Consider the following 53,529-nt stretch of genomic DNA (forward strand, 5'->3'; position numbering starts at 1 on the left):
GGTCGAAGCGTAAGCCCCGGCGTTGGTGGAAATGGTGAAAATGCGTTGGCGTGATTGGGGAAATTGCGTTGGCGGAATCGGCTAAAGTGCGATGGCGAAATTGGTTGTTTTTACAGTAGCGCTAACAAGGACGAGCACGGCGGCGAGCGGCTTTCTAATCATCTGCCCTCCCGTCCTCGAAGCGGCAGAACCAGGCCAGAAGGACGGCGGCGGCTGCCAGGGCGAGCACGAGGCCAGCGAGCGCAGTCGTGAGGAGAGGGCCCGCCGCGCGTGCGGCGTCGATGAAGGCCTCCACCCCGAGCGACCCTAGGCGCGCGGGCCAGGCGAGCGGCACCCAGCTCAGGGGCGTCGCCAGGGCACCGGTGAGCTCGCCGGTCATGAGGCCGTGCGCAAGTCCGCCCACTGAGAAGAACGCGAGGAGCATTCCCGCCGCGCCGGCGCCGATGGCGGCGTTGCGGCCGAGGCGCAGGGCCACGCCGAGCCCCAGCGCGTAGAGGGGCAGGCTGCCCAGCACGATGCCCGCCCAGGCGGCCGCAAGCGGAGCGGGCCCGAGCGGCAGGCGCCCGGCGGCGGCGAGCACGGCCCCGAACACGCCGAGCGCCACGGCCAGCGCGCCCGCGCCGAGCGCCGCAAGGGCGAGCAGCTTCGCCGCGACGGCGCGCCCGCGCGAGGGGACCGCCGTGAGGTTGGCGAGGCGCCCGGCAGCGCGCTCCTCGTCTACGGCGAGCCCGCAGACGATGGCGGACATGAGCGGCATGAGGGCGCCGAGGAACTGGGCGTAGGCGTCCGCGCCCAGCGCCGGGTCCCATCGGGTAACGGAGAAGTACTCGCCGCAGGCAAGACCGGCTGCCAGGCCGCAGACGAGGTGCGCCGCCGTGAGTGGGGAGCGCGCTAGGCGCAGGGCCTCGGAGAGCAGGGCCCGCGGGAGAGTCATGCGCGGCGTCGGGTCGGGGAGTCGTGTCATGGCCATCACCTCTCCTCGGAGCGTGCGAACCAGGCCGCGCCCGCCGCCGTGAGCGCGGCGAACGCGAGCACACAGACCGCAAGGCCCGCCAGTGTGAGCATGCCGTCCGCCGCGAGCGCCCCGCCGAGCGCCATGTCCGCCGCGAGTGGCTCGCCGCTCGGCAGCACGGGGATGAAGCTCGTGGGGATGACCATGCTCGCCGACGGCGGAAAGAGCTGCGGCAGCGGTATCAGCGACCAGGCGAAACCACCCACGAGCTGCGCGGCGAGCGGGCAGAAGATGCCCGCGAGCATTCCGAGCCGCGCCGTGAGAAAGAGCCCTGCGGGGATCATCCACGCCGCGGTCACCGTGTTGGCGAGCGCGCAAAGGAGCATCGTGAGCGTGCCCGCGGCCGTGAGGCCCTGCGAGGAGAACGCCGAGCCCGCGAGGTAGATGCCGAAGACCACGAGGTTTGAGAGCGTGCAGAGCGCGAGGCACCAGAGCGCCTTGGCCCACCAGGCGCGCCCGAGCGGGAAGCCCAGGCCCAGAAGCCCCCGCATCCGCGTGCGCGCGTCCGCCCGCGCGACGCACGCCACCACGAGCGAGAGAGACACGGGCAGGAAGAGCGCGTACCAGTAGTTCCACGCGCTGAAGATCTGCACGCCTCGGTAGGGCATCGCGCCGAGCAGCGGCATCGGCAGCGCCATGAGCACGGCCAGGCGAACCGGTGCCGCGTGGCGCGACTTCAGGGCCTCGGCGCGCAGGCTCGCGAGCAGGCCGCCTTTCTCGCCCGTCATGCCGCCACCTCCCCGCGCGCTCGTCGCCCCTCCCGGCAGACGCTCATAAAGAGTTCCTCGAGGTCCTGCCCGGGTCGAAGCGCATCCTCGTAGGCGAGGCGCCCCCCGTAGATGATGCCGATGGTGTCCGCCATCTGCTGCACCTCGGAGAGGATGTGGCTCGAGACGATCACCGTCGTACCCGCCGCCGCGAAGCCGCGGATCTGGTCGCGCAGCTCTTCGATGCCGATGGGGTCGAGGCCGTTGGTGGGCTCGTCGAGCACGAGCAGGCGTGGCCGGGCGATTAGCGCCAGCGCGAGCCCCAGGCGCTGCCGCATGCCCATCGAGAAGCGCCCAGCGCGCTTCTTCCCGGTGTCCGCGAGGTCCACGGCGGCGAGCACCTCATCTACGCGGCTCTCGGGAAGGCCCAGCAGCGTGGTGCGCACGCGCAGGTTCTCGCGCGCGGTGAGGTTGGGGTAGAGCGGCGCCTCCTCGATGAGGCTGCCGATTGCGTAGAGGTCCTCGCGGCGCCAGGCGTGCCCGGCAAAGAGGATCTCCCCGGCCGTCGGCCGCAGCATCCCGCAGATCATCTTGAGCGTTGTCGACTTGCCGGCGCCGTTGGGGCCGAGCAGCCCGTACACCTCGCCCTCGCGGATATGAAGGCTCACGTCGGCCACGGCATCCTGCGCCTGGTCGCCGCGGCCGAAGCGCTTGGTGAGCCCGCGCGTCTCGAGCATGTAACCCATGGGTTCGTCCTTTCTCTTCCGGGCGCGCGGGCCGAGTCGCCGTGCCCGCGCGCCTTATCTTTCGGGTTCACCATCCATGGTGGGGCGCGTTTCTAACGAAGCTGTAACGGCCGTTGGGCTCTTTTGGCGCCAGCCCTTCTCGACCCGTACGCCACTCATGGTATGTTTATCGCGATAACAAGGACGGAGGTGCCCGTGGCACGCAATAAGTACCCGGAGGAGACGGTCGAGAAGATTCTCGACGTTGCCGAGCGGCCCTTTGTGGAGCGCGGCTACGAGCACACCACGATGATCTGAAGAGCAATACGCTAAATCGAAAAAGGCAATCGAAGCCGCGCCTGTGGACTTATCGAGGGCCGAGATTCCTGCCCCATCCATCGGCACCCAGCGGAAGGTCGTCGACATCCTCGACCGCTTCGACACCCTAACGAAATCGCTCACCGACGGTAGGATAAACCCCCATGAATATATGAATTGACCTGCTGACTCCAATGAAGATTGGAGGGTAACTGCCAGGGGTGACGGCCCAGCGAGTGTTATTTTGCGAGCTATGCGCATTGAAAGCGACCTTTCGTGGTATAAACTACTTGCCGGAAGCCGCGGCTTTCAGAGTACGGCTTACGTGTACGTTTAACCTCCGTGGGCGACGGGGTGCCGCAAGGCGTAGAATATCGCCCACCTGTAGGGGCCTGCAGCGATGCGGGCCCCGCTTCGTATGAAGGGGGCGTAACCGATGAAGATCGTATCCATCTCCCAGGACTTCTTCGACCTCGTCGAGGGCGACCGCGAGCTCATGCTTAAGCACAATCGCCCCTGCATCGTGGTGGTGAGGCTGCGTTTCCGCGGGAAGCGCAGGGACTTCGCCGTGCCGCTGCGTTCCAACATCGCCCCTAACGTGCCCAAAGACCAGTACTTTGCGTTGCCACCCCGCCCCACGACGCGCCCCGGCTGCCGCCACGGCATCCACTACATCAAGATGTTCCCCATAACCAAGGCCTACCAGCGCCGCTTCAGGACCGAGGGCTCGGCCTACTACGAGACGCTCCAGCGCATCATCGATGGCAACACCAAGCGCATTGTCTCCGAGTGCCAGGCGTACCTCGACCGCTACGAGCGCGAGGGAAGGCCTTGCTTTGCCGTCGACATCGACCGCATCGTGGGGCTGCTGGAGGGCGAGAAGTAGGGCACCTCGGCTCAGTCTTGAGCCATGCGGAGCCGCTCCGCATTTTTGAACGCCGCGTGTGCGTTCCAAATACTTGAGAAACAAGCTGTGAAGTGCGGTGGCGCGCACGTGCCCGTGCATAGCCGTCACCATCAGCGTCTACGCGGCGTCGGCTTCAAGTGGAACTGGCGCCGCTGCTGTATATGGTTTGCCTTGCTGCAAATAGCGATCAATGCCCGCGATGTTTCTGCTTGCGCTTCAACTTTCGCTGCTCGAAGCGCGTCTCCGCCTCATCCGCGCGACGCTGAATTCTTGCTTGAGCCGACTCCCGCTTCATCGCTTCCCGCTGTGCCGCGAGCGTCTGTTGTGCCTTGGTGCTCACCGCGGGCCGTTTAAGGGCTTTCGCTGCCTCGCGGGCGCGCCGCTTGGGGTTCTTCGCGGGCTTGCTTGTTTCAGTGACCTTGTCGCCGAAGAACGAGAGCTTCTCCCATTCGCTTGTAACGAATCGCAGGATCTCCTCATCGGACGGCTCCGCGCCGAAGACGATGCGGGCGACGCCGTACCTTCCGTCCTCGACATGCTCCGCCAGCCCGACCCAGAATTGACCGTCGTGATATACGGTCAGGGTGGACGACACGCTGATCTGCATGGTTGGTTCCTCCTTTATGTAGATGACCATGCAGAGAAGGGACAACCAAGGAGGCAGGTTACTGATGCGGACTAGCGCACGCCCACGACTACCCGACGGGGACTGTGTTTTCATCTCTGGTGGTTGGATTGTAGCACGTGCGAATGCGCCCGGCATCGCTGCTGACATGGTGCTACTGGGATTCGCTCCTTGATGCATCCTTGTGCACATTGCCTTCTCGGTTTCGAAACTTTAGAAATAATCGAGTTTCGAAACCGAGAAGGAGTGGATTATGGCTTGGGTAGACCGCAATGCGTACCGACTCCACCGTGTTGGAGAGGCTGGCCGAGTACATGATGGACAACTCCGGCAACCTCAACTCGCCCAACAACATCGCCAACGTCCTCGACGCCAACAGGGTTCCCACCAACCACGTCACCGTCGGGCGCTATATCTCGTACCTCCGCGACGCTTTCGCCTTCTATGAGGCGAAGCGCTACGACATCAAGGGGAAGAAGTACATCACTAACCGAAGAGGACTCCTCACCGAATTCCCTTGAGATCGGTCGGCATTATCGAGCGTGGGCGTTCTCGTAGATTTCTTTGATCTCTTCCGGCAAATTGTCGGGAATCAGCGCCTTCACTCTATCCTCGTTGCCATCTTGGATCGCCTGCTCGTAGTACCAGCATTTGAACCTCAGCATATCCAGCGCACGGTTCATGTTCGCGATCTCCGACTCCATGTGGGCCTTTCGCTCCTCAAACATGGCCTTGCGCTTGGGATATGTCGATGGGCCCTCCGCGCACCATTCCATGAACAGTCGGATGTCCTTAATCTCCATTCCAGCCTTCTTCAGGCATTCGATGACCCGAAGCGCCTCGAGTTCCGTATCGCCGAATCGGCGAATGCCGGACGTCCGTTCCAATTCCGGGAACAATCCCTGCTTGTCGTAATAGCGCAGCGTGGAAACGGGCAGACCGAACATATCCGCCACCTGTCCGATTGTGTACATGGCCCCTCCGAATAAATCTCGAATTCATTCCTTGACCTAAAGTCAGGTTTAGGTATTACCTTCATTCTCGTCAATACAAATCGGTAGCGCAAGGGGTGGTCCGTAATGGGCAAAACGGTTTTCGCCGGCGGCGTGAACGGCGTAGGCGAAATCGCTGGGCATCCTGCTCTTGAGCAAGCGCGACAAATGGACATGGGAATCTAGGCGGGCCACTTGGCCGCGCGTAAGCAGATTCGTGTCCAGAACCATCGACGGGAGGAAATCGATCATGGCAATTAAGCAGACAGCGGGCAGGGATGCCCTGGGGGACTTCGCTCCCAAATTCGCTCAGCTCAATGACGATGTGCTGTTCGGCGAGGTGTGGAGCCGAGAAGACGGGCTTTCCCTTCGAGACCGCAGCGTGGTGACGGTGGTTGCCCTTATGGCACAGGGGCTGACGGACTCTTCGTTCCGATATCATCTGATGTCCGCAAAGAACAACGGGGTGACCAGGGCTGAGATTGCGGAAATCCTTACGCATGCGGCGTTTTATGCGGGATGGCCCAAGGCGTGGGCGGCCTTTCGCATGGCGAAGGAGGTCTGGGCGGATAGCGATGCCGCTGATGCAAGAGCTAAGCATCAAAACAAAATGGCCTTTCCTATCGGTGCCCCCAACGCCGCATTTGCGAAGTACTTTATCGGGCAAAGCTACCTCGCGCCCCTTTCCACCGAGCAGGTTGGCGTCTACAACGTGACGTTCGAGCCCGGCTGCCGCAACAACTGGCACATCCATCACGCCAAAAACGGTGGGGGACAGATTCTCGTCTGCGTGGCTGGTCGAGGGTTTTACCAGGAATGGGGTAAACCGGCACAGGAGCTGCGCCCTGGCGACGTGGTAAATATTCCCGCGGGCGTAAAGCACTGGCACGGTGCGGCGCCTGACAGCTGGTTCTCCCATCTCGCGGTGGAAGTTCCGGGTGAGGAGACCTACAACGAGTGGTTGGAGCCCGTGGACGACGAGCAATACCTTAAAGCGACTGACAAGGAGGCTTAGGCATGGAGCAGTTGAAACTGACGCAGGAATGGGACAAGGTGTTCCCCAAAAACGACAAGGTCGAGCACAGCAAGGTGACCTTCCACAATCGATACGGCATCACGCTGGCTGCCGACGTCTACGTGCCTAAGAACGCGGAAGGCAAGCTGCCCGCCATCGCCGTCAGTGGCCCGTTTGGCGCGGTGAAGGAGCAGTCCTCCGGCCTGTACGCGCAGAAGATGGCGGAGCTGGGCTTCTTCACAATCGCTTTCGACCCGTCCTATACCGGCGAGAGCGGCGGCACGCCCCGCTATGTAGCATCGCCGGACATCAACACCGAGGACTTCTGCGCAGCGGTGGATTTCCTCTCTGTGCAGGAAAACGTCGACCCGGAGCGTATCGGCATCATCGGTATCTGCGGTTGGGGCGGCATGGCAGTCAGTGCGGCAGCCATCGACGCCCGTATCAAAGCTACCGCGGCTATGACCATGTACGACATGGCCCGCGTGACCGCAAACGGCTATTTTGACGCCGAGGATTCCGAGCAGGCACGCTTTGAAAAGCGGAAAGCGTTGAACGCACAGCGCACCGAGGACTATAAAAACGGCAGCTATGCGCTGGCGGGCGGCGTGGTCGATCCACTACCGGAGGATGCGCCGCAGTTTGTAGCGGACTATTACGCCTACTACAAAACTCCGCGAGGCTACCATCCCCGCAGCCTGAACTCCAACGGTGGCTGGAATATGACGTCCTCGCTGTCGTTCTTGAATATGCCGATTTTGCAATACAGCAGCGAAATTCGCTCTGCGGTACTGCTGGTGCATGGCGAGAAGGCGCACTCCCGCTATTTCAGCGAAACCGCGTACAGTAAGCTGACTGGGGATAACAAGGAATTGCTCATTATTCCTGGTGCCAACCACACCGACCTCTACGATCAGATGGACATCATTCCGTTTGGAAAGCTGAAGGCATTCTTTGAGGAATATCTGAAATAAGGCACACCTTGCTTTTTACTTATTAACGGTCATGCATTTAGCGAGGACGGTTTGCGGCAAGACGCCTCGCCGCGCTACTAGTCGCCGCCTCGCGCCGCCGAGAGCAAGGCACCCAAGTCTGCCTGGATCGCCTCTGCTTTGCTTCCAAGCTGCAGCGGAGCCGAATCGCCCGAGATGTTCACGCTCAGCAGGTGCGCATCCGGCAGCTTTGCGGTCATGCTCCAGAACGGGAGTGTAATGATGCCGGGGGTCATCTCGCCCACGCCGAGCTCCAGCAATAGCACGCGGCTACTACCGCGCTCGCGCACGAAGCGCTCGTATCGTTCGAGATTCTCGCGCCATACCGTGCCCAGCAAAAACGTGTCGTCTCGCACCCACGGCACAAGCTGCCAGCCGCAGTGCGGGCATCGGGGGACATCATCGCTGCGGATCTCGAAGCCCGCACTGCCCACGTGGTTGTAATGATTGGCGTGAAGGCGGCCGTTGGAAAGAAACTCATTTCCGTGGGGAAGAAACTTCTCGGTGAGTAAAGCCCATCGGAGCGGGGATAGAGCTTTGTCTGCGGGGTACGAAATGCTGGCTAGCGGTTGCGACGCCTTGTTGCGGAAATGCCAACTGCCGCGACTACACCACCGGCAACATTCAGGGCTGCCGCTATCGCGCTGTTGTCGCCCGTCGCGGGTAGGGTGGTCTCGGCTGGTTTAACTGCCGTTACTGCCTTGGTGGAAACGGGATTTGCCGCGGGCTTTTCTGTCTTGGGCTGCGGTGTGGGCTCGGGTTTGGTTTCCGGTTCGGGTTTGACCTCTGGGCTCGGCTTAACACTTGGATCGGGTTTGGAATCGCTCGTATCGGTTGCAATCAAGTGCACGTCGCTGTCGAAGATGTAACGGATGTAGTAATCGTGCCGCGTCTCGTGCATAATCCCCTGCCCGCTGTCGAAGTCGCGGTCAACGTGTGTGCCAAGGCGGGTTGAGCTGGTGAGGTTCAGTCTGTAAGGGATTTGGTCGTCGGCGTAGCCGCCTGTAAAGACAGCGGTTGCTCTAACGTGATTGTCGATCATGGTCAGGGCAATAGAGACGCCGGCCTCTTTGGGGTTCTCGGTTTTTATAAGGCCTTCGGTATCGGTGTCGATCTTGAAGAGATGGACGGTGTCGTTAAGCCCGTAGATGAAGTCCTCGGGTTTGTCGGGGAAATCGTATGCAAACGCCTCATTCTGGACCAACATGAAGGCGGGAGGGAGCTCCAGGTCATAGTTATGGTCGACAACGGTGGTAGCTGTGAGGCTGCCTTCTGCGTTGGCTTCGTCGCAGGTAATGGGTGCTGCGACATCGGTTTCGGGCATTTCTGTCGCCAGTGCTGCGCAGGGTAGCAAAAGCAGTCCTGCCACAAGAATGCTTACTCCGAAGGCGGCGACTCTGGCGCCTGCATGACGCTTGACGTCGCGGATAGACAGGCCAGTCCGTTTGTTATGGGTCTGCGGTGCAACATGCTGTCCATACATAAGACGCTCCTTATTCGTAGGCCGATTTCCGCGGATCTATATTGCGCCTGGCCGATGCGGCTAGGCTCTTTCACGCGAACGCTTACGCGAGCGGGGAGAAAGCTCAAACTAATTTTCCCACAGTCGATACTTTGCGAGCAACGATTTGCTGTTCAATTCTCGGAGAGAAAATCAAGACAGTCGAGGAGTTATCAGGCAATGAGATTGTGTCTAGAGAACACGAACAAGAGATGTGGTCTGCAGACGACTGAATAGCTCCATCTGTTTTGGTTACAACGAAATACGTGCCGCGCGCCTGCGGCATGAAGAAGGGAGATTCCTATGAATATCGTTGTATTGAGTGGTAGCCCGCGCAAGGGCGCCAATACCGACACCATGGTCGAGGCGTTTGCCGAGACCGCGCGCGAGGCCGGCCATACAGTCGAGGTCATCCGCGTTGCCAGCAAGAAGATTGCTGGTTGCCTGGGATGCCAGTACTGCTTTACCCATGAGGGCACCTGTGTGCAGAAGGATGACATGACCAACGTGATTGAGCCGCTGAAAGGCGCCGACATGGTTGTCTTCGCTTCGCCTATCTACTGGTTTGATATCACCGCGCAGGAGAAGGCCGCCATCGACCGCCTGTACGCCTTCGGTGCTACGGGCTTCCCGTTCACCAAGACGGCCCTTTTACTCGATAGTCACAGTGAGGGCGTCTATGATGCGGCGATCGCTATGTACAAGTCAACCTGCGCGTACTGCAAGTGGGAGGACCAGGGCATTGTCACCGTTAGCGGTATGACCGAGCGCGACAGCATGGCATCGTCGCCCAAGTTGGAGGAGGTGCGAGAGCTCGCTCGCAAGCTCTCTTAAGGCAAGAAGAACGCATGGCAATCGGTGTTGGTGGAAATGCTTGCTGTCCTTACCAAGAGGATTACTGATTGCCATGCGTTGATGTCCTTATGGACAATCTCCGCGTGCTAGGAGACTTTCTCGCTCAGGAACTCCCTGAATGCGGGGATGTCAAAGCCAACGAGACCACGCCCACGTTCCCCGATGACGCCGTCCTCGAGAAGGCGGCGTTTGTATTGGCTTGCGTAGTTGCTGGCGACGCCCATGCGTTTGGCTATCTCCGAGACCCTGCTGGGGCCAGAATCGGGCAGCATCGCGAGTAAAAACTCAATGTCTTTATCGGAAAGCTCTCGATAGGTCGTTTCGAGAATGCGATCACGCAGCTCCATGCGTGCGAGTAGGGAACCCTGCTGGACATCGGATGCACTGATTTGGGGCGAGTTCTCCGAAACATCCCAAGTGCGATATCCGACGAGCTGCATCATGTAGGGGAATCCGTCGACGGCCTTCACAGCATTCTCGAGCGCTTCTGGTGTGATTGAACGTCCTCCGGCCTCAACGGTTTTGCGAAACGCGTTTGCAATTTCAACGTCAGTGATTCGTCCTAACTGATGATATTGGGAACGCCTGAGGAACGAGACGGAATCGTTACGCAGCAACGCCGATACTTTGTAGGGCAGTCCTGCCATGAGTAGGGCAACTTTTTTACCTTCGCGTACAAAGTGCTGGTAAACAGAGGCAAATTGAAGCATTTCTTCGAGATCGACGGTGACTTCATCGATGGTAATGAGAAGTCCGATGTCATGTTTTTCGAGTTGCTTAAAGATGCCATTCATGCGTGTGCGCCAGTTGCCCTGGACCTCTTGAGCATATGTCCAATCGATGCCCACTGGACCAATTTGAACGCCGTTTATGCGCGCATGAGGCTGTGAGAGGTAGCTATCTGCGGCTTCTTTGGTTCGCTCGATAATATCTTCGAGCATGCCTGGCATGGCGGAGACATTTGCTGCGATCCAACCGTGTTCAAGCGCCGTTTCTGAAAGGAGCGAGAGAAGCGCCGTCTTGCCCGTTCCCCTTGCGCCCGTAAAAATGGTCGACAGGTTGGGATCTCCCGGGCCGTTGATAAAGCCACGGTTGATGTCACGCAGAATATGCTCGCGACCCGCTAGAAAGGGAGGGACGCTTCCGAACGTCGGGGTAAAGGGGTTCTTGCTGTACTCCATGGTGACTCCTTTGCAAGTTTTGCTAATTTTTGCAAGTTTTGCTAATTTTTGCAAGTTTTGCTAAGAGCTGACCAAAGGGCATCGAAGCAGTGACGCTGACATTTTTTACGCAGAAAAATAAGCAGAAATCAATTTATCTGCGTTAAAAAATAGTTGAGAAGAAAAACGACGAGTCCCGGGCGCAATGCCGTTGCGTTCCGGGCCTCGTCGCTTTGAGAAGTATCTAACGGTCTCGTTGCCGTGGCACCTAGTCAAACAGGCTCGGCATGTCGTTTTCCTTCATGAGGGCACCGGCAGAAGGCAGGCTCTGTGCGGTGAACTTCTCGGCCGAGACGCCGGCGCCAAGAATCTCCTCGGTTGTGCCGACGGTGGTGACCGAGCGGCCCTTCTTGGCCGTAAAGGCTTGGACGCCCTGCGTGTTGGTTGTCGTCTTGGTCTTGAGTAGCGACGTGTTGAAGTTCATCAAGCGATAGTCGCTCGAGACCAGCGCGATGTCGCGATCTTCCTTGAGCACCTGTGCATACAGCAGTTTGCTGCCGCCGTAGATGGCGTTCTTGAGGCGCTTGCGGTTGGTCTTGGTGACGTATCCAGAAAGCGCGACGCGCACCACGCGGCCGTTCTCAAAGACGAACAGCACGTCGGCCTTGTAGTCCTCGGGGTCGATGACCCAGATGACGCTCTCGTCGGGTTCCATCTCGAGGTCGGTGGGCAGATACGAGCCCAGCTGGGCCGACTTGGTGTCCTCAAACGCCGCAACCTTGCACTTGTATACCTGGCTCTTGTTGGTAAAGACCAGCAGCTCGTGGGTGTTGGAGGACGGAAACTCGATAAAGGGTTTGTCGCCGTCTTTGTACTTGAGCGTAGTGGCCTTCTTGAGCACGCGGTCCGTCATCTTCTTAAGGTAGCCATCGCGCGAAAGCATGATGGTAACCGGGTACTCCTCGACCTCGGGCTCCAAGCTTACCTCGATAACCTCGTGGGGCTCGATCCTGCCCGTGCGGCGCGGCATCACGTACTTCTTGTTGACCGCGGCCAGCTCGTCGCTGATGACCTTCTTGATGTTCTCCTCGCTGGAGAGGATCTCCTCAAGCTCGGCAATCTCGCCCTCAAGCTTTGCAATGTCCTTGGTGCGGTTGAGGATGTACTCCTCGTTGATGTTGCGGAGCTTGAGCTCGGCAACAAACTCGGCCTGGGTCTCGTCGATGTCGAAGCCGCGCATAAGGTTGGGCACGACCTCGGCCTCGAGCTTGGTGCCACGGATGATGGCGATCGCCTTGTCGATGTCGAGCAGGATCGCCTCGAGGCCGTGCAGTAGGTGCAGGCGCTCGGACTTTTTCCCTAGGTCGAAGTTAATGCGGCGACGCGTAGACTCAATACGCCACTTGACCCACTCGTGCAAGATTTGGCGCACGCCCATAACGCGGGGGTAGCCGTCGACCAGTACGTTAAAGTTGCACGAGAACGAATCCTGCAGCGTGGTCGAGCGATAGAGCTTAGCCATGAGCTTGTCGGGGTCGACACCGCGCTTAAGGTCGATGGCGATGCGCAGGCCCGAAAGGTCGGTCTCGTCGCGAATGTCTGCGATCTCCTTGACCTTGCCCTCCTTGGAGAGCTTGACGATGCGCTCGATGATGACATCGGTCTTGGTGGTGTAGGGAATCTCGTACACCTCGATGATGCGCTCTTCAGGAATCCAACGCCAGCGGGAGCGAATCTGGAAGCTGCCAAGGCCGGTCTCGATGATCTTTTCCATCTCCTCGCGGCGGTAGATAATTTCGCCACCGGTCGAGAAGTCGGGCATGGGCATATATTCGAGCAGGTCGCAGTCGGGATCCTTGAGGTAGTGCATGGTGGCGGTGCAGACCTCGTTGAGGTTGAAACCGCAGATGTCGGACGCCATGGCGACGCCGATGCCCTTGTTGGCCGAGACAAGGATGTTGGGGAACGTGGTGGGCAGCAGGCGCGGCTCCTTCATAGCGCCGTCGTAGCTGTCAACGAAGTCGACCGGGTCCTTGTCGATGTCCTTGAAGATCTCGGCGCTGATGGGGGAGAGCTTGGCTTCGGTATAACGCGAGGCGGCGTAGCTCAAGTCGCCCGAATAATACTTGCCAAAGTTGCCCTTCGACTCAACGAACGGCGCGAGCAGCGCCTCGTTGCCGGTGGCCAGGCGCACCATCGTCTCGTAAATCGCGGCGTCGCCGTGCGGGTTGAGCTTCATGGTCTGGCCCACGATGTTGGCGCTCTTCTGGCGCTCGCCCTTGAGCAGACCCATCTTGTACATGGTGTAGAGCAGCTTGCGGTGCGAGGGCTTAAAGCCGTCAATCTCGGGGAATGCACGCGAGACGTTGACGCTCATGGCGTAGGGCATGTAGTTGACCTCGAGCGTCTGCGTGATCGGCTGGTCGGTGACCTCGGAGTGCAGGCCAATGACGTTCTCGGCGTTGACCTGCTTTTTCTTTGGCTGGTTCTTCGTCTTCTTCTTTGCCACGATTTCCTCTTGAACTTCTTGTGGGCCGTCGTTATCGATTTGCTGCTATTGCAGGTCCAGCTGGTCCAGGTATTCCTTGCCGTGCTCGGAGATATGGCGCTTGCGGCCTGCCTCGTCGTTGCCCAGCAAAAGGTTGAACATGGTTTCCATCTTGGTGACGTCCTCGGGCTCCACCTTGATCAGGCGACGCGTCTCGGGGTTCATGGTGGTGAGCCACATCATGTCCGGATCGTTCTCACCAAGACCCTTGGAGCGGTTGATGGAACACTTCTGGTCGCCGATCTCCTTAAGGATGTCGTTCTTCTCGAGCTCGGTGTAGGCAAAGTAGGTCTTTTCTTTGCAGTTGATCTCGTAGAGCGGCGACTCGGCGATATATACGTAGCCCTCGTCGATAAGTGTGGGCACCAGGCGATAGAGCATGGTGAGCACGAGCGTGCGGATGTGATACCCGTCGACGTCGGCATCCGTACAAATGATGACCTTGTTCCAGTTGAGGTTGTCTAGGTCAAAGGCGCCGAGGTTCTTGATGCGCTTGTCTTTGATCTCCACGCCGCAGCCCAGCACGCGCATGAGGTCCATGATGATGTCGGACTTAAAGATGCGCGGATAGTCCTCCTTCAGGCAGTTGAGAATCTTGCCGCGGACGGGCATAACGCCCTGGAACTCGGCATCGCGCGAGGTGCGAATGGCGCCTGCTGCCGAGTCGCCCTCTACGATGTAGATCTCGCGACGGTTCTTGTCCTTGGAGCGGCAGTCGATGAACTTCTGCACGCGGTTGGCCATATCGGTCTTCTGCTGCAGGTTGGTTTTGATGCTCTGGCGCGTCTTCTCGGCATTCTCGCGTGAACGCTTGTTGATGAGCACCTGCTCCATAATCTTATTGGCGGCGTCCTTGTTCTCGATCAAGTAGGTCGAGAGGCGCTCCTTAAAGAATGCCGTCATGGCCTGCTGGATAAAGCGGTTGTTGATGGCCTTCTTAGTCTGGTTTTCGTAAGACGTCTGGGTGGAGAAGCAGTTGGTCACTAGTACCAGACAGTCCTGGACGTCCTGCCACTTAATGCCGCTCTCGTTTTTGTTGTATTTGCCCTGTTGCTTAATGTAGGCATCGATGGCGCTGGTCAAAGCGCTGCGGGCGGCCTTCTCGGGCGAACCGCCGTTCTCGAGCCAGGAGGAGTTGTGGTAGTACTCCTGCATCGTGAAGGTGCGCGAGAAGCACATGCACGCGGTGATCTTTACATTGTAGTCGGGCAGGTCCTCGCGGTCGCGACCGCGGCGGTCGGCCTCGATAAAGAAAGGCTCGGTAAGGTAGTCGGTACCGACCTTCTCGAGCACATAGTCCTCGATGCCCTTGGGGTAGCAAAAGTCCTCTTCGGAAAACTCGCCATCGTCGCCCTCGATGCGCAGGCGGAAGGTCACGTTGGCGTTGACCACGGCCTGACGGCGCATGGTCTCGCGATACCAATCGTGGGGAATGCTAATCGAGGTAAAGACCTCAAGATCGGGGCGCCACTTGATAGTGGTGCCGGTGCGGTTCTCGTCGCTAGGCTCAATCTCGAGTGCCTTCTTTTTGGCGCCGACGACCTTGCCCTTCTTAAAGTGTAAGGAGTACTTGTTGCCGTCACGCCAGACGGTGACGTCCATGTACTCGGAAGCGTACTGGGTCGCGCACGAGCCCAGGCCGTTGGTGCCGAGCGAGAAGTCGTAGTCGCCGCCCTGGTTGTTGTTATACTTGCCGCCGGCATAGAGCTCGCAAAAGACAAGTTCCCAGTTAAAGCGTTTCTCGGAGGGGTTCCAGTCGAGCGGGCAGCCGCGGCCGTTGTCCTCTACCTGAATGGAGCCATCGCGAAAGGCGGTAAGGGTGATGAGCTTGCCGTAGCCCTGGCGCGCCTCGTCAACGGCGTTGGACAGAATCTCGAAGGCGGCATGCGCGCAGCCGTCGAGTCCGTCCGAGCCAAAGATGACGGCGGGGCGCAGGCGTACGCGCTCCTCGTCCTTGAGCTGGCGGATACTGTCGTTACCATAGTTTGCGGTGTTTTTTGCCATACTCGCTCTCTCGGTGCTCCTTTGCTGCGTTTAAGTCATATAGATAGTCAAGGTAGCATAGCCCAGCCCATAGGCGATTCCAACCAACACGAAATCCATCGAACAATCGTTCGAACTTAGGCTGAAAAGAGCTCACTCGCACAAAACCGAGTCGGTTTTGTCCGAGTAAGTTTGAAGACGGCCGAATGTGTCTTGCTGCGTTTGCGGTTGGATACGTTGTCGAAGACGTGTCGTGCGGATTGTTGGCGAAAAGACGGCGTGCCAAGCTCGAGGCAGAACTCGACTCCACTGACGATATCTAATGCGTAATGGGCTGGCTCTGGGTATCCAGAACCAGCCCATTTGATGTTCGATGAGCCGGGTCGGCGTCTCTCGCAAAGGTAACTGAGAGCTAGTGAGGCTTATCAGAATTGACCTCATTGGCGGTGTCTTTTTCGAGCGCCGTGCGGCGGGCACTGTAGGCGACGAGGCCGGCGCCTGCCGCGGCGAGTGCTGCTGCGGCTGCCGTAAGGGGAGCGTTGACGTCGCCCGTGCCCGCAAGCGCGCCCGCTTTTCCGGAGCGCTTGTTATTGCCGTGATCCTTGCCACTGCTGGAGCTGCTTCCGCCGGAGCCGCCGCCCTTGTCAGTACCGCCGCCACTCGAGCCGCCACCGCCGTCCGCCGTCATCGGTGCATCGTGAAGTCCTGTCGTATCCGCGCTGTCGTATACGCCGACCTGAACTTCTGAGCGCTCGCATGCCGCGTCGGGCACATGGAGCTCGTGCAGCACGGCACCCAGCGCCGAGTTTGCGCCCGGTCGAATTTCCTCGAGCGTTGCGGGATCGAGCGCCACCAGATTACGCGCCTTCGCATACAGCGTTACGCGTTTGCCCACTTCGTCGCTCCAACTCTCGGGGATAGCGAAGCTCATGCGGAACTGTGCCGTGCAACCCGGTGCCAGCACGGCGTTGCCACTGTCGGCTACCAGCGGGTGCGTTGCAAAAGGTGTGCCCAGCGTTTCGAGCGCGTACTTCACGTGTGCCATGTCGTTGACCGAAGCGTCCTCGGCAAGCTCTGGATCGTAGATCGAAGCCATGCGTGCGTTCGCGCCGAACCCGATGGATGCGCTGGAGAACGGCTGGCTGGAGCCCTCTCGGTACAGATCGATCGTGCCGGCGGCCAGCAAGGTGTTGCCGTCGTTTCGCACCGTGACCATGAAGGATTCGCCTGCTGCTCCGGGCACCACCGCGCCCGAGGTAGCGACCGCGCCCGTCGGAGTGGCACACGCCACCAAGGGCACTTCGATGCCGTGCAGCTCTGCCTCGCTCTTCTCCGCGCTCACAATGTGCGTGGCGAGCGCGGAGAGCATGCCCCCCGACGTCAAAAATGTCGTTATCTGATCGACGGGATGGTTCAGCTCGCACATCACGAACGGCTCCGTGAACAGATCGCCTGCCAAGGTGCTGGCGAAGATGCGGAAGTGCTTGCCCATCACTGCCACCGGGTTGCCTTCTTCGTCGTAGGTTTGTCCCACCTTGCCATCGGTGTTCTCTACATAGAGCGCGCACCTGCCGTTGTCGCTTACGCTAAACGATGCCGGGCCACAGCCTGCGGCACCCACGGGCTGCGTTGCAAATGCCGATGCTCCTCGCGTCCAAGTAATATGCTGCAGTTGCTCGTTGACGGTTGCCAAAAAGCCCGAATGTTGTGGCCACGGCACCGCGTGGGGTACTGTGGCATCTGGTGGCATAACGCCCCAACCCGCGATGGACTGGCCGATCACGGCATACGATGCGCAGCCACAACCGTTTGCAGTTTCATATGCAACGGGCACCACCATTTTGCCGTTGATATTCTCGGGTACGCCCAGCTCGATGCTCGATGGCGCTTGCGGAAAGCGGAGGACCTGACGGAACGTGAGGCTGTCGCCCAAATCATCCGACCACAGGGTGAAGCACTCCAGCGCAACCTCTGCCTCATTGCCCAGCGCCTTTTCTGCGGTGGTTCCGCGGCGGTGGAGGTAAGCGCCCGACAGGCGCCCGTCGACCAGCGTCTTGCCCACCGTGATGCGTGGACACTGCAGACAATGGTGGCCATCCTCCTGAAGGCGGCCGCGCGAGATGCTGCGCCACGACGTGTGCGACATCACGCGAACTCCGTCGTTGCTTATGCGCAGGCGCACAACGGACAGTATGCCGGCTGTGCTTGCCGTATCGAAAAGGGTGTTGTCGCCGTCGGGGCGCTCGCCCGAGACCAGCAGCACGTAAGCGTCCTGGTTTTCTCTTCCGTCCGTATATTCCACTACGTCGAAGTCGTAATCGAATATGCCGTCGCGCTCCACGTCGCCCTCGCCAAAGCCAAGGGGGAAGTCCACGGGCATGGGGGCAGACCACGTGCCGTTTGCCTTTGTGTGCACCACCAGGCGCGAGCGGCCATTGTCGCCGTAGCGCACCGAGGCGATACGGAACAGGCATTCTACGCCGGCGATCATTGCCAGCTTCATGTGAGCTTCGCTGAGCACGCCGGAAAACAGCACGTTGTCGCTCGAGGGCTTGATGCCGCCACGCTCGTCCTCCGATACACCAGCAGAATTGGCGTTGGGGTCCGCAACAGCGTTCGTCGCCTGCCCGATATAGATGTACTCATACATCGGCGCGGCGTTTTCGTCGTTCCCTATCAGTGCGTGGACGAAATGCTCGATCTGTCCCGTGTCGTCGCTTTCTGCATCCGCCTCGAGCTCAATGCGCGTGACCGCTTGATCCCAATCGCGCACGACAGGCGCGACGTTTACGGCGGTGGCCTTAACCTCGGCGCGTGCGAGTAGCTCGGCGTTGGTGACGATGGTGGCCGATGCGATAAATTGCGGCACGCCGCCCGCCTCGATGTTGCCGGGCGTGCCGAAGCGGGCATCCAGCGTATAAGGCGTATCTCCACCCAATGCGAGCTCAGAGCGCTGGAGTACATACTGGTCGCCATTGTTCACCGACATATTCCACGAATCGAGGAGTGTGGGCCACGACCCCGACCAAGCCTTGGTGGTCCACTTGAACATTACGAACTGGAGTATCACATCGACGTCGACGTCTGCACCCACGCGCAGCCGCGGAAGCTGGTGTCCATCTGCCTTCTCGTACCCAATGAACAGCGTGAGGGATGCGGCGCCGCGCACGGCAGACGAGGCGACGCCTGCAACGCCGGCGCCAAAGGTGACGGCAAGCCCGATCTGGATGGTGAACGATCCCGACGTGTTGGAATAGTCGAGCGAAATGTTCTTGAAAAACGCCGCGCCGCTACCGTGCGTGTGGGCGCCCACGGCGAGCGCCAGTTTTGCCAGCACCCAAGGGTTGACGTTTAGGAAAAACGGCACCGGTCCTAGGGTAAACTGCTCGGTCCAATTGAGGTCGGTTCTTACCTGGAAGAGGGCCTTAATATTGCCGTATGCGGGGTCGTTGTTGTTGCCCCAGGTTTTGCCCACCCAATCGTAGGCGAGCGAGCCGTACAGCTGTGTGGCGATATCCATCGTAAACAGCAGCGTGCAGTGGTGACGAAGCAGCTTGGTGTTTCTTGGATCGGTGCCCGAACCGGCACTCATACTCTTATACTGATTCCACTTCCCCTCCATTTCGTCGAGGTAGCGGTTTGCCTGCTTGGCGCCCGACTCACGCGGCGATTTCTTCCAGTATTCCGGATCCGGATTGCCCGAATCGTTCATGTAGCCGACCGGTTTGTATCCTCCGCCAAACAGCACGTATCCGGCAAACGAGAAATCGAAGAGGATCGGAAATGTGGGCATCCAGCACGTGAACTTATTGCCGCCGATGCCGGGAAACGCCGCCGGAAAATCAAACGGAGTGATCTCTTGGTCCATGGTAGTGGGAATGATGGTGGTCGAGCCCGATTCTGCCTTTGCGGCCGGCGCGGTGACAACGGCCATGGGGGAGGAGAGTGTATAGGTTTTGCCCTGATAGTCGAGGACAAAGCGCAGCTTGCATCCTTCCTCCAGAAGGTTTGACGCTGCATCGAGGAACTTGTCTTCGAGTGTGAACGTCGCCAGATTATTCGTGCCCGATGCGCTGGCCTTGACTTGGCCAATCTGCGTGACGGTTTCGGGTGAGCTGCTCGTGTCGGGCATTACCTTGTTGATGCGCAGCGTTGCCTGTCCACCCTGTGGCAGATGTGCCTGCACGGTAAAGGCGTGCGTGTTGGGTTGGTCGTTTGCCGTGTCGTCCTTCGGCAATGCCATGAACGTAGCGTCGGCGTACTGGATGTCCCATTCGTCGAATGTGAGCTGGCGGAAGTACGGCTCGCCGTCGGAAAGCGGACGCGTGGGCGCGGTTATGGCGGTGCCACCCTGGATACGCGCGAGGGGAATCTCGACATCGCGGTAGCCTTTCATGCTGATGGAGATACCGCCGTTAAAGTCGTACGCGTCGAGAAGCGTTGCCTCGTCCACGTAGCCTTCCGAAAGCGGCGCGATTTCAAAGATGGCCGTGCCCTCGTCATCGGTCGTGGCGGTGAGCTGCTTGCCTGTGGCATAGCGCGATGTGAGCGTGACCTGGGCGCCCGTGATGGGCGTATTCTTGTTGGCGACGTCGACCACGACCACACCAAACATGGTACGCGAGAGCACCAAGACCTTGAAGGGATCATCTTCATCGGCGTATGCCTCGGTGGGGGCGAACGGCAGTATGAAGGCGTTTGCGCTTCCCGGCACGCGCGGCAACATAATGCTCGCCAGCGAGGACGCTCCGGCAACAAGTAACGAACGGCGATCAAGCATCTTTGGCTCCCATCCCGCAGGTATCGGTGGAAATAATCCAATTTTGCGAGAAGGCATCCTGTCACGGTAGTGCCGTCCGAGGGCCAAAATGTCCAATTTGAGCGAGCGAAGCGCCGGGGCTCCGGGGCGCACGTGCCGCGCTAGGCAGTCTGGCCGCTAACGCAGCATATGAGCGACCAGTTCGGTGCGCGTGCCGATGCCAAGCTTTGCATACACGTTGGACAGTCGATTTTTAACGGTACCTGGCGACACGCCCATGTGGCGTGCGATTTCGGCGTTGGTCCATCCGCGGCAGGCGAGCATGGCCATGGTGAACTCCGTGGTCGTTAAATCGTCGGCAACGTCCTCGCCCGAATCGGGGTTGTGGATGCGCCGCCAGCCGTAGCTGAATCGATACGTAATCTCGATGATACGTGCGAAATCGTCAGGGTATTGCGATTTTAGGCATGCCTCGATGAGCCCCTGCAAAAGGCCGTGGTGCTCGCCAATGAGCTCGATAAGGCCGTCGGGGCGCGCAATGTTCCAAGCGGCTCCGAAGTGCGTTTTTGCGGCGTCGACGTCTTTGAGACTCATGCATGCCATGGAAGCTGCCAGGTGCAGGAACAGTTCCGAGATCGGATAGCTCCCCTGTTTCATGATCAGGGCGTTTTCCGCCATGCCCAGACTGCGGCCATATTCGCCGCGCAGGTACAGGGCATGCGCCATCACGTAGCTGGCGAACAGGCGCAGGCCTTCGGGCAGATGCGCCGCAAGCGGATAAAACTCTTCGGCAGAATACGGGGAAGACAAGTGCAGCAGGACGCTTGCGGCCGAGGCGAACAGGATATGCGTAGCGTGGATGGCGGGCGATTCCTCGTCGGCCGGCGTATCGAGGATGCCAGCAAGGCACCGGCGGGCGTCGGCGATACGGTTGAGCGACAGACTGGCGTATCCGCAGATAAAGCATGCGGAATAGCGCAGTGCGGGATCGGTGGCGTCAAGATAGGGGCGCGCCGTCTTGGCGGCGAGGGCGGCCTGTCCGCGAAAGTACAGCGCTTCTGCCGTGGCAATGGCGCGCGAATCGGGGTCGGAAATGCCTGCAACCGCAGCGTCAATCTGCCCCGGCACAAAGGCGGTGCACATCAACGGCATGGGAACGCGTGGGTAGCCATCGCAGTCCATCTTCCATCTCCCAACAGCTGGCAACAATAGCAGCAATTGTACTCCTGTTGCTCGGGACCCCTTTCGTTTTACTGTTCGGTTAACGCTGCGGATCGTTTTGGAAGGCTTACGAGCATGGTGGTCCCGTTCTCAGAACTTGCTTCGACCTCTACCGTGCCACCGTGAAGCGTTGCAATCTCCCAAACGAGCGCTAGTCCGAGTCCTGCACCGCCGTATGCCCTGCTGCGGGATTTGTCTAGACGAAAGAACGGCTGGAAGATGCTCTCTCGGTACTTCTTGGGTATTCCCGGGCCCTCATCTTTGACTCGTAGGAGCACGTGGCTGTCGCTGTCGCTGATGGAGACGTTGACAGTCGAGCCGGGGCGGCTGTAACGGATGGCATTTTCGACCAGGTTAAACACCAGCCGATAGAGGAGCGTGTCGCTCCCGATTACTAAAGCGTCTCCAGCGCAATCGAGGGTTATGTCTTTATCCTCAGCAAGTGGCGCAAGGTCAGTGAGGACCTCTTCGGACAAGGGACCAAGTTCCACATCGTCCTCGCAAGGAACGCTGCGGAGCTCACTCATCTCGAGCAATACCTTGGCCATTCGAGACATGCGCTCGGTTTGTTCTTGTAGCAGGCCGAGCAGCTCGGCTGTTTCGGGTTGCAAACCGGAGTGCTCGGAGATGAATAGTTCAATCTGTGCTTGCATAAGGGCGAGCGGGGTGCGCAGCTCGTGTGCGGCGTTGCCGGTAAACTGACGCTGTGCAGAGAACCCTTCGCCAAGACGGTCGATCATGTCATTGAAAGAGGCACTGCATCGTTGTAGCTCGGTGGGCACATCTTCACTGAGTCTGATTTCGCTTAGGTTATCAGGCTGCACACGCTCAACCTGGGCTGCAAAAGCCCGTAGCGGTTTGAGTGCACGGCCGCTCACAAAGTATGCCAGCACGCCGCCAAGGAGTGTGATTCCAGTCGTGATGTACCAGGCTGCCGTGCCAAAAGACTCCTGTGCGTCGTTTACGACGATCGTGACCTTGTCATAGAGGGCCGCTTTCGTTGGGTCGAACGCCTGGGGCGAATCTTCGCCGGTTGCGTTAAAGGCCGAGATGTCGCTGCCGATGGCATCCATATAGCGCATGCCCGTATAGCCGACCAGGCAGTTCGTCAGCACGCATGCTGCACACGTGAGCAGTGCCGTCATAATCGTTATGCGCCATTGCAGCGAAAGCCCTTTCATTCTCCATCCTCCATAACGTAGCCCTCTCCAATCCGATTGCGAATCGGGTCGTATCCCAAAACGCCACGCAACTTTTTTCGGAGCGACGAGATGTGAACGCGGGTTGCGTTGCTAAAACAGTTCACGGTGCTATCCCAAACGTGCTCGATAAGCTCCTCTTGGCTTACCGGTCGCCCCTGATTAAGCATCAGGTATTCCAAGATTCCCGTTTCCTTGCGTGTAAGAGATAAGGCCTCGCTGCCCACGGAAGCGATGCGCGCCTTGGTGTCAAAGCTGAGTTTTCCGCAGGTTAATACTATGTCGCTTTGTGCGAAGCGCCTGAGGGTAAGGCTGCGGATCCTTGCCGCAAGTTCGTCCAGATGAAACGGCTTGGTGAGGTAATCGTTGGCGCCGGCATCGAGTCCGTCGACCTTATCGGATACTTCGCCACGCGCGGACAGAATCAGCACCTTGGTCTCGCAGTCGGTTTTCCTAAGTTCCCTGAGCACGGTCATGCCATCGATACGGGGAAGGTTGAGGTCGAGTACCACGAGGTCAAAGACTTCGACGCCCAGCAGGTCGAGCGCCTCCTGTCCATCGTGACAGCAGTCGACGCTGTACGCCAAGTTTCGCAAACTGCGCGCGATTGCATCGCACAGTGCTCGCTCGTCTTCGACGATCAAAATACGCATAACAGTCTCCTTGCACATTCCAAATCGCGCTTAACACGGATTTTATAGTCGATATGGTCCAATGGTCGCGTAACGAAAGGAGTGGTCGAGTTGTTCAAAGCGGTAAAACCCATGGTACAGGTCGCTTTGTTGATCGTCGGAATTGCCATGGTGTGCTTTGGTGTTATGCGTGGCGAGGCGGATGCCGTGCTGGCCAAAGCGATTAGGCTGTGCTTGGAGTGTATCGGAATTGGATAAAAGAGAAAACACTGCGTCGCATGTTTTGGCCCGATTTCGCGGATTCATTCAGGCGGCGGCGACGCTGGTCACCAACATTCACCTGCCAAACTTTGCCAAAGGAAGCATCTATCAGGGCGCGGGAAAAACAGTCTGCGTACCTGGACTTAATTGCTATTCGTGCCCCGCGGCATCGGGTGCGTGCCCCATCGGGTCGTTCCAGTCGGTGGTAGGTTCATCCAAGTTCAACTTTTCTTACTATGTTACCGGTACGCTCATTTTGCTCGGCGTGCTGTTGGGACGCTTTGTATGCGGCTTTCTGTGCCCGTTTGGCTGGCTGCAGGAGCTGCTTCATAAGATTCCCGGCAAAAAGTTCTCCACGAAAAAGCTTAAGCCGCTCACGTACGTCAAGTACGTCGTGCTGCTGTTTGCCGTGGTGCTGCTGCCCGTCTTGGTGGTTAACGACGTGGGCATGGGCGACCCGTTCTTTTGCAAATACGTCTGTCCGCAGGGCGTGCTCGAGGGCGCCATTCCGCTGGCCATTGCCAATGCCGGCATTCGATCTGCGTTGGGACATCTCTTTACTTGGAAACTTGCCGTTCTCATTGCCGCGGTAGTGCTGAGCGTTTTGTTCTATCGCCCCTTCTGCAAATGGATTTGTCCACTCGGCGCATTCTATGCGCTCATGAATAAGGTATCCCTACTGGGGATCCGGGTCGATGCATGCAAATGTGTCTCGTGCGGCAAGTGCTCAAAGGTTTGTCAGATGGACGTTGATGTGGTCCACTCGCCCAATCATGCCGAATGCATCCGGTGCGGAAAGTGCATCGGGGCCTGTCCCGTCGATGCCATCAGCTATCGCTATGGCCTGGATGTGTCGGCGGAAAAGCTCCCCTTGACCGCCGATAAAAAGTAAACAAGCTTCGACAAAACGGAGGAATGACTATGAAGCTTTCTAAGATTGCGGCCCTGTTTATGGTGCCGGTATTGGCCTTGTGCCTTGTGGCATGTTCGGCGCCCGGTGGCAATGCGAGCGAATCTGCGAGCTCCGATCCTAAGATTGCAGAACTCACTGCGCAGAAGCCGGCCAATGCCGACGAGGCCGCCGAGCTGTATGCGAAGCTCATGCAGAAGGAGAACGAGATCTTTTCGAGTGATAACGCGCTGTGGGAAAAGGTATTCAATGCGGCAAATAAAGACTCGGCAATGATTGAGGACGGCAGCAATTACGGCGATTTCCTGCTCAAGACCATCGACGGCGCCAAGGATGAGTTCACGGCGAATGAGCTTAAGACACTCAAGGCCGGTGCACAGCAGATCAAGGAGATCGAGGACAAGCTCGAGAGCCTGGAGAAGGAGTTCCCCGGCTGTGGAAGCACGCCGAGTGCAGGCGAGAGCGTCGACGCTTCGGCCGCTGGCATGACGGCTGGTGCCAATGCTTCGAGCGAGGCGACGAAGTTCCCCAGCTTTACGGGCAAGGACCTGGATGGCAACGACGTGAACAGCGACGAGCTGTTCTCTAAGAACAAAGTCACCGTCATGAACTTCTGGTTCACTACTTGCAAGCCGTGCGTGGGCGAGCTGGGCGATCTTGAGAAACTGAATCAGGAGCTTGCCGAGAAGGGCGGCCAGGTCGTGGGCGTCAATTCCTTTACGCTCGATGGCAACAAGGGCGAGATTGCAGATGCCAAGGACGTGCTGAGCAAGAAGGGCGTGACATATAAGAACATCTGGTTCAAGTCGGATAGCGAGGCCGGTAAGTTTACGTCAAATTTGTTCTCGTTCCCGACAACGTATGTCATCGATCAGAATGGCAACATCGTAGGGGATCCAATCGTGGGAGCCATCAGCTCCGCCGAGCAGCGCACAGCACTCGACAAGCTTATCGACCAGGCGATTGCGAATAGCGAGCAGTAAAAAACGTGTAAGCATAGCGAGGATCGTGCGCCGCTGTGCGAAGTAGTTCGCTACCTTTCAAAATAAGCTCCACCATATAGAGGTCCCGCTCGGGACCTCTTCTTTTGGGCGTCATCCCGTTCGTTTTTTGGCGCGGTTCGTTACATTCCTCACTGGCTCCGGCAAAAAATGGGGATAGAGTAGGACAAACGCGTCGAATACGAACGGCGGGGGAGAGCGGGCAAGTGCGCCCGCGTGGGAGAGGTTGCCGTCCATGTTGGAGCTCAAAGGTATTTGCAAAAGGTACGTTACGCAGTCGTTTACGCAGGTGGCGCTCGACAGCGTAAGCCTGTCTTTTCGCAATAACGAGTTCGTGGCCATTCTGGGACCTTCGGGGTCGGGTAAAACTACGATGCTCAACGTTATCGGTGGGCTCGATCATTTCGATTCCGGCGACCTGCTGATCGACGGTATTTCGACCAAGGATTTTCACGATCGCGATTGGGATGCCTATCGCAACAACCGCATCGGCTTTGTGTTCCAGAGCTATAACCTCATTCCGCATCAGACCATTTTGGAAAACGTGGAGCTGGCGCTCACGCTTACGGGCGTGGGGCATGCCGAGCGCCGCCAGCGTGCGCGCGAGGCGTTGGAGAAAGTTGGCCTGGGCGAGCACGTGAACAAGCGCCCGAGCCAGCTTTCGGGCGGACAGATGCAGCGCGTGGCCATTGCCCGCGCCCTGATCAACGATCCCGAGATTGTGCTGGCAGACGAGCCGACCGGCGCTTTGGATTCAACGACATCCGTACAGGTCATGGATTTGCTCAAGGACGTGGCGCGCGACCGCTTGGTTATTATGGTCACGCACAATCCCGAGCTGGCATACCAATATGCCACGCGCATTGTCAACCTGGTGGACGGCAAGATCACCGACGATTCCGACCCCTTTGATGTAGTAAAGGCCGCGCGTCGCGAGGCCAAGCCCACGCGCAAAACCTCGATGAGCTTTGTGACGGCGCTGGGGCTTTCTGCTCGAAACCTCATGACCAAGAAAGGCCGTACGGCCATGACTGCCTTTGCGGGCTCGATTGGCATTATCGGTATCGCGGCAATCCTGGCGCTCTCCAATGGCGTAAACGGCTACATCAAAAAGGTCGAGGAGGACACGCTCTCGAGCTACCCGCTCACCATCTCCAAGCAGGACTACGACCTGTCGTCCATGATGGGCGGACAGGGGGCTGCGGATGATGACTCGCCTGAAAACGTGGATTCGTCCGACGACAGTGCCGAAACCGATAAGATTCCCGTGGTTACGGCCGTAAAGGATATGTTTGCGAGCGTTAAGTCCAACGACATGACGAGCTTTAAGGCATGGCTCGATGCCGGTGGCGACGGCATCGACAAAGAGGTCAACGCCATTCAGTACGGCTACGGTGTATCGCCGGTTGTCTATCGTGCGGGTAAGGGCGACGAGAAGCCTGTCCGGTTGGTGCCCAACGCCATGACCGAGGCCATGAGCGGAGGCGCGAGCTCGGCGGCAACGGTGAGCATGGAATCCATGGGAACCTCGGTCTTTAACGAGATGATCGACGACCAGAGCCTGCTCGACAGTCAGTACGATGTCGTCGCCGGTCATTGGCCCACGTCCGCCAACGAAGCCGTAATGGTGCTCTCGAGTCGTGGCACGGTGGGCGACTACACGCTCTACAGCATCGGCGCGCTGGATATCAATGAGCTCAACGATCTGGTAAACAGCGCTATGACGGCTGACGGTGGGGTCGAAACGCCCGAGACCGGCACCGAATTTACCTACGACGATGCGCTGTCCACGACGTTTAAGGTGCTGTCGCCGGCCGATGCCTATCGCAAAAACGAAGAGACCGGCATGTGGACTGACATGTCTGACGATGCCGACTTTATGACGGCCAAGGTTGCCGACGGTATCGACGTGCACATTGTGGGTGTGGTGCGACCTAACGAGACCGCCAACGCGAGCGCGTTGTCTCCGGGTATTGCCTATACGCATGCACTGACTCGCCAGCTTATGGAGCGCGCCGCCGATTCGCAGATTGTGCAGGAGCAACTCGACCACCCCGAGACGGATGTCTTTACAGGCAAAACCTTCGACGAGCTGCAAGGCGAGGCCAAGCAAGGCGTGGATCTGGGTAGCATGTTCAGTGTGGACGAGGCAGCGCTCAAGAGCGCGTTTTCGTTCGATACATCTGCGCTCTCGGGTGCAGCCGGCAGTATGGACCTTTCTGGCATCGATCTGTCGGGGCTGGACATTGACCTTTCGGGCGTTGGCAAGGACATCGACTTCAGCGACATCATGGCAAAAGCGCCAACCCCAGATTTCTCGGGTATCTTTGACGGTCTGGAACTCACGCCCGAGCAAATGCAGCAGGTGGGAACGCTAGCCAACCAGCTGTTTGAGAGCTTTTTGCAGTCTGATCAGTTTAGGGCGCTGTCGCCCGAAGATCTTAAGGACGCGTCAAAGCTCTCTGTCGCATTCTCGACGTATCTTGAGAATGATGCCGCAGCCCAGCAATGCCTGGCTCAGCTTAAGGCCCTCGGCGGCGATGCCCTGGCCGAGCGCCTGCAGCAGGCGATGACCGACTATGTGCAAAAGCAGCTGGCTCCGTATCTGCAGCAGGCTATGGATCAGGTGATGAAGGCAATCAGCGAGCAGATAGCGTCGACGGTATCATCCCAGCTCAAGGCGGGCGCGGCAGGGCTTATGGACCAGATGGCGACGCAGATGTCTTCGAGTTTTGCTAACCTGGCGAGCGCCATGCGCGTGGATGCGAGTGCCTTTGCTCGTGCTATCCATTTCAACATGGACGCCGAGGACCTGAGCTCGCTCATGATGAGCTATGCCAAGGCGTCGAAGCTCACCTACGACAACAATCTGACCACGTTGGGCTATGCGGACGAGGCAGACCCCATCTCGGTCAAGATTTTCCCGCGCGACTTTGAGGCCAAGGAGCGCGTGCTCGATCACATCGACGCGTACAACAAGCAGGTCAAAGCCTCTGGCCACGATGAACAGGCAATCTCATACACCGACTACATGGGCATCATCATGGGCTCGGTGACCGACATCGTGAACACCATCAGCTTGGTGCTCATCGCATTCGTGAGTATCAGCCTGGTGGTGAGCTCCATCATGATCGGCATCATCACCTACATCAGCGTGCTGGAACGCAAAAAGGAGATTGGCATCCTGCGTGCGATCGGCGCGTCGAAGCGTAACGTGGCCAACGTATTCAATGCCGAGACCTTTATCGAGGGCCTCATTGCCGGCGTCTTTGCTGTTGTCGTCGTGGTGGCCGTGAGCTTCCCGGTCAATGCTTGGGCGCTTGCGGTCAAACAGGTCCCCAACCTAATGAGTCTGCCCGTGCGGGATGCGCTGGTGCTCATTGCAATTTCTGTGTTGCTGACGGTCGTTGCCGGCCTGCTGCCGGCCCGCAGCGCATCCAAGAAGGACCCCGTCGAAGCCCTGCGCTCCGAATAATGTGACAAAGGGACAGTCCCTTTGTCACGTTCGTTGATATGAGAGAAGAGTAGATGATTCTATCGTTGGCCCCTATGGAGGGGATTACCGGGCATGTGTTCCGTCGCGTGCATGCGGAGTGCTTCGGTGCGCTCGATTGCTATTACACGCCGTTTTTGCCGCCGCCGCGGGTGGGAAACCGCTTTGGCGGCAAGGCGTTTAAGGAGATCGATCCTGCCAATAACCAGGGGCTCAACGTAGTGCCTCAGCTGATGTCCAAGAACGCGGACGAGTTTGTGTGGGCGGCACAGGTGCTCGCCGACATGGGCTACCGCGAGGTCAATCTCAACCTGGGTTGCCCCTCGGGTACGGTTGTTGCCAAGGGCAAGGGCTCGGGTTTCTTGCGCAATCTCGACGAGCTCGAGGCGTTCTTAAGTGATGTGTGCGAGCGGTCGCCGTTGCCGGTGTCGGTAAAGACCAGGCTGGGGCTGGAGAATGACGACGAATACGAGCGCGTGCTCGATCTGTATTGCCGCATGCCGCTAACAGAGCTGATCGTGCATCCGCGCGTACAGAAGGACCGTTATACAGGCTCGCCGCGCAAAGAGTTTTATGGCGAGACGCTGGAGCGTGCGCCGTTTCCGGTGGCCTATAACGGCGACATTTTCGATCTTGAGGATATGGACGCGCTGGCGGAGGCCTATCCCGACACGCGCCATGTAATGCTAGGGCGTGGCCTGCTCGCGAACCCCGCGCTGGCTCGCATGGTCAAGGGCGGCCCTGCTGCAACGGCTGCTGAGCTGCAGCGCTTCCACGACACGCTGTTTGCGGCATATGCAGAAGAGATTGGCGGCAATGCGGTCTTCCGCATGAAGGAGTGGTGGTTCTACGCCAAGTGCGCTTTCGCTGATCCCGCTACCGTCCACAAGATCGTACGCAAGACCAAAAAGGTCGACGAATACCGCGCTGCCGTCGAGCGCGTCTTTCGTGAACAGCCGCTTGCACCCACAGCTCGCTTCCACGGCTAACTAGTCATCGGGGGCGTTCTTTAACGACTGGTCATTTAAGGACGTCCCCAACGACTATGTAGCAAAAAGCTGTACACCAGCATCCAAAGATGTCGAAAAATGTCGACTTTGGATGCTGGTGTACATGTTTGGGTCCGACGGGGGAGCGGGCCTAGGCAATCAGTGCATCAAGTGTAATGAGCTCTCTGAGCCGCTCCGTGCGTGTTTGCCCATGGCGTTTGGCTTTTTCGTCAAACGCCTCAAGAATCGATTCGCCCACACGTGCTGATATAACGACGCTCGGCTCATCGGAGATTGGTGGCCTTCCCAACTTGATGGTGCGACCTTTCGGCCACTCATCTTTTTCGTAGGCTTCCGCGGCTTTCTTCAACTCTCCGGGAGCAAACCCCATCATCTTTTCGAGCTGCTTAGCATCCATGGCGCCTCCTATCGATCGACATAATGTCGAGCGCCGGTTCTCGGATTCTCTTTTTGTATACAATTTTGTAGACAAAAATACAAGCAGTTCATCGGGCTAATTAGCTTGTTTTGACCTGCCTGTTCGATAGGAAATGAGCATTGACGGCTTCGATACTCCTTTGCTTTTCAGCTTGGAATTTGGATGCTCATTGAACTTCCGGAGGGGAGCCCTTTATTAAGCTATTGAGATTCTGGGCAGGAGCTCTCACTGGTCTTCGGTAATGGGGTCAGCTTAATTCGCGACACAGTGTGTCGCGAATGGGAGTAGTCGTTAGGTGTCCTTCAATGGCTACTCATATAAGAACGTTCAAGTGTCGGATTTTGTCATTTAGTGTCGCTCTCAGCGACTATTCTGGAGGGTCGTGGTCAAAAAAGGGCAAATATGAGTACTGTTGCCATTATGGCTGCATTTATTTGCTATAAATTGTAGCTCCTGATGAGATTTGTTCCCATTAAGAGCTACTTTTATTGAACATATGAGGAGAAATAACGTCGTCTGCGGACGAGTGGAACGTTGAATAGTTCCTGAAGTGATCAAAATCGCTGCTACTAAACAGGTAGCAGTACTCATATTTGCCCTTTTTTGACCACAGCCCTCTCGGAAACCTTTCCAGAGGCGTCAAACAGCCATAATCCAAAGGTCTCCTCAAACAATTAGCCGGCCAAGAGCGTCCATGACTACCAAAAAGCTGTACGCCAGCATCCAAAGATGTCGAAAAATGTCGACTTTGGATGCTGGTGTACATGTTTGGGTCGTATGGGTTGGGGCCCTGGACGGACAGAGCGTGCGTACTAGAGCAGGTTTTCCTGCACCCACGCGATGATGTCGCTCGATTCGTAGAGTGGTTTGCCGTCGATGAACAGGCAGGGAACCTGGCGTTTTCCGCCGACGGCGATGAGTGTCTGTTCGGCATCGGAATCGGTCGAGATATTGCGCTCGGGAATGGTCACGCCGTTATCGGCCAAAAAGTGCTTGACCTTTAAGCAATACGGGCAGCCGGTCATAACGTACAGCGCGAGCTCGTGATTAGTAGCCATAGGTCTCCAATCGGTTGAGGTTTTGATTGAAATACCCAAAGCCGCCGCGGTCTATGCGCGCGTCAACGAAGACTCGATGGCCTGGACCAGAAACGCCGTGGCTCCGGTGGCGCAGGGCTTGTCGTAGTAGTCAACAAAGCGCTGGTCGGCAAGATAACCGTGGGCGAGGCCCAGGTACGCCTCGTCTTGGGGCTCGCATCCCCAGTTGAGAGCAATCCAGCGACGATGCATCGCGACAAGCTTACGAGCCTCGTTGCTCTCTGGGTCGCCAATGCCCATGGCAATCGAGAGCTGGCCCAGAATAGCGCGTTCAAGTTCCTTCATGTCGTTCCATGTCTCGGGGTCCATGTCCAGCAACGCTTCGTTTGCTGCATCGATAGCCTCATCGCCGTAGCGCGCCCGCGCCTCGGCACCGTAGCGCGCCTCGTTTTCCTGCACGGTGCGCCAGCGCTCCAGTTGCGGCAGGACGGCGCCCATGAGCGAGACGGCTTCGTCGAGCGACATGCCAGTGTTTTGTGCCAGGCGCGGGGCACAATCCTCAATCATTGCCTCCATGGTGGTGTCATAGGTGTACTGGCCGTGGTCGTAGCACCACTTGCAGTAATGTTCGGTCGTGGCGCCCGTGGCATCGGTGCCGCAGTCGCCGGGCGTGAGTATCATGCCGCAGCTCTGGCAATAGTGCTCGGGCATTTCGAGCAGGTGAGACAGGGGGTCGCCGGTCACAGCGGCAATGAGCTTCATCATGTCGATGCCCGGTGTGACCTCGCCGCGTTCCCAACGGCTGACGGCTTGGCGCGTGACGAAGAGCTTGGCGGCGAGCTGCTCCTGGGTAAGGTGATGGACGCGACGGACAGCGATGAGCTTTTCTGCAAAGGCCATAGCGGCTCCTTTCTGCTGGTTGATGGCTTAAGCATACGCGGCGGCAGGCACCCTTCCAAGCAACCGTTGGTTGCACGACGGGGGACCGCGGCGAAGAATTGCGCACAACGCCCCACGCCTCCATGCCGTACAATGACCGGCATGGAACCTATTGCATACATACATACCGACCTGCCGCAGAAGTTCGGCATTCCACGCAACAGCTTTTTGGCACCCCATCTGCAGGGACGCATCGTTTTTGAGCCGGAATTTGCCTCCAATGCAGCGGTTGAGGGTCTGGACTCCTTCTCTCACCTATGGCTGCTGTGGCGCTTCGAAAACGGTACGCCCGGCGGCACGGCTAAGGACATAGCCGCCGATGCCAAAACGCAGGACAGGTCCGGCGCCAACGCAAAATGGTCGAAAACCGTGCGTCCGCCGCGTCTGGGTGGAGCCGAACGTGTGGGCGTGTTTGCTACGCGCAGTCCGTTTCGCCCTAATCCCATTGGGCTTACCTGCGTCAAGCTCGATCGCGTCGAGCTTACCGACGACGGCCCCATCATCCATGTGCTGGGGGCCGATCTGCGCGACGGCACGCCCATCTACGACATTAAGCCCTACATTCCGTTCGCGGACTGTCACCCGGATGCGACCGGAGGCTGGATCGAGGATGCTCCGTGGCAAGAGCTCGACGTCGAGTTCCCGCAAGCGCTGCAGGATATGGTCCCGCCCGCAAAACTCTCCGGCTTGGTCGAAGTCCTTCGCCAAGATCCGCGCCGTGCGGGCAGCAAGCACGAGCCAAACCGCATTTACCACTTGGCTTACGCTGGACTCGACATATCTTTTACGGTCGATGAAACCCAGCTAACCGTAGTCGCCATCACCGACGCGCGAGACTAACCAGCCATTCGTCCGCACCCGTCAAATTAAGCGCCAAACTCCGCGCCAAAACCGCCCACGCTGGTGGACAATAACGCCTACCAAAACAATCACTTTGCACGGGAGTCCAGCATGAAATACGACTTCACTTCAATCATCGACCGCCACGGCATGGACTCCATCGCCGTTGACTCTTGGGGTGAGATCCCCGGTATGGCTCCGAATGCACCCGACGAGGGCTTCGACCGCATTCCCATGTGGGTGGCCGACATGAACTTCGCCACGGTGCCCACGGTCCAGGAGCACATCATTCAGCGTGCCCAGCACCCCATGTTTGGCTACTTTAACCCGCGCCCCGAGTACTTCGACCGCATCATCGAATGGCAGAGCCGCCGTAATGGCGTCGAGGGCCTGGCACCTGAGCATATCGGCTACGAAAACGGCGTGCTGGGCGGTGTCGTGTCGACGCTGCGCGCGTATGTCCAGCCAGGCGATGCGGTGCTGGTCCATAGCCCCACCTACATCGGCTTTACCAAGTCTATCGAAGCCGCGGGCTATCGCATTGTCCACAGCCCGCTTAAGCTCGACGACCAGGGCGTGTGGCGCATGGACTTTGAGGACATGGAGTGCAAACTCACCCAAAACCACATTCATGCCGCGGTGTTCTGCTCACCGCACAATCCCTGCGGCCGCGTATGGGAGCGTGACGAGATCGAGCGCGCCATGGACATCTATCGCCAGCACGATTGCGTGGTGATCTCGGACGAGATTTGGTCCGATATCATCCTGCCGGGACACAAGCATATCCCGACGCAGTCGGTGGGCGAGGATGCCCGCATGCGCACGGTTGCCCTCTATGCGCCGAGCAAGACGTTCAACTTGGCGGGTCTGGTCGGCAGCTACCACATTATCTACAACGAGACGCTGCGCGACCGCATGTGCGCCGTGTCCAACAAGACCCACTACAACGAAATGAATGTCCTCTCCATGCATGCGCTTATTGGTGCCTACCAGCCGCAGGGCTACGAGTGGGTGGACGAGCTCAACCAGGTGCTTGCCGGCAATATCGAGTACTTCTGCACGTATGCAGAAAAACACTGGAAGGGCGTCGCGTTTTCACGTCCGCAGGGCACGTACATGGTGTTTATTGACTGCGCCGAGTGGTGCCGCGAGCATGGCCGCGATATTCAGTGGCTGCTCGACGAGGGGGCGCGCGTGGGCGTGGGGTATCAGGACGGCCGCCCGTTCCATGGACCCTGCCACATTCGTGTGAATCTGGCGCTGCCGCTTTCGCGCGTAAGGGAAGCGTGCGATCGCTTGGACCGCTACGTTTTTAATGCACGATAGGCGTGTGCTGCATGCGGGGCCTTCTGCCAAGCCGGCTGGAAGGCCCCGCATGGTAAAACGTCTGTAACCATTGGACGCTCGAGTGGTTTCGTTTGCTATTATCTTTAACCATTTTAGTCTGTAAACAGGATCTTCTGGAGCTCGATGAAAAGACCTCGCCGCTCGGTGTCCATATCGTTGTTTGTCGCGCTTGCGGTAGCGTGTGCCTTTGTCGTAGCGATAGCCGGCTGTTCCGGGTCGAATGACAGAGCCTCGACGTCTGCATTAGAAGGTCTGGACGCCGCGCGGGCCAAAGACGACAGCCTTAAGACGCTCAACGTTGGCAGCGACCTCTATCCACCGTTTGTGTATACCGATGAGTACGGCGATATCGTTGGCCTGGATGTCGAGATACTAACCGAGGCTTTGGCCCGCATTGGTTACAAGCCAAAGTACCAGCTGATCGATTGGGAAAAGAAGAAAGAGCTGCTGGCGAGCGGCGAGCTCGATTGTGTCATGGGTAGCTTTAGCATGACGGGTCGCGAAAACGAGTATCGTTGGGCCGGCCCGTACCTTGCGAGCCGCCAGGTGGTCGCGGTCGATCCCCAGAGCGATATCTACACGCTTGCCGATCTTGAGGATAAGGTCGTGGCAGTCCAGTCCACCACCAAGCCCGAGGACATTTTGCTCAATCGTACAAATGAAAACGTTCCGCAGATCAAAGAGCTCTATTGTTTTTCGGACCGCTCATACCTGAACCCGGCACTTGTCGAGGGCCTGGTCGACGCCATCGCCGCGCATGAGTCCTCGCTGCTCACCTACGAAAAGGACTATGGTGTGACGTATCGCATTCTGGATGAGCCGCTGCTAGTGGTTGGTTTGGGCACCGCTTTCGATATCAACGATACGCGCGGCATCGACGTTAAGCTCACTCATGCCTACCAGGAAATGCTTGCCGATGGCACCATGGAACGTCTGGTGTCAAAGTACTTTGATGACCCTTCGCCATTTTTGAATATGGAGGGCCTGTCATGATCGATGCACCCGACCACGCCGCTCAGGAGCGGGGCAATCGTTCGGCAGGGGTATGGCTCCTTGTCGCTCTGCTGGGGATAGCGCTCTCGGTTGTTGCCGGCATGATGAGCTACGGTTACATGACGGCCCAAGCCGAGCAGCGCTTTGCCGACGTTGTCGATTACGTGGCGACGCAGAGCCTTTCCTACGATGCATTCAATAGCGCCTATACGACCAAAAACCTGATTCGCGTTATGGAGATCGCAGGAGAGACGGCGCGCGATATGGAGCGCGACGGTTCGGTGGATAACGCCATGTTGGAGCAATATGCTGACCAGTTCAACGTGAGTGCACTGATCGTGACGGACGCATCAGGCAATTTGGTGTCCGAGTCCTCGACGGATGGCGTGGGCTACGAGTCGCTCGCTACGTATCTCAAGGAATCACCCGTGCTTGAGGTGGCAACTCATCCGCTTAAGTCCTATACCGCCCGCATCACGCTTGCGGATGATTCGGTCGCAGACATTGGCTGCGTGACTCGGCAGGATGGCGAGGGCATCGTTATCGCGGTAAGGCATCAGAGCGCGAAGGCGGTTGCAAGCAATACACTCAAACTGCAGAGCTTGCTTGATGGCTATGAAACCATCGATAGCGGCAATATCGTGATCGAAAGCGACGGCAAGGTCGTTGCGACCAATGCCGTTGAACCCACCGTATTGGGCGTGTTCGATCTGCCTGTGACGGATGTCTTCATTGTCGACGGTATTAAGGATCGATGCCTGGCTGGTAAGGTCAGATTGGTTAACGCCGACGGCGAGTGGTATTTGGGCACATTTGGAAAAGCGCACAAATTCTATGTGTACACCTATGCCTCGGCGCAGCGCTACTTTGAGGTCGCCGCGGCTGTTGCCGCCGGCGTGCTGGTGCTCTACGGCGGTGTTATAGCCGTTGTTGTGACGGTGCGTCGCCGCGCTGATCGTCGACGTTTGACGGACTTGCTGCAGCAGGAGCGCGACTATGGCGACAAGCTGGCAAAGGCGGCGCGTGAGGCCTCGTCTGCCAACTCGGCAAAGACGGAGTTTCTGCGTCGCATGAGCCACGATCTGCGCACGCCCATCAACGGCATTCGCGGCATGGTCGAGGTTGGCGATGCCAATGCGGACGATCTGCAAAAGCAGACTGAGTGCCGCTCAAAGATCTGGACGGCATCGGGACTGCTGCTCGACCTTGCCAACGAGGCGCTCGATATGAGTCGCCTGGAGAGCGGGCAGGTCGACCTGAACCTCGTACCCATAAATTTGGTGGCCCTCAACTGTGAAGTGCGCGATATTCTGGAGCGCCAGGCCGAGGAGCGTCTGGTGACAATTATCTCCGACCAGCAGACGCTTAATCATCCCTATGCGCGGGTGAGCGTGACGCACCTCAAGCGTTTGTTGCTCAATATTGCCGGCAATGCCGTCAAGTACAACCGCCAGGGCGGCTATGTCCGCCTGGTGTGCCGCGAGGTGGAGCCTGTAGATGGCGTCCCTGTCTATGAATACACGATCGCCGACAACGGTATTGGCATGAGCGAGGAGTTCCAGCAGCACCTCTACGAGCCGTTTTGCCGCGAGGAGCAACAGGTGGAAGGTGCTTCATCGGGAACTGGCCTGGGCGCGCCTATCGCAAAACAGCTGGTCGAGCTTATGAGCGGAACCATGAGTTTTACGAGCGTCTTGGGGCAGGGGACGACGTTTACCATCCGCCTGCCGTTCGAGAAATGCAAACGCTCCGAGATTCCTCAGGCAGTTCGCGTGGATGGGGGCGATGGCGATGCGCTCCAGGGCTTGCGCGTTTTGCTCGTAGAGGATAACGATCTGAATGCCGAGATCGCGCAGTTTACGCTCAGCCGTGCCGGTGCCATCGTGACGCATGCTAAGGATGGTGAGTCTGCCGTCGAGATGTTTACCGCGAGCGCACCGCACGAGTACGACGTGGTGTTGATGGACATCATGATGCCTGGCATCGATGGCCTTGAGGCCACGCGTCAGATTCGAGCACTCGATCGCGAGGATGCCGCGACCACGCCGATTATCGCCGTGAGTGCCAACGCCTTTGCCGACGACCGCAGGCTTTCGCGCGAGGCGGGCATGAACGCGCACCTGAGCAAGCCTGTGAGCTCGCAAGAGCTCGTCGAGGCGCTAGCGCACATAGCCGCCGACGCTTCATAAGCATATGGCCCGGTTCCAAGGTGGGTTGGAACCGGGCCATATTGTTATTGATGAGGCCTGCTGAGGGGCTTACTTTTCTTGAATCTGCTTACCGCAAAGATGCTCAATCGTAATCTCGTAGAGCTGGACGCCCTTAATGTCCTTGGCGATTTCCTCTTCGACTTCCTCGGCAGAAGGGTAGTACTTAAGCGCGAGCTGGCGGACTTTATCCTCGATAAACGCGGGGGTGTCATTCGCCAGGCGACAACGGCCAAAGACGACGGTGCTCATAACGTAGGGGGCCCAGTCGCCGTCCTGGTACCACTCGTTGCCGTATACGGTAAAGCAGACCTTGTCATCGCGCTTGAGTGCGTCGACCTTGTGGCCGGCTTTGGCGCCATGGAAATAGATCTTGTCGTGCTCGGCGTCAAAGAAGTAGTTGACGGGAATGGCGTACGGGTAGCCGTCGTCGCCGTTGACGGCAAAGACGCCGCGCTTGCAGGTAGCGAGCAGTTCGCGCGCCTCCTCGTCGGTGATGGCGCGTTTCTTTCGACGTAAGGGCCTAAACATCGTTGGCTTCCTTTCTGGTCGTGCGTGGTGGTTGAGCACAAACTATAGCGAAACGGATCCGTTTTTCTTGATGCGGGCGAGTATGTTTTTGAGTTTGTTAAAGTCGAGCGGTTTGGACAGATGGGCGTTCATGCCGGCGTCGTGTGCCGCCTTGGCGTCTTCGGCAAAGGCATTGGCGGTGAGCGCGATGATGGGGATATCGGCTGCATCGACCTTCTCGCTCAGACGAATCGCGCGGGTTGCCTCGTAACCGTCCATGTCCGGCATCATAATGTCCATCAGGATCGCATCGAAGCTGCCGGCGGGATGAGACAGGTACAGATCGACGACTTCGTTGCCGTTGACGGCGCGGGTGACCACGACGCCCTCGGATTCTAGCAGCGCCTGGGCAATCTCGGCATTCAATTCGTTGTCTTCGGCGAGCAGCACGTTCATGTTGGCAAGCGAGCAGTCGAGCGCCTTCTCGACCGTATCCGTCCGCGCCTGGGGGTTCTTGTCGATATCGAGCGGAATTTCCACGTAGAACGTGGTGCCCACATGGAGCTCGCTGGTGACTTCGATGGTGCCGCCCATCAGTTCAATAAGCGACTTGACGATTGGCATGCCCATGCCGGTTCCTTGGAACTTGCTGCGCGCATCGTCACCTTCTTGGGCAAACGGCTCATAGATATGCTTTAAAAACTCGGGAGCCATGCCAATGCCGGTATCCGAAACGCTAAAGCAAAAGAGCGCGCGCCCGTTATCGAGTGGCTTGGTCTTTGAGCTAAAGGTGACGGAGCCGCCGTGCTTGTTGTACTTAATGCTGTTGTCTAACAGGTTGATCATGATCTGTCGGATATGGGTGGGACTGCCGATCATGTATGGCCCCGTGGCGTACGGCAGACTATTGTCCTGCATTGTGATGCCGTTACTGGACGCGCGGAGCTTGCACAGCACTAGCGTATCGTCACAGAGCTCTTTGAGGTTAAAAGGCGCATGCTCCAGTGTTAGCTTGCGGTCTTCGATTTTGCCCATCTCGAGGATGTCGTTGATCAGCGAGAGCAGGTGATTGGCGGCAACGCGCGCCTTGGCACGGCTCTCGCGGGCGACTTGCATATCGCCTTCCTTCAATTCCTCGATCTCGATAAGGCCCAGGATACCGTTGAGCGGCGTACGGATGTCGTGGCTCATGCGCGTGAGGAATGCCGTCTTAGCGGCGTTGGCAGCATCGGCTTTTTTGCGCTCGGTTCGAGCGCGCACGAGCGCCCAGATGAGCAGGACGATGCCGACCGACAACATACCGATGAGGGTAGCTGCAATGGCGGTGCGGTTGCGATAAAGGAATTGAAGCGTGTTGGATTCCTGGGCCGTGTACGACGTGGAGGAGAAATTGCTTGCGGAGAGCGATTCTCCGGCATTGATGATGCCCTTGTTGATGATTCCCAACAGCTCGGGTTTTCCGCGCGAAATCCAGCACGAGAGCTCACAGGTGTCAGGGAGCTCGGTCGTCTCGCAGTCCTCGAGATCGTAACGGTCACCGATGGTTTTTACGCGTGAACTGGGAGCGACGATGCAGTGCGCCGTTCCCTTCCTGAGGGCGTCGAACGCTTCATCGTCGGATTGGTATTCGGTTACGGTCGCTGTGGGGAACAGACTTTCAAGTGCATTTTTGTTGACAAACGATGATTTGGTACAGGCGATGTTCTGAAGGTTTTTGTTCAGGTTGCTGCCGGTGTGGATAGCGGTGAGGGATATGGTTCCCAACGATACCGACTGCACAACGCCTGTTTGCTCGGCAAACCAGTAATCTCGGTATACCGGCAGCGCAACGTCTATGCTTTCCTTTGACAGGGCCTTTGACATCATCTTGTAGCTATCAAAGGCGACGGTTTTGACCGTAATGCCAAATTTATCGTGTAGCGTCGTCGCAAGCGATGCGAGCGAGCCTTCCATTTCGCCGTCTTCGTTCTCGCTGCAGTAGGGGAGTTTGCCCGTAATGTAGCCGAGCGTGATGGTGTTGTTGTTTGCTTTGAGCCAGGAACGTTCGGGTCCGTTGAGCGATGATGAGCCGCTGTTTTGGGTCGAGTAGTGAGATTTTACTTCGTCGTTATAGCGTGGGTTGACGCGGGCGATTGCCGTCATGGCAGCATTGATGTCGTCCATCAGGTCGGGGCGGCTTTTGGGAACGGCAAAGTAGTAGTCGTTCGAACCAATGTAGAACATGGGGGAGGCATTGGGCGACGAGATTGTGTCGTTCATGATGACGGCATCGACTTCGTCGTTTGCGAGCGCGTCAAAGAGATCGGACCCTCCGTCATACTCCTTGTATGTGCAGGCGATTCCTTCGCTGGCGAGCCATTGCTGGCCAACGAAGGTTTGCATGACGTCGGGGTTGCAACCGATAGTGAGACCCTGGAGTGCTTGAGGGTCACCCTTTGCAAGGTCGTCACGGTCGGGCCTGGCGTAGATGTAGTAGCGCTCGGTGCCCTCGGGGTTCGAGGAAAAGAGCAGCTTTTGGGCACGTTCCTCGGAGTAGGAGATGTTGGGCATGAGGTCGATCTCGCCTGCCTCGAGCATGTCCATAAGCTCGGTGAAGGTGCCGGAGACGTATTCGTACCGCCAGCCGGACGTGTAGTACGACAGGGTCTGGAGGTACTCGTAACCCCATCCCGAGAGACGCTCGCCGGGGGTGCCGTCCTGGAAGCCCTCGTTGCTGACGAGCCAGCCGACGCGGACCGTCTTGACTTGCTGATCGGTATTGGCGGCATAGGCGGGGGCGGGCATGATGGTGCTCAGTACGGCGAGCGCGGCAAGCGCGACGGCCAGGGTGCGATATATAACTGAACGAAGGACGGTGGCAGCTCTCACATGCAATCCTAACGAATCGAGACATTACCGCATAAGGATATCAGCTCAGCCTGCCCAGCCGGCAGCTGCACCGCTAAACGGTCCCGCCCGGCAGTCATCGGGGACGTTCTTAAACGACTAGTCATTGGGGACGTTCTTGTTTGACTAGTCATTTAAGAATGTTCCCAATGACTAGTTCCCAATGACTAGTTTCGTTTGCGGGGGAGGCGTGGGACAATACCGAGCGAACGAGATTGGGCGTCTGGGAAAGGGGTCGCGATGAACAGGTTGAGGACGCTTGCCGATGTGCTGCGACAGGCTGGCTTTGCGCGCATCACGGGCCTGTTTCTAATCTTTTACCTGCTGTGCTCGACTGCCGTCTGGCTGTCCGAGCCCACGTCCCTTACGTTTGGCGACGGTCTCTGGTTTAGCTTTGAGACGGTCTCGACCATCGGCTTTGGTGACATTCCTGCCGAGACACCGGTTGCCCGCGCCATTACCGTCATTCTGAGCGTCATCAGCATCTTCTACATCGCCATGCTCACGGGCGTGGCGGTGAACTACTGCAATACGCTTATCAAGCTGCGCCAAAAGGACACCATGGCGCGCTTTATGGACGATCTTGAGCATTTGGAAGAGCTCGATCGTGACGAGCTCGCCGATCTTTCGCGTCGCGTGCGCGAGTATCGTCGACGCCAGCGCTAAGACGAACGTCGTGCGCCACAACAAGGGGGACCAAATATGAATATCACCGTGTATTTGGGTGCCAGTGCCGGCAATGATCCGGCGTTTCTGCCCGCGGTGCAGGAGCTGGGCAACTGGATTGGCGCCAACGGGCACGCGCTGGTATACGGCGGGTCCAAATCGGGGCTGATGGGTGCGCTCGCCGATAGCGTACTCGAGGCGGGTGGACACGTGACGGGTGTTGAGCCGAGCTTTTTTATCGAGGCCGAGTTTCAACATGACGGTATCAACGACCTTATCGTGACGAGCGATATGGCGGAGCGCAAGGCCAAGATGATTGAGCTCGGCGATGCGTTCATCGCATTTCCGGGCGGCACGGGCACGCTCGAGGAGATTGCCGAGGTTATGTCCGCGGTGTCGTTGGGGCACCTGAGCTCTCCGTGCATCCTGTATAACCTGGACGGTTACTACAACGACCTCAAGGCGTTGCTCGGGCGCATGATTGATAAGGGGCTTTCGAGCCCGAGGCGCCAGCACGGCATCTACTTTGCCGACGATTTGCGCGAGATTGCCTCGATTATCAACGGATAAGTCTTGAGCCTGCCCCACTATGGCTCCCAATGGTGCCGTTTGCGGCGCAGGTGGTTGGCTCGTTCGGGCAACGCTCGCTCTACAATAAAACGTATCTATGTCGACTTTGACCGCGGGAGGACCCGATGGATAACCTTGCCAAACCCACGAACCGAGCGCTGTTTTTGGTCAGCGTTGCCGTGACCGGTGCACTCGCGGGTGCCGCAGTCTGGCTGTTCTTTTTTGCGATGGAGCACGGTATCGACTATCTATGGACCGAGATTCCGCACGCGCTGGGCGTCGCTTCGCCCGAGCTTGCCAGCGGCCCGTTTGGCTTTCTGCCGTACCCGTTTTTTGTCTGCCTGCTGGGCGGCCTGTTAATCGGTCTGTACGAAAAGATGACAGGCACCAAGACCGATGACCTCAACCAGGTGATGGCTAAGGTTAAGCAAGATGGGCGCTACCCGTACGACAACCTGGGCAAGCTTTCGCTCGCGGCATTGCTGCCGCTGCTGTTTGGCGGAAGCATTGGACCGGAGGCCGGCCTGACCGGCGTTATCGCTGGTCTGTGCAGCTGGGTCGGCGACCGCATGCGTCGCTTTGGCGCCGAGTTTAGGGAGCTTACGCTGCTGGGCACCCAGGCTGCCCTGACGGCGCTCTTTACCGCGCCCGTCTTTGGTTTTGTGGCACCGCTCGCTGGTAGCGCCGACGGCCAGGGCGAAGACGCCGACGATGAGTCCGTGTCCGACGAGGTCACCATCAAGCTGCCCAAGGCGCAAAAGACCGTGGTCTACGGCATTGCGATTGCCGGCGGTCTGGGCACCTACCTGCTGCTTGGCCAGCTTGTGGGCGGCGGCATGGGTATGCCGAAGTTCGAGTCCGCCGAGGTGGGCAACCTGGAGCTTACCTGGCTCATTCCTCTGTCGCTGATCGGAACAATCTGCGGCTGGCTGTACTTTGTCTCTGAGCACGCGAGCGAAGTGCTTGCCCACGCAATAGGGGAGCACCCCATCGCTAAGGCCATGCTGGCCGGTCTGGTACTTGCCGCCTGCGGTACGGCTCTGCCCTTCACCATGTTTGCCGGCGAGACGCAGGCCGACGTGCTCATGGAAACCTATCTGACCATTCCCGCCGGCGTGCTTATTGTGACCGGTCTTGTTAAGGCCATGCTGACGCCCGCCCTCATCAACCTTGGTTGGCGTGGCGGCCACTTCTTCCCGGTTATCTTCTCGGGTGTGAGCCTGGGCTATGGCCTTGCCATCCTCACCGGCGCCGATCCGGTCTTTTGCGTCGCTGTCTGCACGGCATCGACGATGGGCGCCGTCATGCGCCAGCCCATCATGGTCGTGGGCCTGCTGCTCATGTGCTTCCCGCTCAAAGGCATCGTCTGTATGATCATCGCCGCCGCCATCGCCGCCGGCATTCCGCTGCCCAAGCCGCTGCGCAAGTAGTACGGTGGCTCACGCTGGGGATATGCCATTTGTCACGGATTTACGGGGAGGGGCGGCGATCGCGTCCTTCGTGGATTGAGGCTCGCGTGGCTACAGATCGCGTACTCGATAAACCTTGGTGCTGACGGTGCAGCTGATTGCGCATAGTGCGAGCGCCAGTACGGCAATTCCTGCACACAGACAGCCAAGGACGGCAGGATCGGGATTCGCCCCGGCAATCGACATAAGCCAGTTGCTGATGGGGTTGGAGGAGCTCAGCGCTGCCATGGTAAGGCATCCGAGTAGGGCAAACAGGCCAACGGATAGGCGCAGTGCCTCCATGTGTCCAAATCGGAAGAACAGCGGCTGTGCCAAGAACACCATCATGAGGGAGATGAGCATCGATGCTGCCGAGGCGGTTGCGATTTCAAAGATCGTCTGGCATGTCGAAGGGATGCCCATGGGATCGAAGAGCGGAAGGGCGAGGATGTTCAGAAGCGTAGCCGCGCATGCCATGACGACCGAGAAGACAACGATGCACAGGTAGCGTGCGCAAATAATGTCTTTGCGCGAGAAGGGCAACGTTGCTCGATAACGCTCCCAGCCGTTTTGGTTATCGTAGCCAGCTAGCGAGTTCATGATTATGATGGGCGACATTGCGCTGACCGCACAGGCGCCGGCGCTCATGCCGGAATCGCCGTCTGTCGCGTTGACAAGGGTCAATACGACGAATATGAACAGGCCGACGCCCGCGATGCTCGGGAGAAACGAGCGCATGATGGCGGTCTCGGACATAAAGGCACGTTTCATTTCGAAGCTCCTTTCAGCGTGAGGCGTAGATAGTCGTCAATGGTTGCCCGATCGCAGGGAATCTCGGGGAAGGCCTCGAGCGTTTCGCGACGGTTGGGCACGAGCACGTCCACGCTATAGGCGTGGTGGACGGCACGGGCGCTTTCGACGCAAGCCATAAGCTCGGCGGCCTGCGCTTGGGTGCAGTGGGCGATGCCGGCGCGGTCGGTAATGTCCTCGCGCGGCAGGTCAAACACAATCGAGCCGTTATCGATGCAGATGACGCGGTCGGCGGCGCGATCGAGGTCGGACGTAATGTGGCTCGAGAGCAGCACGCTGCGCTGACCGTCGGAAACAAAGGCAAGCAGCTCATCAAGCAGTTCCTCGCGTGCCATGGGATCGAGGCCCGCGGTGGCCTCGTCCAAAACGAGCAGCTTGGCCTCGTGGCTGAGCGCGCAGGCAAGCTGCAGCTTCATGCCCATGCCGCGGGAGAGGTCCTTGACCTTTGCCTTGGGATCGAGGCCAAATCGGTTGATGAGGTCGGCGAAGGTGCCATGGCTCCAGGTGGGGTACGCTGGACTTACGAGTGCCTCGACTTCGGTCACCTTAAGTGTGGAAGGGAAGGGGCACGTGTCTAGCACGAGGCCGACGCGAGTGCGCAGACAACGCTGCGTCTCATCGGGCGCGTCGATGCCACAGCGCTGCCCAAACAGGTGCACCTCGCCGGCATCGAGTTTGATAAGCCCGAGCGCGGCTCGAATCGTCGTTGTTTTGCCGGCACCGTTGGCACCCACAAAGCCGACGATCTGGCCAGGCTCCACGGCAAGCGTGACGTTGCGCAGCGAAAAGCGGTCGCTTACACGGCGTGAAATGCCTTTGAGTTCTAAAAGGGTTTGCATGGTATAGCCTTTCTTGCAGATGGCTACTGCATGGTTTCGGGGGCTACGAGGTCGAGCATCTCGTGCAGCTTGTCGCGCGTGACGCCCAAGGCTTCGGCTTGACTTGCCGCTTTTGCAAGCAGCTCTTCGATATGGCAGAGCTGGTTTTCGCGCAAGAGTTCTTGGTTGCTCTCGGTGACAAAACAGCCCTTGCCCTGTACGGTGCAGATAAACCCGAGCTGCTCCAGGTCGGCGTAGGCGCGCTTGGTGGTGATGACGCTCACGCCAAGATCGCTCGCGAGTGCACGGATGCTGGGGAGTTTGGCTCCCGCAGCGAGCGTGCCCGAAAGGATCTGGGCTTTGACCTGCGAGGTTATCTGCTCGTAGATGGGCTTGTCGCTCGAATTGGATAGGATGATGTCCACAGCGGCTCCTTAGCTGTTGGGTTACACGTGTATATAACCGGTAAGCACAGTATATATACACTATATACAGTTATGCAAGAGGCAAATACTGATTGGGCCGGCTACCCTGGCCCCAACTGATGAATTTGTCCTGATAGGCGCCCTAGAGCGGGATTTCGCGGCTACAATAATACGGTTACAACGACGTAATGCACTCAATGCAAGAAAGGATCCGCATGGCAAGCCTGTCGGATGAAATCTCGTCGCGCCGCACATTCGCGATCATCAGCCACCCGGACGCCGGTAAGACCACGCTTACCGAGAAGCTACTGCTCTATACCGGCAGTATCCAGACCGCCGGCTCCGTCAAGGGTAAGAGCTCGGCCAAGCATGCCGTCTCGGACTGGATGGACATCGAGAAGGAGCGCGGTATTTCCGTTACCTCCTCGGTGCTGCAGTTCACCTACAACGGCGCCTGCGTCAACATCCTTGATACCCCCGGCCACCAGGACTTCTCGGAGGATACCTACCGTACCCTTATGGCCGCCGACGCCGCTGTCATGGTCATCGACGGCGCTAAGGGCGTCGAGGCCCAGACCAAGAAGCTCTTTAAGGTCTGCACGCTGCGTCACATTCCCATCTTCACCTTTGTGAACAAGCTCGACCACGAGGCTCGCGATCCGTTTGAGCTCATGGAAGAGATCGAGAATGTTCTGGGCATCAACACCTATCCCATGAACTGGCCGATCGGCAGCGGCCGCAATTTCCGCGGTGTGTTCGATCGTCAGACCCGTCGCGTTATCGCCTTTGAGGGCGACGGTCACGCCAACGCCACCAAGAAGGTCGCCGAGGTCGAGGCTGAGCTGGGCGACCCCTCCATGGACGAGCTTATTGGCGAAGAGAACCATAAGAACCTGATGGACGACATCGAGCTGCTCGATGGCGCCGGCGACGAGCTCGACTTGGATGCCGTGGCCTGCGGCAAGCTGAGCCCGGCGTTCTTTGGCTCGGCGCTCACCAACTTTGGCGTGGAGCCCTTCCTCAAGGAGTTCCTGCGTCTGGCCCCGACGCCGCGCGCCTATACCGATACGCTCACCGGCGAGCCGGTCGATCCCTGCCGCGACGACTTTAGCGGCTTTGTGTTTAAGATCCAGGCCAATATGGACAAGAACCACCGAGATCGCATCGCCTTTGTGCGCATTTGCTCGGGCAAGTTCGAGCGTGGCATGGATGCCTTCCACATGCAGGGCAACCGTAAACTCAAGCTGGCCACGGGCACCTCGATGATGGCCGATGACCGCGCGATTGTTGACGAGGCGTACGCGGGCGATATCGTGGGCCTGTTCGATCCGGGTATCTTTAGCATCGGCGACACCGTGTGCTCTGGCAAGCGCCACGTGCAGTATCCGCAGATCCCGACGTTTGCCCCCGAGATGTTCGCTCGCATTACGCAGGTCGATACGCTCAAGCGCAAGCAGTTCGTCAAGGGTATGGAGGAGCTTGCCCAGGAGGGTGCTATCCAGATCTTCCGCGAGCTGGGTGCCGGCATGGAAAGCGTCATTGTGGGCGTGGTCGGCGTGCTGCAGTTTGAGGTGCTCGAGCGCCGTCTCAAGGCCGAGTACCGTGTTGAGGTTCGCCGCCAGCCGCTGCCCTATACGGACATCCGCTGGATCCAGAACGACCCCGACACTATTGATATCCCGGGCCTTTCGCTCACGCGCGACACGCTGCGCGTCGAGGACATGCGCGGCGGTAAGCTGCTGCTGTTTACGAGCCCGTGGAACGTGGATTGGGCAACCGACCACAACCCCGACCTGATCCTGTCGGAGTTTGGCAACGTAGCCTTTTAACGTATCGGCGCGGTGGTCCTGCGGGGCTGCCGCGCCGTTTGCTTGCCTTATGCCGTGTGAGCGGCTATTATACCCACCGTCGTCTCAAGACCGGGGCGTCCGAGCAGTTCGGGTCCGATATCCTGCTCGTTAAACCTAAAACCAAAGGAGTACATAATGATCAAGAAGGTCATGGAGGACTACAAGGTCCTGTTGCGGAGCATTCCCGCGGCAACGGTTTCGCTGTTTTTCGTGAGCGTCATCATGATGAACCTGCTGGCCAACAAAGAGCTCATCAGCCTGCCGTATCTGGCACTCGATTGCGGCTTTGTGGTGAGCTGGGTTTCGTTTTTGTGCCAGGACATGATCTGCAAGCGCTTTGGTGCCAAGGCATCCATTAAAATCTCTATCCTCGCGCTGCTGGTCAACCTTGCCGTGAGCCTGTGCTTTTGGGCATGCTCGCTCACGCCCGGCATGTGGGGCGCTTACTACGACACGGGCATGATCGAGGTCAACACCGCTCTTAACGCCACCATCGGCGGCACCTGGTACGTGGTGCTGGGCTCTTCGCTGGCAATGCTCGTTTCTGCCGTGGTTAACTCCACGCTCAACCAGTCGCTCGGCCGCATGCTCAAAAAGAATAACTTTGCGAGCTTTGCCTTCCGCTCCTATGTGTCCACGGGTGTTGGCCAGTTTATCGACAATCTGGTCTTTGCCATTGTGGTGAGCCACACGTTCTTCGGCTGGACCTGGGTGCAAGTCCTCATGTGCTCGCTGACGGGCGCTGTTGCCGAGCTGCTGTGCGAGGTCTTCCTAAGTCCCGTGGGCTACAAGGTCGTGCGCGGCTGGGAGCGCGAGAATGTGGGCTCCGAGTACCTCGAGCGCCACGCAACCGCCTAAGGAGCAAGTATGCGGGTTTTGATCACGGGTGCTTCGGGCGGTATCGGAGCCGCATGCGTGCAGCGCTTTTTGGACGAGGGCCACGAGGTCGTGGGTTTTGATCTGCTGCCGGCGGCGATCGAACACGAGCGCTACCGCCATCTGATTGTTGATGTCCGCGAGCCGGGCTCGTTTCCAGGCGACCTTGAACCCCAAGTGATCGTGAACGTTGCCGGTACACAGGATTCCGCCGACGATATCGCCGCCAACCTGTGTGGCACCATCAACGTGACCGAGCGCTACGCCTTTGCGGGGGAGGGGCTTGCCGCCAAGCCGGCGCCGGCTATCAAATCCGTGGTCAATGTGGGGTCGGCGAGCGGGCATACGGGATCGGAGTTTCCCGACTATGCCGCCAGCAAGGGCGGCGTTATCGCCTACACCAAGAACCTTGCAAACCGTCTGGCGCCGCAGGCTATCGCCAACAGTGTGGACCCGGGCGGCGTTATCACGCCGCTCAACCGTTGCGTGATGGAAGACGAACACCTGTGGAACCAGATTATGGAGCTCACGCCGCTTAAGCGCTGGGCCACCGCCCAAGAGATTGCCGAGTGGATCTACTTTGTGGGCGTGACCAACCGGTTTATGACCGGGCAGAGCCTGTTGATCGATGGCGGCGAGGCCGGCCGCACGCAATTTATTTGGCCCGAATAGGAAACGCGCCCGATGGAAAGCCGTCGGGCGCGTTTTTGATGTATCGATTTTTAGCCGAGGCAAGTCCAGTTGACGGGGGTCGAGCCGTGCTGTTCGAGTAGCCGATTGGCTGCCGAGAAGGGACGCGACCCCATAAAGGCGGGGAGTTCTGCCGTGGCACGATTGGCCGAAAGCGGCGAGGGGTGCGTGGAGGCCAGACAGAACTTGTCGGTTGCCTTGCCCGCGTCAGTTGCGACGAGCTTGCCCTCGACCATCTGATGGGCAAAGCGGCCCCATGCCAAAAAGACAACCGGTTGGGGCAGCTGGCAGCAGCGTTCAATAACGTAGTCGGTGAGCGTGCTCCAGCCCAGCTTGGCGTGCGAGTTCGCGGCATGCTCGCGCACGGTGAGCGTAGTGTTGAGAAGCAGGACGCCCTGTTGTGCCCATGGCGTTAAATCTCCTGTGGCGGGAATGAGACAACCCAGATCGGCATTGAGTTCCTTGTAGATGTTGCGCAGGCTCGGCGGCAACTTGGTTTGCGTCGCGGGGACCGAGAACGACAGTCCCATGGCCTGGTTGGGTCCGTGATAGGGGTCTTGACCCAAGATGACAACTTTGACCTGGTCGGCCGGGGTGTAGGCGAGGGCATTGAGGATGTCGTCTTGTGCCGGGTAGATAGTCTGCTCGGCACGCAAAAGGGCGATGTGCTCGAGCAGCTGGTTCGTAGTGTCACGTACCGGCTGCGGCGCATTGCCCAACCAAGTTGCTATGTTGCGGTCGCGGGTTGCGGTGTCCATGGGGCTCCTTTATGGCAGATGCTCTGTTGGTATCTATTGTAAAGGCGCACCGGTTGCCTTTATGCCGCGGCTGCATGAAGAGCGGGGTCTACGAGGCGCGCTCGGGCGCTCCTGCCATACGAGCGCGTCCATGTGCGCGGAGGCGCGGAAGCTCGACGGTTGCCGCCATGACGCCGGTGAGGATGAGAGCTGCACCCAGGAAGGCGATGGGGCTCAGGACCTCGCCGACTAGGAAGAACGAGAAGACAGCGGAGCAGACCGGCTCAAGCGAGAAGGCGAAGCCGGTGGTCTCGGCGGGTACGTGGGGCTGCACGAGCGTCTGGGTGATAAAGCCGTAGGCAGAGCAGATGAGTGCGAGCGCGACGACGACCACGATCTCGCTGGGCGTACTGGGAAGTGTGAAACCGCCAAAGACGCATGCGGCGATGCCCGAGAACAAGCCGCCGAAGCCCAGCTGCCAAACGCCCAGAGCAAGCGGATCGACTTCTTCGACAAAGCGCTTGGCCACGATAATGTGGCTGGCATAGATAAAGGCCGAGAGCAGCATGATGATCGCGCCGGGATTCAGGCTGGTAAAGTCTGCGCCCGAGAGCAGCAACATACCGCAGGTGACGATGGCGGTGCCGACGAGCACTTTGCGCTCGGGGGCGCGACGCAGCAGGGCGGCGTTGGCAAACGGCACGATCACGACCGTCAGGCTCTGCAAAAAGCCGGCGGTGGAGGCGGAGGTGAGGCTGGAGCCCAGGCACATGCAGGTGAGCTCGGTTGCCATAATGGCGCCGATGATGGCGGCACGGACCATAAGGTCGCGGTTGATGCGCAACGCGTGCTTGTGGAAGAGCAGCAGGCAGACCACAAAGGCGATGATGCAGCGTAGCGCGACGATGCTCGTGGCGTTCATGCTGTCCATGCCGATCTTCATGAGGGGATACGAAAAGCCCCATGCGACGGGAACGGAAAATGAGAGCGCGATTGCTTTTTTGCGATCCATGGGACTCCTTTTGTTACAGAACGGTTTCGCAAAAAGGATTCTGCTCCCAGATGTGGATGTAGTAAAGCGAATGTATCTTCAGTATGATTAAGAAATACTAATGTTGGCAGAAAAAGCCCTGGCAAAACGTTTTACGGCTGCATTGATGTGGAGGTGCGATGGCATCGCGGTATCAGATTGTTTGTATGGTGGTCGATCGCGGCAGTCTTAAGGGCGCGGCGGACGAGCTGGGCTATACGCAAAGTGCGGTGAGCCAGGCCGTCAAGGCACTCGAGCGCGAGCTGGGTACCACGCTTATCGAGCGCGGTAAGCAGGGCGTTTCGCTTACGCGCGACGGTAAACAATATCTGCCGTATCTGCGCCAGATTGTGACCGCCGAGGCTGAGCTCGAGGGCAAGCGCCAGGAGTTGCTGGGGCTTTCGTCGACCGATATTCGCATCGCGACGTTTACCAACGTGAGTCGAACCGTGTTACCGCGTGTGATCCGCGACTTTGGGGCGCTGCACCCGGGCGTACGCTTTACCCTTAAGCAGGGCGACTACACGCGCAACGCCCAATGGGTGCACGATGGCGTGGTCGATTTTTGCTTTACGGCACGCGGGTTTACCGCTGGCCTCGAGAAGCGCGTGGTCTATCACGACGAGTTGGTGGCACTGTTGCCTGTCGCGCATCCGCTGGCGGCAAAGGAAAAAGGTGACACTCGCCGACCTGGCTTCCGAGCCGTTTGTGCTTCTGGATGAGGGCGAACAGAGCCTGGTGCTCGATGCATTCGCGGCGCATGGCCTGTCGCCGCACGTGACGAGCGAGGTCACCGACGACTACACCATCATGGCGATGGTGGAGGAGGGCCTAGGCGTGAGCATGCTCTACCGTCGTACTGTGGAGGGCATGCGAGCCGATATTCGTGTGCGGCCCATCGTGCATGCCCCCTCGCGCGACGTGGTGGCGGCCTGGCGCAGCTGGGACACCATGCCTATCGCCACGAGGCGCTTTATCGACTATATGAGCTCGCATATTGTCAACTAATGACTGACGTGGCGTTGAGTGCGGTGTTTAGCGGGCTGTCGCTTTGGCTTGGGTGGCGCGATAGGTGCGTGCCGGGTGGCAAAGTAGTACCGCCACGACCATAAAGAACGCCGTGGTGCCCAGGCTGATGGGGTAGACCATCATGATGTTCGCAAAGGTGCGGAAGTGCGGGAACACGCAGAACACCCAATAGAAGCGGATACCGCAGACGCAGATCATGGTGATGAGGGCGGGTGTGAGCGAGATGCCAAAGCCGCGCAGGTAGCCTGACATGTTTTCGTAGAACATGCTAAAGGCGTACGCCGGGAAGATCGAACATACGCGGATATAGCCGATCGAGACGATGTTGGGATCGCTGTTGAACAGCGACAAGATCTCGCGCCCCAGGCCAACAATAACGATAATTGTGGTGAGCGCGACGATACCGCCTTCGACTAGGCAGACCTTGAGCGTCTTGGTGCAACGGTCGATCTGGCGGGCACCGTGGTTTTGTCCCACAAAGGTGGTGCAAGCCTGGCTAAAGCTGTTGAGCAGGTTGTAGCACACGTACTCCAGGCTCATGGCGGCGCTCGAGGCCGCCATGACTTCGGTGCCAAGGCTGTTGATGGCAGACTGGATGATGATGTTGGCGACGGCAAAGACGGCGCTTTGGATGCCGGCGGGCAGGCCGATCTTGACGATGCGCTTGAGGGCGACGGGGTCGATAGCCAGGTCGCGTAGGGTGACGCGGACGACGGAGTCGGTCTTGAGCAGGCGGATAAAGAGCGTAGCGGCACTGACGGTGTAGGCGATGGCGGTGGCGATGGCGACGCCCGCGACGCCCCAGTGGAGTACGGGGACAAAGATGAGGTCCAGGCCAATGTTGAGGATGGTGGACACGGCAAGCGCCTGCAGCGGCATGCGGGTGATGCCGACGGAGCGGAAGATCGCGGCCTCAAAGTTGTAAAGCAAGATCGAGGGCAGGCTGAGCAAAAAGACGCGTAGGTAGAGCGAAGCGAGCGGCATGGTTTCGGCGGGAACGTTGAGCGCGGCGAGCATGGGCTCGGCAAAGATCTCACCCAGCGCGATGACGACAAAGCCCACGAGCGCCATTAAAATCGAGGTATGGACGGCGCGTTTGACCATGTTCTGATCGTTGCGGCCGATAGCGTTGGCGATGACCACGTTGGAGCCAAGCGACATGCCAATAAACAGGTTGAGCATAAGACTGGTAAGCGGAACATTGGAGCCGACCGCCGCCATGGCGAGGGTTCCCTGGTCGCCCGAGAAGTTACCGATAATGACCGTGGCGATGAGGTTCGACAGCTGCTCCAAGATGCTCGTGGCGGCCACGGGGAAGGCGAACAGGGGAATATTGCGCCACAGCGAGCCGGTGGTCATGTCAATGTGCTTAGATGCGGTATCAGCCATACGCTCTCAATCTCTAACATGCTATTTTGCGCTCATTTGCGCAGACGATGATACTCCTAATCGACTAGTCATTGGGTGTTCCTATAGTTTTGTCAACCGTCGGGGCTACTCCCGGTAGGGCACCCGGTCGCGCATCACGGCGTATATCGCCCTGAGCCGCTTCCTCGCGACGGCCTTGAGCGCCCGCC

Annotated in this window: 47 protein-coding genes and 1 pseudogene; 23 read left to right on the top strand and 25 right to left on the bottom strand. The window is 58.6% G+C overall.

The window, feature by feature from the left end; translation table 11 throughout:
* Positions 1–154 precede the first annotated feature (154 nt).
* Genes AAAX72_RS08175 through AAAX72_RS08185 form a run of 3 tightly spaced genes read right to left on the bottom strand, consistent with a single transcriptional unit; the run spans position 155 to position 2,465 of the window.
* A complete protein-coding gene (locus AAAX72_RS08175; RefSeq protein ID WP_349129913.1) occupies positions 155–970 on the bottom strand; it encodes a lantibiotic ABC transporter permease in 816 nt (271 codons plus the stop codon).
* On the bottom strand, positions 970–1,740 hold the full coding sequence (locus AAAX72_RS08180) for a hypothetical protein (protein ID WP_349129915.1): 771 nt from the start codon (positions 1,738–1,740) through the stop codon (positions 970–972). The genes AAAX72_RS08175 and AAAX72_RS08180 overlap by 1 nt, the downstream gene beginning before the upstream one ends.
* Positions 1,737–2,465, bottom strand: coding sequence for a lantibiotic protection ABC transporter ATP-binding protein (locus tag AAAX72_RS08185; protein WP_035136943.1), 729 nt, complete (start codon positions 2,463–2,465; stop codon positions 1,737–1,739). The genes AAAX72_RS08180 and AAAX72_RS08185 overlap by 4 nt, the downstream gene beginning before the upstream one ends.
* 195 nt (positions 2,466–2,660) lie before the next feature.
* On the opposite strand from AAAX72_RS08185, the pseudogene AAAX72_RS08190 reads away from it, so the two are divergent.
* A pseudogene (locus AAAX72_RS08190) lies at positions 2,661–2,756 on the top strand (TetR/AcrR family transcriptional regulator); the annotation flags it as partial.
* 442 nt (positions 2,757–3,198) lie between these two features.
* Complete coding sequence (locus tag AAAX72_RS08195; protein WP_052044022.1) at positions 3,199–3,648, top strand: hypothetical protein; 450 nt, start codon at positions 3,199–3,201, stop codon at positions 3,646–3,648.
* 208 nt (positions 3,649–3,856) lie between these two features.
* Here AAAX72_RS08195 and AAAX72_RS08200 read toward each other — a convergent pair whose 3' ends face one another.
* Complete coding sequence (locus tag AAAX72_RS08200; protein WP_349129917.1) at positions 3,857–4,276, bottom strand: YjdF family protein; 420 nt, start codon at positions 4,274–4,276, stop codon at positions 3,857–3,859.
* A 290-nt stretch (positions 4,277–4,566) separates the two neighbouring features.
* Here AAAX72_RS08200 and AAAX72_RS08205 point away from each other — a divergent pair, with 290 nt between their 5' ends.
* Positions 4,567–4,815, top strand: coding sequence for a hypothetical protein (locus AAAX72_RS08205; RefSeq protein ID WP_349129919.1), 249 nt, complete (start codon positions 4,567–4,569; stop codon positions 4,813–4,815).
* A 12-nt stretch (positions 4,816–4,827) separates the two neighbouring features.
* Here the strand turns inward: AAAX72_RS08205 and AAAX72_RS08210 are convergent, their stop codons facing one another.
* Positions 4,828–5,268 carry a MerR family transcriptional regulator gene (locus tag AAAX72_RS08210; RefSeq protein ID WP_349129921.1) on the bottom strand — a complete coding sequence of 147 codons (441 nt, stop codon included), beginning with the start codon at positions 5,266–5,268 and terminating at the stop codon, positions 4,828–4,830.
* A gap of 268 nt (positions 5,269–5,536) precedes the next feature.
* Here AAAX72_RS08210 and AAAX72_RS08215 point away from each other — a divergent pair, with 268 nt between their 5' ends.
* Positions 5,537–6,301 (top strand): carboxymuconolactone decarboxylase family protein, encoded by a 765-nt coding sequence (locus tag AAAX72_RS08215; RefSeq protein ID WP_349129923.1) that lies wholly within the window; start codon positions 5,537–5,539, stop codon positions 6,299–6,301.
* 2 nt (positions 6,302–6,303) lie between these two features.
* Positions 6,304–7,275 carry an alpha/beta hydrolase gene (locus tag AAAX72_RS08220; protein WP_349129925.1) on the top strand — a complete coding sequence of 324 codons (972 nt, stop codon included), beginning with the start codon at positions 6,304–6,306 and terminating at the stop codon, positions 7,273–7,275.
* Between the two features lie 77 nt (positions 7,276–7,352).
* On the opposite strand, the gene AAAX72_RS08225 is transcribed toward AAAX72_RS08220, so the two are convergent.
* Positions 7,353–7,727 carry a hypothetical protein gene (locus AAAX72_RS08225; RefSeq protein ID WP_349129927.1) on the bottom strand — a complete coding sequence of 125 codons (375 nt, stop codon included), beginning with the start codon at positions 7,725–7,727 and terminating at the stop codon, positions 7,353–7,355.
* A 128-nt stretch (positions 7,728–7,855) separates the two neighbouring features.
* Positions 7,856–8,776, bottom strand: coding sequence for a hypothetical protein (locus AAAX72_RS08230; RefSeq protein WP_349129928.1), 921 nt, complete (start codon positions 8,774–8,776; stop codon positions 7,856–7,858).
* 321 nt (positions 8,777–9,097) lie between these two features.
* Here AAAX72_RS08230 and AAAX72_RS08235 point away from each other — a divergent pair, with 321 nt between their 5' ends.
* Positions 9,098–9,628 (top strand): flavodoxin family protein, encoded by a 531-nt coding sequence (locus AAAX72_RS08235; protein WP_349129929.1) that lies wholly within the window; start codon positions 9,098–9,100, stop codon positions 9,626–9,628.
* Between the two features lie 107 nt (positions 9,629–9,735).
* Here AAAX72_RS08235 and AAAX72_RS08240 read toward each other — a convergent pair whose 3' ends face one another.
* The 7 genes from AAAX72_RS08240 to AAAX72_RS08270 all read right to left on the bottom strand — a co-directional run bounded on the left by AAAX72_RS08240 (position 9,736) and on the right by AAAX72_RS08270 (position 23,172).
* On the bottom strand, positions 9,736–10,830 hold the full coding sequence (locus tag AAAX72_RS08240; protein WP_349129931.1) for an ATP-binding protein: 1,095 nt from the start codon (positions 10,828–10,830) through the stop codon (positions 9,736–9,738).
* 247 nt (positions 10,831–11,077) lie between these two features.
* Positions 11,078–13,318 (bottom strand): DNA gyrase subunit A, encoded by a 2,241-nt coding sequence (locus AAAX72_RS08245; protein ID WP_349129933.1) that lies wholly within the window; start codon positions 13,316–13,318, stop codon positions 11,078–11,080.
* 45 nt (positions 13,319–13,363) lie between these two features.
* Positions 13,364–15,361: a toprim domain-containing protein gene (locus AAAX72_RS08250; protein WP_349129935.1), complete on the bottom strand. Its 1,998-nt coding sequence runs from the start codon at positions 15,359–15,361 to the stop codon at positions 13,364–13,366.
* A 391-nt stretch (positions 15,362–15,752) separates the two neighbouring features.
* Positions 15,753–20,120 carry a hypothetical protein gene (locus AAAX72_RS08255; RefSeq protein WP_349129937.1) on the bottom strand — a complete coding sequence of 1,456 codons (4,368 nt, stop codon included), beginning with the start codon at positions 20,118–20,120 and terminating at the stop codon, positions 15,753–15,755.
* 156 nt (positions 20,121–20,276) lie between these two features.
* A complete protein-coding gene (locus tag AAAX72_RS08260) occupies positions 20,277–21,281 on the bottom strand; it encodes a LuxR C-terminal-related transcriptional regulator (RefSeq protein ID WP_349129939.1) in 1,005 nt (334 codons plus the stop codon).
* A 68-nt stretch (positions 21,282–21,349) separates the two neighbouring features.
* Positions 21,350–22,501 carry an ATP-binding protein gene (locus AAAX72_RS08265; RefSeq protein WP_349129940.1) on the bottom strand — a complete coding sequence of 384 codons (1,152 nt, stop codon included), beginning with the start codon at positions 22,499–22,501 and terminating at the stop codon, positions 21,350–21,352.
* Positions 22,498–23,172 (bottom strand): response regulator transcription factor, encoded by a 675-nt coding sequence (locus AAAX72_RS08270; protein WP_349129943.1) that lies wholly within the window; start codon positions 23,170–23,172, stop codon positions 22,498–22,500. Before AAAX72_RS08270 ends, AAAX72_RS08265 begins: the two co-directional genes overlap by 4 nt.
* 111 nt (positions 23,173–23,283) lie before the next feature.
* On the opposite strand from AAAX72_RS08270, the gene AAAX72_RS08275 reads away from it, so the two are divergent.
* The 5 genes from AAAX72_RS08275 (at position 23,284) to AAAX72_RS08295 (ending at position 29,805) form a co-directional block, all read left to right on the top strand.
* Complete coding sequence (locus tag AAAX72_RS08275; RefSeq protein ID WP_035586275.1) at positions 23,284–23,409, top strand: CD1871A family CXXC motif-containing protein; 126 nt, start codon at positions 23,284–23,286, stop codon at positions 23,407–23,409.
* Positions 23,402–24,304: a 4Fe-4S binding protein gene (locus tag AAAX72_RS08280; protein WP_349129945.1), complete on the top strand. Its 903-nt coding sequence runs from the start codon at positions 23,402–23,404 to the stop codon at positions 24,302–24,304. The genes AAAX72_RS08275 and AAAX72_RS08280 overlap by 8 nt, the downstream gene beginning before the upstream one ends.
* Before the next feature lie 29 nt (positions 24,305–24,333).
* Positions 24,334–25,305: a TlpA disulfide reductase family protein gene (locus tag AAAX72_RS08285; protein WP_349129947.1), complete on the top strand. Its 972-nt coding sequence runs from the start codon at positions 24,334–24,336 to the stop codon at positions 25,303–25,305.
* A gap of 253 nt (positions 25,306–25,558) precedes the next feature.
* Complete coding sequence (locus AAAX72_RS08290) at positions 25,559–28,798, top strand: ABC transporter ATP-binding protein/permease (protein ID WP_349129948.1); 3,240 nt, start codon at positions 25,559–25,561, stop codon at positions 28,796–28,798.
* 53 nt (positions 28,799–28,851) lie between these two features.
* Positions 28,852–29,805 carry a tRNA-dihydrouridine synthase family protein gene (locus AAAX72_RS08295; RefSeq protein WP_349129950.1) on the top strand — a complete coding sequence of 318 codons (954 nt, stop codon included), beginning with the start codon at positions 28,852–28,854 and terminating at the stop codon, positions 29,803–29,805.
* Positions 29,806–29,956: 151 nt separating this feature from the next.
* Here the strand turns inward: AAAX72_RS08295 and AAAX72_RS08300 are convergent, their stop codons facing one another.
* The 3 genes from AAAX72_RS08300 to AAAX72_RS08310 form a co-directional block, all read right to left on the bottom strand.
* Complete coding sequence (locus AAAX72_RS08300; RefSeq protein WP_148346585.1) at positions 29,957–30,223, bottom strand: ribbon-helix-helix protein, CopG family; 267 nt, start codon at positions 30,221–30,223, stop codon at positions 29,957–29,959.
* A gap of 833 nt (positions 30,224–31,056) precedes the next feature.
* Positions 31,057–31,302 carry a glutaredoxin gene (locus AAAX72_RS08305; RefSeq protein ID WP_117763676.1) on the bottom strand — a complete coding sequence of 82 codons (246 nt, stop codon included), beginning with the start codon at positions 31,300–31,302 and terminating at the stop codon, positions 31,057–31,059.
* Between the two features lie 51 nt (positions 31,303–31,353).
* Positions 31,354–32,181 carry a TipAS antibiotic-recognition domain-containing protein gene (locus AAAX72_RS08310; RefSeq protein ID WP_349129953.1) on the bottom strand — a complete coding sequence of 276 codons (828 nt, stop codon included), beginning with the start codon at positions 32,179–32,181 and terminating at the stop codon, positions 31,354–31,356.
* 141 nt (positions 32,182–32,322) lie between these two features.
* Here AAAX72_RS08310 and AAAX72_RS08315 point away from each other — a divergent pair, with 141 nt between their 5' ends.
* The 4 genes from AAAX72_RS08315 to AAAX72_RS08330 all read left to right on the top strand — a co-directional run bounded on the left by AAAX72_RS08315 (position 32,323) and on the right by AAAX72_RS08330 (position 37,589).
* Positions 32,323–33,060, top strand: coding sequence for a TrmO family methyltransferase (locus AAAX72_RS08315; RefSeq protein WP_349129954.1), 738 nt, complete (start codon positions 32,323–32,325; stop codon positions 33,058–33,060).
* Positions 33,061–33,171: 111 nt separating this feature from the next.
* Entirely contained in the window at positions 33,172–34,386 is a 1,215-nt protein-coding gene (locus AAAX72_RS08320) for an aminotransferase class I/II-fold pyridoxal phosphate-dependent enzyme (protein ID WP_349129956.1), read from the top strand.
* Positions 34,387–34,530: 144 nt separating this feature from the next.
* Positions 34,531–35,400, top strand: coding sequence for an ABC transporter substrate-binding protein (locus tag AAAX72_RS08325; RefSeq protein ID WP_349129957.1), 870 nt, complete (start codon positions 34,531–34,533; stop codon positions 35,398–35,400).
* Positions 35,397–37,589 (top strand): response regulator, encoded by a 2,193-nt coding sequence (locus AAAX72_RS08330; RefSeq protein ID WP_349129959.1) that lies wholly within the window; start codon positions 35,397–35,399, stop codon positions 37,587–37,589. The genes AAAX72_RS08325 and AAAX72_RS08330 overlap by 4 nt, the downstream gene beginning before the upstream one ends.
* A gap of 69 nt (positions 37,590–37,658) precedes the next feature.
* On the opposite strand, the gene AAAX72_RS08335 is transcribed toward AAAX72_RS08330, so the two are convergent.
* Entirely contained in the window at positions 37,659–38,138 is a 480-nt protein-coding gene (locus AAAX72_RS08335; RefSeq protein ID WP_055309987.1) for a pyridoxamine 5'-phosphate oxidase family protein, read from the bottom strand.
* A 42-nt stretch (positions 38,139–38,180) separates the two neighbouring features.
* A complete protein-coding gene (locus tag AAAX72_RS08340; RefSeq protein ID WP_349129961.1) occupies positions 38,181–40,985 on the bottom strand; it encodes a transporter substrate-binding domain-containing protein in 2,805 nt (934 codons plus the stop codon).
* Between the two features lie 258 nt (positions 40,986–41,243).
* On the opposite strand from AAAX72_RS08340, the gene AAAX72_RS08345 reads away from it, so the two are divergent.
* The 3 genes from AAAX72_RS08345 (at position 41,244) to AAAX72_RS08355 (ending at position 43,669) form a co-directional block, all read left to right on the top strand.
* Complete coding sequence (locus AAAX72_RS08345; protein WP_349129963.1) at positions 41,244–41,669, top strand: potassium channel family protein; 426 nt, start codon at positions 41,244–41,246, stop codon at positions 41,667–41,669.
* Positions 41,670–41,705: 36 nt separating this feature from the next.
* Positions 41,706–42,239, top strand: coding sequence for a TIGR00730 family Rossman fold protein (locus AAAX72_RS08350; protein WP_349129964.1), 534 nt, complete (start codon positions 41,706–41,708; stop codon positions 42,237–42,239).
* A gap of 125 nt (positions 42,240–42,364) precedes the next feature.
* On the top strand, positions 42,365–43,669 hold the full coding sequence (locus AAAX72_RS08355; protein ID WP_349129965.1) for a chloride channel protein: 1,305 nt from the start codon (positions 42,365–42,367) through the stop codon (positions 43,667–43,669).
* Positions 43,670–43,759: 90 nt separating this feature from the next.
* On the opposite strand, the gene AAAX72_RS08360 is transcribed toward AAAX72_RS08355, so the two are convergent.
* The 3 genes from AAAX72_RS08360 to AAAX72_RS08370 are packed head-to-tail and all read right to left on the bottom strand — an operon-like array spanning position 43,760 to position 45,740.
* Positions 43,760–44,458: an ABC-2 transporter permease gene (locus tag AAAX72_RS08360; protein ID WP_349129966.1), complete on the bottom strand. Its 699-nt coding sequence runs from the start codon at positions 44,456–44,458 to the stop codon at positions 43,760–43,762.
* Entirely contained in the window at positions 44,455–45,336 is an 882-nt protein-coding gene (locus tag AAAX72_RS08365) for an ABC transporter ATP-binding protein (protein ID WP_349129968.1), read from the bottom strand. The genes AAAX72_RS08360 and AAAX72_RS08365 overlap by 4 nt, the downstream gene beginning before the upstream one ends.
* 23 nt (positions 45,337–45,359) lie before the next feature.
* Positions 45,360–45,740 carry a GntR family transcriptional regulator gene (locus AAAX72_RS08370; protein ID WP_346979448.1) on the bottom strand — a complete coding sequence of 127 codons (381 nt, stop codon included), beginning with the start codon at positions 45,738–45,740 and terminating at the stop codon, positions 45,360–45,362.
* A gap of 215 nt (positions 45,741–45,955) precedes the next feature.
* On the opposite strand from AAAX72_RS08370, the gene AAAX72_RS08375 reads away from it, so the two are divergent.
* The 3 genes from AAAX72_RS08375 (at position 45,956) to AAAX72_RS08385 (ending at position 49,138) form a co-directional block, all read left to right on the top strand.
* The gene (locus AAAX72_RS08375) at positions 45,956–47,569 is read left to right on the top strand and encodes a peptide chain release factor 3 (protein ID WP_349129970.1); all 1,614 of its coding nucleotides are present in this window, start codon (positions 45,956–45,958) and stop codon (positions 47,567–47,569) included.
* Positions 47,570–47,725: 156 nt separating this feature from the next.
* Positions 47,726–48,448, top strand: a complete 723-nt coding sequence (locus tag AAAX72_RS08380) for a VUT family protein (RefSeq protein ID WP_022093974.1) — start codon at positions 47,726–47,728, stop codon at positions 48,446–48,448.
* Positions 48,449–48,457: 9 nt separating this feature from the next.
* On the top strand, positions 48,458–49,138 hold the full coding sequence (locus AAAX72_RS08385) for an SDR family oxidoreductase (RefSeq protein WP_349129971.1): 681 nt from the start codon (positions 48,458–48,460) through the stop codon (positions 49,136–49,138).
* Between the two features lie 50 nt (positions 49,139–49,188).
* Here the strand turns inward: AAAX72_RS08385 and AAAX72_RS08390 are convergent, their stop codons facing one another.
* Positions 49,189–49,914, bottom strand: coding sequence for a uracil-DNA glycosylase (locus AAAX72_RS08390; RefSeq protein ID WP_349129972.1), 726 nt, complete (start codon positions 49,912–49,914; stop codon positions 49,189–49,191).
* Positions 49,915–50,002: 88 nt separating this feature from the next.
* Positions 50,003–50,905: a DMT family transporter gene (locus tag AAAX72_RS08395; protein ID WP_238057519.1), complete on the bottom strand. Its 903-nt coding sequence runs from the start codon at positions 50,903–50,905 to the stop codon at positions 50,003–50,005.
* 158 nt (positions 50,906–51,063) lie between these two features.
* On the opposite strand from AAAX72_RS08395, the gene AAAX72_RS08400 reads away from it, so the two are divergent.
* Positions 51,064–51,645 carry a LysR family transcriptional regulator gene (locus AAAX72_RS08400; protein WP_349129973.1) on the top strand — a complete coding sequence of 194 codons (582 nt, stop codon included), beginning with the start codon at positions 51,064–51,066 and terminating at the stop codon, positions 51,643–51,645.
* Entirely contained in the window at positions 51,599–51,931 is a 333-nt protein-coding gene (locus AAAX72_RS08405) for a LysR family transcriptional regulator substrate-binding protein (protein ID WP_349129974.1), read from the top strand. The genes AAAX72_RS08400 and AAAX72_RS08405 overlap by 47 nt, the downstream gene beginning before the upstream one ends.
* Positions 51,932–51,958: 27 nt before the next feature.
* Here AAAX72_RS08405 and AAAX72_RS08410 read toward each other — a convergent pair whose 3' ends face one another.
* Positions 51,959–53,341, bottom strand: coding sequence for an MATE family efflux transporter (locus AAAX72_RS08410; RefSeq protein ID WP_271737595.1), 1,383 nt, complete (start codon positions 53,339–53,341; stop codon positions 51,959–51,961).
* Positions 53,342–53,529 lie beyond the last annotated feature (188 nt).

Origin of the sequence: Collinsella sp. CLA-ER-H8 (assembly GCF_040092335.1) — a bacterium.
Classification (GTDB): Bacteria; Actinomycetota; Coriobacteriia; order Coriobacteriales; family Coriobacteriaceae; genus Collinsella.

Bases quoted from the DNA above. Each gene is read 5' to 3' on its own strand.
- AAAX72_RS08220 (WP_349129925.1), top strand. From the start codon at position 6,304: ATGGAGCAGTTGAAACTGACGCAGGAATGGGACAAGGTGTTCCCCAAA.
- AAAX72_RS08300 (WP_148346585.1), bottom strand. From the start codon at position 30,223: ATGGATGCTAAGCAGCTCGAAAAGATGATGGGGTTTGCTCCCGGAGAG.
- AAAX72_RS08180 (WP_349129915.1), bottom strand. From the start codon at position 1,740: ATGACGGGCGAGAAAGGCGGCCTGCTCGCGAGCCTGCGCGCCGAGGCC.
- AAAX72_RS08355 (WP_349129965.1), top strand. From the start codon at position 42,365: ATGGATAACCTTGCCAAACCCACGAACCGAGCGCTGTTTTTGGTCAGC.
- AAAX72_RS08230 (WP_349129928.1), bottom strand. From the start codon at position 8,776: ATGTATGGACAGCATGTTGCACCGCAGACCCATAACAAACGGACTGGC.
- AAAX72_RS08390 (WP_349129972.1), bottom strand. From the start codon at position 49,914: ATGGACACCGCAACCCGCGACCGCAACATAGCAACTTGGTTGGGCAAT.
- AAAX72_RS08205 (WP_349129919.1), top strand. From the start codon at position 4,567: ATGCGTACCGACTCCACCGTGTTGGAGAGGCTGGCCGAGTACATGATG.
- AAAX72_RS08410 (WP_271737595.1), bottom strand. From the start codon at position 53,341: ATGGCTGATACCGCATCTAAGCACATTGACATGACCACCGGCTCGCTG.
- AAAX72_RS08385 (WP_349129971.1), top strand. From the start codon at position 48,458: ATGCGGGTTTTGATCACGGGTGCTTCGGGCGGTATCGGAGCCGCATGC.
- AAAX72_RS08175 (WP_349129913.1), bottom strand. From the start codon at position 970: ATGGCCATGACACGACTCCCCGACCCGACGCCGCGCATGACTCTCCCG.
- AAAX72_RS08195 (WP_052044022.1), top strand. From the start codon at position 3,199: ATGAAGATCGTATCCATCTCCCAGGACTTCTTCGACCTCGTCGAGGGC.
- AAAX72_RS08380 (WP_022093974.1), top strand. From the start codon at position 47,726: ATGATCAAGAAGGTCATGGAGGACTACAAGGTCCTGTTGCGGAGCATT.
- AAAX72_RS08305 (WP_117763676.1), bottom strand. From the start codon at position 31,302: ATGGCTACTAATCACGAGCTCGCGCTGTACGTTATGACCGGCTGCCCG.
- AAAX72_RS08275 (WP_035586275.1), top strand. From the start codon at position 23,284: ATGGTACAGGTCGCTTTGTTGATCGTCGGAATTGCCATGGTGTGCTTT.
- AAAX72_RS08260 (WP_349129939.1), bottom strand. From the start codon at position 21,281: ATGGACTGCGATGGCTACCCACGCGTTCCCATGCCGTTGATGTGCACC.
- AAAX72_RS08200 (WP_349129917.1), bottom strand. From the start codon at position 4,276: ATGCAGATCAGCGTGTCGTCCACCCTGACCGTATATCACGACGGTCAA.
- AAAX72_RS08365 (WP_349129968.1), bottom strand. From the start codon at position 45,336: ATGCAAACCCTTTTAGAACTCAAAGGCATTTCACGCCGTGTAAGCGAC.
- AAAX72_RS08360 (WP_349129966.1), bottom strand. From the start codon at position 44,458: ATGAAACGTGCCTTTATGTCCGAGACCGCCATCATGCGCTCGTTTCTC.
- AAAX72_RS08270 (WP_349129943.1), bottom strand. From the start codon at position 23,172: ATGCGTATTTTGATCGTCGAAGACGAGCGAGCACTGTGCGATGCAATC.
- AAAX72_RS08285 (WP_349129947.1), top strand. From the start codon at position 24,334: ATGAAGCTTTCTAAGATTGCGGCCCTGTTTATGGTGCCGGTATTGGCC.
- AAAX72_RS08400 (WP_349129973.1), top strand. From the start codon at position 51,064: ATGGCATCGCGGTATCAGATTGTTTGTATGGTGGTCGATCGCGGCAGT.
- AAAX72_RS08325 (WP_349129957.1), top strand. From the start codon at position 34,531: ATGAAAAGACCTCGCCGCTCGGTGTCCATATCGTTGTTTGTCGCGCTT.
- AAAX72_RS08330 (WP_349129959.1), top strand. From the start codon at position 35,397: ATGATCGATGCACCCGACCACGCCGCTCAGGAGCGGGGCAATCGTTCG.
- AAAX72_RS08250 (WP_349129935.1), bottom strand. From the start codon at position 15,361: ATGGCAAAAAACACCGCAAACTATGGTAACGACAGTATCCGCCAGCTC.
- AAAX72_RS08335 (WP_055309987.1), bottom strand. From the start codon at position 38,138: ATGTTTAGGCCCTTACGTCGAAAGAAACGCGCCATCACCGACGAGGAG.
- AAAX72_RS08295 (WP_349129950.1), top strand. From the start codon at position 28,852: ATGATTCTATCGTTGGCCCCTATGGAGGGGATTACCGGGCATGTGTTC.
- AAAX72_RS08375 (WP_349129970.1), top strand. From the start codon at position 45,956: ATGGCAAGCCTGTCGGATGAAATCTCGTCGCGCCGCACATTCGCGATC.
- AAAX72_RS08255 (WP_349129937.1), bottom strand. From the start codon at position 20,120: ATGCTTGATCGCCGTTCGTTACTTGTTGCCGGAGCGTCCTCGCTGGCG.
- AAAX72_RS08185 (WP_035136943.1), bottom strand. From the start codon at position 2,465: ATGGGTTACATGCTCGAGACGCGCGGGCTCACCAAGCGCTTCGGCCGC.
- AAAX72_RS08310 (WP_349129953.1), bottom strand. From the start codon at position 32,181: ATGGCCTTTGCAGAAAAGCTCATCGCTGTCCGTCGCGTCCATCACCTT.
- AAAX72_RS08320 (WP_349129956.1), top strand. From the start codon at position 33,172: ATGAAATACGACTTCACTTCAATCATCGACCGCCACGGCATGGACTCC.
- AAAX72_RS08345 (WP_349129963.1), top strand. From the start codon at position 41,244: ATGAACAGGTTGAGGACGCTTGCCGATGTGCTGCGACAGGCTGGCTTT.
- AAAX72_RS08210 (WP_349129921.1), bottom strand. From the start codon at position 5,268: ATGTACACAATCGGACAGGTGGCGGATATGTTCGGTCTGCCCGTTTCC.
- AAAX72_RS08215 (WP_349129923.1), top strand. From the start codon at position 5,537: ATGGCAATTAAGCAGACAGCGGGCAGGGATGCCCTGGGGGACTTCGCT.
- AAAX72_RS08350 (WP_349129964.1), top strand. From the start codon at position 41,706: ATGAATATCACCGTGTATTTGGGTGCCAGTGCCGGCAATGATCCGGCG.
- AAAX72_RS08290 (WP_349129948.1), top strand. From the start codon at position 25,559: ATGTTGGAGCTCAAAGGTATTTGCAAAAGGTACGTTACGCAGTCGTTT.
- AAAX72_RS08265 (WP_349129940.1), bottom strand. From the start codon at position 22,501: ATGAAAGGGCTTTCGCTGCAATGGCGCATAACGATTATGACGGCACTG.
- AAAX72_RS08235 (WP_349129929.1), top strand. From the start codon at position 9,098: ATGAATATCGTTGTATTGAGTGGTAGCCCGCGCAAGGGCGCCAATACC.
- AAAX72_RS08315 (WP_349129954.1), top strand. From the start codon at position 32,323: ATGGAACCTATTGCATACATACATACCGACCTGCCGCAGAAGTTCGGC.
- AAAX72_RS08240 (WP_349129931.1), bottom strand. From the start codon at position 10,830: ATGGAGTACAGCAAGAACCCCTTTACCCCGACGTTCGGAAGCGTCCCT.
- AAAX72_RS08395 (WP_238057519.1), bottom strand. From the start codon at position 50,905: ATGGATCGCAAAAAAGCAATCGCGCTCTCATTTTCCGTTCCCGTCGCA.